The following is a 55,809-nucleotide window of genomic DNA, read 5'->3' as shown; positions in this document are numbered from 1 at the left end:
TTCGCCCAACCTGACATCTGGCGCATCGACAGGCCCTGGCCGTTGGCCTGGGCCGGGCTGGTGGACATTGTGGCGGCCACGGCGACGCTCAGCTGGATGGCGGTGACGGGTTGGCGAACTCGCCAGCCTGCCAATCGCTGATCCGTGGGCGCCATTAATACCGAATGAGCAATGCTCGTGGGCGCTTCTTCGTATAGGTGCGCGGTAACGTGCGCGGCGTGCAGCAACTGCGAGCGGTCACCGCGGCCATTGCGGTCGGATCAGTGTTGGTGGCCGGCATCCTGGTACCGCGGGGTGCAGGTTCCTACCACGCTCTTTTTCCCTCCCGAACAACGGCATTCACTCTCGTGACCACCGACGTGCCGCTGCCGGCCGCCGGGGGAGCAGCCACCAGGATCCAGGACGACAAGGGCAAGTTCAGTTTCGTGGCTCCTCCGGGATGGGCACGTGCGGACGCGCCGCGGTTGACGTACGGCACGACATTGCTCACCAGTGCATCGGCGCCCAACGGCGAGATTCTGTTGGGCCCACTGGAACAGCAGCTCTTCGCGGGATTTATCCCGTCGTACCCCGATAACCGCAAGGCCGCGATCAGGCTGGCCTCGGATCTGGGTAACTTCCTGCTGCCGTACACCGGTAACCGACTCAACTGGGACGATCAGGTATTCAGCACCAGCGGCCTGCCGGCGGCATCCGCTTACTACGACATGAAGTTTGACGATCCCCAGCGGGAAGACGGCCAGATCTGGGCGGGTGTGGTCGGTCACGACGTCAATCGGTTCTTCGTCGTGTGGCGCGGCAGTGCGTCGTCGCCGATTGACAGGGCTGCCGCGCAGACCCTGGCAGAGTCGATAGAGCCGTACTAGACGCATTGCGGAGCGCGGGGGGCGGTCGGATAGCGTGGCGCCATGCCTGAACATTGGACCGTCCTGGTCACCGGTGCCTCCAGCGGGATCGGCGCAAGCGTGTCCCGGCTCTTCGTCGAGCGCGGGCACCGTGTGTTCGGCACCAGCCGTAATCCCGAGGCCCTCACCGACCGCATCGCCGGGGTGCAGTATCTGCGGCTCGATCAGACTGACAAGGCGAGTATCGCCGAATGTGTCGCGCAGGCGGGTGAGGTGGACATCCTGGTCAACAACGCCGGAGAGAGTCAGATCGGCGCGCTGGAAGACATCTCGGTCGATGATTTCGAGAAGCTGTACAACACCAATGTCTTTGGGCCCGTTGCGCTTACCAAGGCAGTACTGCCAGGGATGAGGGAACGGCGCCGCGGCGCGATTGTGATGGTGGGCTCGATGGCGGGCACGCTGCACGTCCCGTTCCGATCGGCCTACAGCTCGGCGAAATCGGCGCTGCATACCGTGGCCGACTGCCTGCGCTACGAGGTGGCACCGTTCGGGATCACCGTGAGCACCGTGGAACCGGGCGTGATCGCGACCGGGATCGAGACGCGGCGCAACCGCATCGTGTCCGAGGGATCTGCCTATCGCGATGCGTTCCAGACTGTCGATGCGGCCATGGCCGCGCGGGAGCAGCACGGCATGGCTTCCGACGATCTGGGACGCCTGGTTGTTGACGTGGCACTGAATCCGAACCCGAAGCCCTTGTATGCCAAGGGCAGTAACGCTCCGCTCATCATGGCCGCACAGCGACTGCTGCCCGCCGGGCTGTTCCTCAAGTTCCTGGCGCGGATGCACGGGCTGAAGTCGAGGTAGGACATGTTTCCCATATCTCCCCAAGGGGCTCACCCTACCGGTTCTTCAGATGCCTTCCACTCCAAGGACATCGGCAGGTTGTTACTGCAATGCCCGGACCGGATCGGCGTGGTCGCCGCCGTCAGTGCCTTCCTGGCAGATGCCGGTGCGAGCATCATTTCGCTAGCGCAGTACTCGACGGAACCGCGGGGCGGCTGGTTCATGCAGCGCACCGTGTTCCACCGCGCCGGGCTCACCGCCGCGCGTGAGGGTATGGAGAAAGAGTTCGCCTCTATCGCTGAAAAATTCGATATCCAGTACCGATTCAGCGAGGCGGTCAAGCCCAAGCGAGTCGCGATCATGGTGTCGCGCACCGATCACTGCCTGCTAGATCTGTTGTGGCGCAACCGCCGCGGTGAGCTCGACATGTCGATCGTGATGGTGATCTCGAACCACCCCGATCTCGCCGAGCAAGTGCGCTCATTCGGCTTGCCCTTCGTGCATATTCCCGCCACCCGTGAGAATCGTCTCGAGGCCGAACGTAAACAGCTGGACCTGCTGCAGGGAAATGTCGACCTGGTGGTCCTGGCCCGATACATGCAGATCTTGTCACCGGAGTTTCTCGATGAGATCGACTGTCCGCTGATAAACATCCACCATTCGTTCCTTCCCGCCTTCACCGGCGCGATGCCGTATCGCCGCGCCCGGGATCGTGGGGTCAAAATGATCGGTGCCACAGCGCATTACGTGACACGAGAGCTTGACGAGGGGCCGATCATCGAGCAGGACGTGATTCGGGTCGATCACACGCACACCGTCGAGGACCTGGTGCGGCTGGGATCCGACGTGGAACGGCTGGTGCTATCGCGCGCGGTTGCCTGGCACTGCGAGGATCGGGTCATGCGGCACGGCAATGTCACCGCGATCTTGTGACGCCCGATCGCGTTGCGGTTCCCGTAAACCATGGTGCTGAGGCGGGCGGGGTCTGCATATGGTGTTGAGACCGTCGCGCTGCTCTGGAACGTCTCTAGCTTCCGACCTGTGAATCGATCGCCTGGGCCAGTGCGACGTCCTTATCGGTGATGCCGCCCTCGGAGTGGGTGGATAGCGCGAACGTTACTGTGCGCCATCGGATATCGATATCGGGATGATGGTCGACGGATTCCGCGTGTTCGGCGATGCGGCGCACGGCGTCGATTCCGTCCAGGAAGGTGTCGAACGTGACGGCGCGGCGCAGGGAATCACCCTCGCGTGTCCACCCGGGAAGCCCGGAGAGGGCTGCGTTGATCTGGTCATCGGTGAGCAGAGCCATGAACCCAACGTATAGCGTCGACCACCATGGCGATAGTGGTCGCGGGCGCGGTGATCGAGGGGGACAGGCTGCTCATTGCGCAGCGCGCCAAACCTGTCGAGCTCGCCGGACAGTGGGAGCTCCCGGGAGGCAAGGTCGTCGAGGGCGAATCGGAGCCGCAAGCGCTCGCGCGGGAGCTGCGCGAGGAACTCGGGATCGAGGTCGCCGTCGATTGCAGGCTTGGGGAGGATGTCGTCGTCGGGAACCTGGTGCTGCGTGCCTACCGCGCGCGGCTAGACCCGGATCTTCCAGGCACCCCTCATCCGCATGAGCATTTGGCCTTGCGCTGGGTGACCGCCGAGGAACTCGACACGGTGGAATGGGTCGCCGCGGACGGGGGATGGATTCCTGCGTTGCGGGCGGCGCTAGTGGGCGCGCGCCCGGTGTAGCAGCTTTTTCAGCTCCTTCTCGGAGAGTCCGTGCTGCTCGGCCTTCTGCATCTTGTGCACGACAAGTGGGCACTTCATGCAGCGTGGTTTGCTCTTACAACACTTCTTCTTGGGCTTGAGCCGTGCGACCTTGCTGGCCTTCACTGGGGTCCTACTTCTGGGTCTTGAATGTCTCTGGGGCTGTGTTTGGGCTGTGTTTGGGCTATGTCGGGCGTCACACGTGATAACGCCAGTTTCGTGAACTGGGGGTTTCACTGCCAGAATTGGCAGACGTGACCCATAGTTTCCGGAACGTAGCCATTGTTGCGCACGTCGACCACGGTAAGACAACCCTGGTCGACGCGATGCTCAAGCAATCGGGTGCGCTCACGCACCGAGGTGATGACGCTGTCGAGCGCCTGATGGACTCCGGTGATCTGGAGAAGGAAAAGGGCATCACCATCCTGGCCAAGAACACCGCGGTGCACCGGCACCATGCGGATGGCTCGATGACGGTCATCAACGTCATCGACACTCCCGGCCACGCCGACTTCGGCGGCGAGGTGGAGCGCGGTCTGTCGATGGTCGACGGAGTGCTGCTGCTGGTCGACGCCTCCGAGGGGCCGCTGCCGCAGACCCGTTTCGTGCTGCGCAAGGCGCTCGGCGCGCACCTGCCGGTGATCCTCGTGGTCAACAAGACCGACCGGCCCGATGCCCGCATCGCCGAGGTGGTCTCCGACAGCCACGACCTGCTGCTCGACGTCGCCTCGGACCTGGACGAGGAGGCGCAGAAGGCTGCCGAGGACGCGCTTGGGCTGCCTACGCTGTACGCCTCGGGTCGCGCCGGTGTGGCCAGCACCGTCGAGCCTGCCAACGGCGAGATTCCCGAGGGCGACAACCTCGACCCGCTCTTCGACGTCCTGCTTGAGCACATCCCGCCGCCCAAGGGTGACGCCGAGGCCCCCTTGCAGGCGTTGGTCACCAACCTTGACGCATCTGCGTTCTTGGGCCGGCTCGCGCTGATCCGCATCTACAACGGGCGGATCCGCAAGGGGCAGCAGATCGCGTGGATGCGCGAAGTGGACGGCCACCCCGTCATCACCAACTCGAAGATCACCGAGCTGCTCGCCACCGAGGGTGTCGACCGCAGCCCCACCGAGGAAGCAGTCGCCGGCGACATCGTCGCCGTCGCCGGGATGGCCGAGATCATGATCGGCGACACGCTGGCCGATCCCGAGCACGCCCACGCGCTGCCACGGATCACCGTCGACGAGCCCGCTATCTCGGTGACCATCGGCACCAACAGCTCGCCGCTGGCGGGCAAGGTGTCGGGACACAAGCTGACTGCACGCATGGTCAAGTCGCGGCTGGATTCAGAGCTCGTCGGCAACGTGTCGATCAAGGTCGTCGATATCGGCCGTCCGGACGCCTGGGAGGTGCAGGGCCGTGGCGAGCTGGCGCTGGCCATCCTCGTCGAGCAGATGCGCCGTGAGGGCTTCGAACTGACCGTCGGAAAGCCTCAGGTGGTCACCCGGCAGATCGACGGCAAGCTGCACGAGCCGTTCGAAGCCATGACCATCGACTGTCCCGAGGAGTTCGTCGGGGCAGTCACCCAGCTGATGGCTGCCCGCAAGGGCCGCATGGAGGAGATGGCCAACCACGCCGCGGGATGGGTCCGCATGGACTTCATCGTGCCCTCGCGTGGCCTCATCGGATTCCGCACCGACTTCCTGACGCTGACCCGGGGCACCGGCATTGCGAACGCCGTCTTCGAGGGCTACCGCCCCTGGGCCGGCGAGATCCGCGCACGGCACACCGGATCGCTCGTGTCCGACCGCACCGGCACCGTTACTCCGTTCGCGATGACCCAGCTGTCCGATCGCGGGCAGTTCTTCGTGGAGCCGGGCGACGCAACCTATGAGGGCCAGGTTGTCGGGATCAACCCGCGGGCCGAGGACCTTGACGTCAACGTCACCCGTGAGAAGAAGCTGACCAACATGCGCTCCGCGACGGCCGACGTCTTCGAGACTCTCGCCAGGCCGATGGAACTCGACCTCGAGAAGGCGATGGAGTTCTGCGCGGGCGACGAATGTGTCGAGGTGACACCGGAAATCGTGCGCGTACGCAAGGTCGACCTGGATGCCAACACCCGTGCACGCAATCGCTCGCGCGCGAAGGCAGCCGCCAACAACAGCTAGGTTTTGGCCGGCCCGCCCTCGCACGCCCGGCGAAATCGGAGCACACTGCATGGCGTGGCTGATTTCAACTCCGTCAAGCGGTGGGTGGTGCGCGGTGCGCAGCGGTACCTCGTCAATCCGGTGGGACGACGGCTGCCGGTCGTGATGCTGGAAACCACGGGGCGCACGTCGGGGCAGCCGCGCCACACCGCGATAGGCGGCCGGCTCGTCGGCAACCAGTTCTGGCTGGTCTCCGAGCACGGCGAGCACTCCGACTACGTGCGCAATATCAAAGCGAACCCTGCGGTGCGGCTACGCATCCGCGACCAGTGGCGCACCGGTACGGCGCACCTGCTGCCCGAGGACGATGCCCGGGCAAGGCTGCAGCAGCTGCCGACAGCCAACAGCGCGGTGGTCCGTGCGGTGGGTACCGAATTGCTGACCATCCGAGTGGATCTGGACTGATTGTGGTAACAGACGTTCCCTCGGTTTGCTGAAGTCTTCTGAGAGATAACAGCTTTCACTATCGTCGATCCCGGGCCGATCGGTACCATCGCGATATGCCGGATCAAACCCCGCCCTCGTTCCGCATCATCCAACAAAACGCTGCGGCGGAGCGGGAGCTTCCCTTCGCCAACGCGGTGGACCAAGAAGACGCCGATCGAGGATTCATCGCCGCGCTTAAACCGGGGGTGGTCAAGGACGCCTCAGGAAAAATCGTGTGGGACAACGACTCCTACGCCTTCCTGCGGGGAAGTTGCCCGTCATCGGTGCATCCAAGCCTGTGGCGGCAATGCGGTCTGCTGATCAGGCAGGGGCTGTTCGAAGTCACCGAGGGCATCTACCAGATCCGTGGGCTCGACATGTCGAACATGACCCTCATTGAGGGTGAAGCGGGCGTTATCGTCATCGATCCGTTGATCTCTGCTGAAACCGCTGCGGCTGGGCTCGCGCTCTACCGTCGCCACCGCGGCGACCGTCCGGTCACCGGACTGATTTACACCCATTCGCATGTCGACCACTTCGGCGGTGCACTCGGGGTCATTACGAATGAGGAAGTGGCGGCGGGGCGCTGTCCCGTCATCGCGCCCGCAGGCTTTCTGGAGCATGCCGTCGCCGAGAACGTCTACGCCGGCACCGCGATGACTCGCCGCGCGGTCTACATGTACGGCGCGGTGCTACCCAGGGGGCCGCTCGGGCAGGTGGGAGCGGGTCTGGGACAAACTAATTCGATCGGCACCGTGACCCTTGTTGCGCCGACGCTGGACGTCACCCACAGTGGCCAGGAGGAGACCGTCGACGGAGTTCGCATGGTCTTCCAGCTCACCCCGGGCACGGAGGCCCCGGCGGAGATGAATTTCTACTTCCCGCAGCACCGTGCACTATGCATGGCCGAGAACGCCACGCATACCTTGCACAACCTGCTGACCCTGCGCGGAGCGCTCGTCCGTGATCCGCATGTGTGGTCGCGGTACATCACCGAGGCCATCAACCTGTTCGGGTATGACTCCGATGTGGTGTTCGCGTCGCACCACTGGCCGACCTGGGGCACCGACAGGCTGGTGGAATACCTGTCTTTGCAACGTGATCTGTACGCCTACCTGCATGACCAGACCCTTCGGCAACTGAACCAGGGGCACGTGGGTTCGGAGATCGCCGAGACCATGCAGCTACCGCCCGCCGTCGCGAACGCGTGGCACGCGCGCGGCTACTACGGCTCGGTCAGCCACAATGTCAAGGCCATCTACCAGCGTTACATGGGCTGGTTCGACGGCAATCCGGCGCACCTGTGGGAACACCCGCCGGTGGCCGGCGCGCAGCGGCACGTGGAGTTCATGGGCGGTGCGCAGGAAGTGCTGCGCAAGGCGCGCAAGGCATTCGACGACGGCGACTACCGTTGGGTGGCGCAGGTGGTCAACTATGTGATCTTCGCCGACCCCACGAATGACGCGGCAAAAGACTTGCAGGCCAGCTGTTTCGAACAACTCGGATATGGTGCGGAAAACGCGACCTGGCGCAATTTCTACCTGATGGGTGCCCATGAATTGCGGCACGGCAGTGTCGGAACGCCGATCGCAACCGATTCGCCGACCATGCTCGCGGCGCTGACCATCGACCAGGTCTTCGATGCGCTGGCGCTGCGGGTCAACGGCCCCAAGGCGTGGAACGAACGGTTCGTCAGCGATTGGCACTTCACCGACGAGGATCGGGTCGACCGCCTCGAACTGCGTAACGGTGTGCTGGTGCACTACCCCCGGCCGTCCGGGGCATCGCTACCGTCCGCCGACGTCACCTTCACTCTTACCCGGCCCACCCTGATCGCGGTGCTGCTCGGCGGCGGCGATCCGGCCCAGGCCTTCGCCTCCGGCGATATCAGCGTCGAAGGCGACGTCAGCGGGCTCGCGCGGCTGGTGGCGGTGCTTGATCAGCCCGATCCCAACTTTGCCATGGTGACGCCGTAGGCCTGGCAGTGTAGGTGTTTGCCGATAAGGTCGGATGATCATGTCTTTCGGAGAGTGCGCCCGTGGGTGAGCTTCAGGTGACGTTTGTCAGCGAGCCCATCGCGGAGCCGACGGAATGGTATTTCGATGAACCCCATCACGTGGTTGCCGTGTACCAAGGTGGGCAGATTCGTACTAAGGAACTGGATTTCGGCGGAGGACTTTCCCGGCGTTATCTACCGAAGATCGGTGATGTCCTGGTCGTCCCCGCCGGGCGACCGGTGGCCATCACCACACAGGGAGAGCATGCCTCGTTCTGCCGGTTCGATGTTCCCCTGAGATTGCTCGATCAGCGAGACCTGCAACCTCGGGTCGCCTATTCGGACCCGCTGATGTTTCAGCTGGCATCGCGGATCCACAGCATTGCCGATCGGGGTGACGTGGTGGCCCGATTGCTGCGGGAATCCTTGATCAATGTCATGCAGCTGCACCTCAGTGACCATTACGCGCAGCTTCGGCAACACCGGGAACCCCGCAGGGTGCTGGACTCGGCAACTCAAGTTCGGCTGATCGAATACATCGAAGACGGCCTGGACGCCGACATCAGCTTGTCGGCGTTGGCCGAGCGCACCGAGATGTCGGCGAGCCAATTCCGAAGGGCGTTCGTGGAGGAATTTCGCCAGACGCCGTACCAGTTCGTGTTGAGTCGACGGATGGATCGCGCCAAGAAGCTGCTCGCTGCTACCTCGTTGTCGATCACTGATATCAGTGTTGCCGTTGGCTTTTCGAATCCCAGCCATTTCGCAACGACCTTCAAAGCTCGGATCGGCATGACGCCGACCGCGTACCGCAGCGGTCTGTAACCATTTCGCAAGGGGCGAAGGATTTCGAAGGCAGCGTGATCGGCCTCCGGCCTACAGTGTCCGGACGTGGTCACGGGGGACGTGATCGCGGGGGTCGGGCGGGTTCTGGTCTCGGCTCGCCGAGTGCCAGAGCTTGCCCGGCGCCGTCGTGGGGAGATGCCGCGGTGGAGGGGGAATCGAGTTGGCGACGTGACAGTCTCGCGTTGTCCTCGTCAGAGTATTGCCCGTGTGCCTCGCGATACTCTCTGCGGTTCCAAGGCCCCCGGATTCTCCCGGCGCAGCCAGCCCCACGGCTCCGTCCGACAGTTCCTCATCGGACGGTTAGTCGCCTCACAGCACCCCAGCGATAAGGTTGGTCCTCATGCCTACCGAGATCCCGCGCCTTCGGCTGTGCGCAATGCTTGGTGTGGTGCTCCTAGCCGGGTGCTCCGTCAGCGCGCCCCCGGCCGTGCAGGGCAGCGAGACAACCAGCTCTACGACGCCACCACCGCCCAGGAAAGAGCAGATCGTGGTCGGTATCGACTCGATCGGTGCGGGCTTCAACCCGCACCTGCTGTCCGATCAGTCGCCGGTGAACTCCGCGATCAGCTCGCTGGTGCTGCCCAGCGCGTTTCGGCCGATACCCGACTCGACGACCACCACCGGCTCACGCTGGGAGCTGGACCCGACCCTGCTGGTATCCGCCGAGGAGACCAGTCAGGAACCCTTCACCGTCACCTACACGATCCGTCCCGAGGCGCAGTGGACCGATAACGCACCCATCGGCGCCGACGACTTCTCGTACCTGTGGCAACAGATGCTCATTCAGCCCGGGACGGTCGACCCGGCGGGCTACGGAAACATCACCGATGTGCAGTCGCGTGATGGCGGTAAACGCGTGGTCGTGACGTTCGATCACAAATACCCGGCGTGGCGCGAGCTGTTCACCGACCTGCTGCCCGCGCACATCGTGAAGGACATCCCGGGCGGGTTCGCCTCCGGCCTGATCAAGTCGATGCCCGCCTCCGGGGGGCGTTTCCGGGTTGACGCGATCGACCCCCAGCGTGACGAGATCCTGCTGGCGCGCAACGACCGGTACTGGGCGACACCCGCGGTTCCCGACGAGATCCTGTTCCGTCGTGCGGGCGTTCCCACTGTGCTGGCGGACTCCATCCGCAATGGGGACACCCAAGTGGCCCAGGTGCACGGCAGCGCGGTGACCTTCGCTCAGCTGTCCAACATCCCGGGGGTGCGCACCGCGCGCATCGTCGCACCGCGCACTCTGCAGCTGACGCTGCGCGCCGGGCAGCCGACGCTCACCGATTCCAAGGTGCGCCGTGGCCTGCTCGGACTGCTCGATGTCGGGCTGCTGGCCGCGGTCGCCGCGGGCAACGACAACGCCGTCACCCTGGCGGCTGCGCAGGTACGTTCTCCCTCCGATCCCGGGTATAAGCCCACCGCACCCACCGCTCTCACCCGTGAGGCAGCCCTCGCGTTACTCACGGAGGCGGGATATGAGGCCGTTGAGGTCGCCCCGGCGCCCGGTGCTCCGGCGGGTCCGCCGCAGATCACCAAGGACGGCGAGCCGCTGAGTCTGGTGATCGGCGCCGCCTCCAACGATCCGACTTCAGTCGCCGTCGCCAACACGGCTGCCGACCAACTGCGCAATGCGGGGGTGCGGGCCACCGTCGCCGCACTCGATCCGCCGACGCTGTATGGCCAGGCGATACCCGATGGTCGTGTCGACGCCATCGTCGGCTGGCATCAGTCAGGGGGCGACTTGGCCACCGTGCTGGCCTCCCGATATGGCTGTCCGGCACTGCAGGCGGGCAAGGTGCCCGATACCCGCACCACTACACCCCCTCCGCCGCCGGCGAGCAATACGCCGTCCCCGCCGTCCAGGGAAGAATCCGTCCGTGCCCCGAGCAATCTGACCGGGTTGTGCGACGAGGGATTGCAGGCCAGCATCGATGCCGCGCTGACCGGGCAGGCCGATGTGGGCAAGGTCGTCGATCAGGCCGAGCCTCAATTATGGAAAATGGCAACGGTTTTGCCGATCATGCAGGACACCACCATTGCCGCGGCCGGACCCAGTGTCCGGAACGTCGAGCTGGCCGGTGCGGTGCCGGTGGGAATCGTCGCCACGGCAGGAGAGTGGAAGAAGACACGCCCATGACCCGACGACTCATGCTGGTCCACGCTCACCCCGACGATGAATCTCTCACGACCGGAGGAACCATCGCGCGGTATGCCGCCGAAGGTGCCGACGTGCGGGTTGTCACCTGCACGCTCGGGGAGGAAGGCGAGGTGATCGGCGATCGCTGGGAACAGCTGGCCGTTGATCACGCCGATCAGCTCGGCGGATACCGGATCGCCGAATTGTCCAGCGCGCTAAGACACCTCGGTATAGGCCGGCCCACCTTCCTCGGCGGTGCGGGGCACTGGCGTGACTCCGGCATGGCCGACACGGGGCCGCTGCATCCGCGGGCGTTCGCGGGCGCCGAGGTGGACGAGGCGGCGGCGGTGTTGGCCGAACTGATCGACGAACATCGACCGCATGTCATCGTCACCTATGACCCCTTCGGGGGATACGGGCATCCCGATCACATCCAGGCACACACGGTGACCACCGCGGCCGTGGAGAAGGCCAGCTGGAAGGTGGCCAAGCTGTACTGGACCGTCATCGCTACCAGCGCACTGGACGCGGGGCTCGCCGCCATGGCGCAGCTTCCTCCGGGATGTCAACCGGCACCCATCGATCTCATACCCACCTATGCCGATGAGCAGATCAGCGCCGCCATCGACGTGTCGGCCTACCGCGGCGCCAAGGCGGCAGCGCTCCGTGCGCACGCCACCCAGCTCACGGTCTCCGAGGACGGGACCTCGCTAGCGCTGTCGAACATGATTGCGCTGCCCATCGCAGACACCGAGCATTTCGTCCTGGTGCGAGGTGTGCCCGGCGTCGACACCGGATGGGAATCCGATCTGTTCGCTGGGGTGGAGTTGTAAGCTCGATTCATGCCACCCGATCAAGACCAGGATCCCAACCAGCAGCACTGGCAGGACCGGCTGGACAACTTCCAATGGGTTGTCGGCTCACTCGTGGCCCAGCTCGACTCCGTCCCGATCTAGACGCCTGAACATTTTCATGCGCGCGTTCGTGTTGACCGCGCTCATTGTCGACGGCATCATCAGCGCGATCCTCGGCGCTGCCCTGCTCAACGCACGCTTCGGCGGGGTTCTCATTCCACTCGGTGTGATCATCAGCGCCGTCCTCAACGTGGTGCTGGTGTGGTGCGCCGTGCAGTGGGTGCCGTCGTCGCGATGGGCGGGTGCACCGCTGTGGGCATTCGTGGCGACCACAACGGTGCTCTTGTTCGGGGGGCCCGGCGGCGATGTGGTCTTCGCCGGGCTGTGGCCCGTGCTGTTGATGGCGTGTGGCGTGCTGCCCGCGGCGTATGTCTTGCGCCGGGCGAACGACTAACCCAGGCCGACGGTCTTCGCGCAGGCGCTCATCCCAAGTACTCCGACTCGAGAACCAGGTCCTTGACCAAGGTCTGGTACTCGACATGGGTCTCGTGCTCGATCGTCTGCCAGAGCTTGCCCTGCTGCTCCTTCATGTACGCGCGGTACTTAGGGGAGCCGGGGAATCCGACGTTATCGGCGACGACGATCGTGCCCGGGTGCAGCCAGCCCCGGTCCATCAGCCGCTGCAGGTCGTCGAGGTACACGTCCTTCCAGTGGTCGATGAACACGAAGTCCAGACATCCGTCGGTGAATCCGTAGTCCTTGGTCAGTGTGTCCAGGGTGGTGCCGTCATCGACCGTGCCGGTGAGGCAGGTGGTGCGATCCGATAGCCCGGCGTGTGCCCACACCCGCCGTGCCACGGAGGCGTTGGCCCCCGACTTCTCGATGGAGAAGAACTTGGCGCCGGGAGCCGCACGCGCGATCCGTAGACCGCTGTACCCGCAGTAGGCACCCAGCTCCAAGGCGATCTTGGGGTTGGCACGTGTGACGGCGGCATCGAGCAGTTGGCCCTTCTCGTCGCCGACGTTCATCAGGATCGATTGGTCGTACGCGAAATTGTCGATGGCATCGATCGCGGCGTCGACATCGCCGGCCGGGGCGGTCGCGATGACGTACTCGGCGGTGGCCTCTTCGCGGCCATCGCCCATCTGACCTGTACGCATGATGTTCAAACCGCCGAACAGCGCACGCAGAAACGAATACCGCAGAAACGGAAGTTTCTGCTTGAGGGTTCTCGTAAGACTCACGGAGATCAGCCTAGCGATCCCGGGTGTTTCCGCAGCGTGGCCCCGTTGGTGAACCCCCGAGTGGTCAGGGTTTTGGAACGGGCGGATGATCTGAGGGTGACCGACGGTTGTACAAACGTGCCCGACGACTTAACGCCGCTGCCGAATCCCGCTTTTCCCGCGCCGAAAGCGGCATCGTCCGTGTCGGATGCCCGTCGTGCGGGTGGCTCATCACCGGCGCTGCGGCGGGTATTGCGCCGTGCGCGCGACGGGGTGACGTTGAACGTCGACGAGGCAGCGCTCGCGCTGACCGCGCGTGGGGAGGATCTGGCCGATTTGATGGCAAGTGCCGCGCGGGTGCGTGATGCGGGGCTGGAGTCCGCCGGGCGGCTCGGTGCGGGCGGGCGTTTGCCCATCTCCTATTCGCGCAAGGTCTTCATCCCGGTCACTCATCTGTGCCGCGACAAGTGCCACTACTGCACGTTTGTGATGGTTCCGGGCAAGCTGCGGGCACAGGGCCAGGGCATGTATCTGGAGCCCGACGAGATTTTGGACATTGCCCGTCGTGGTGCCGAATTGGGTTGCAAAGAGGCCTTGTTCACGCTGGGCGACCGGCCCGAGGACCGCTGGCCGGAGGCCAAGCAGTGGCTCGATGAGCGCGGCTACGACACCACGCTGGACTATGTGCGGGCTATGGCGATCCGGGTCTTGGAGGAGACGGGTCTGCTACCGCATCTGAATCCCGGAGTGATGAGCTGGGCCGAGCTGGCGCGGCTCAAGCCGGTGGCGCCGTCGATGGGCATGATGCTGGAAACCACGTCGCGACGGTTGTTCGAGAAGCGCGGTGAGGCGCACTACGGCAGCCCCGACAAAGACCCTGCCGTGCGGCTGCGGACATTGACCGATGCAGGCCGGTTGTCGATTCCGTTCACCACGGGTCTGTTGGTGGGGATCGGCGAGGATCTCACCGAGCGTGCCGAGACCATTCACGCGATCCGCAAGGTGCACAAGGAATTCGGGCATGTACAGGAAGTAATCGTGCAGAACTTCCGCGCTAAGTCGGATACCGCCATGCAGGCGGCGCCGGACGCCGAAATCGATGATTTCTTGGCCACGATCGCGGTGACGCGTCTGGTGCTTGGTCCCAAGATGCGGGTGCAGGCGCCGCCAAATTTGGTGTCCCGCAGCGAGTGCTTGGCGCTGATCGGCGCTGGGGTGGACGACTGGGGCGGGGTGTCGCCGCTGACCCCCGATCATGTGAACCCCGAGCGGCCGTGGCCCAATGTGGACGATTTGGCGTCGGTGACGGCTGAGGCCGGATACGACCTGGTGCAACGCCTCACGGCGCAACCGCAATATGTGCAGGCCGGATCGGCATGGATCGACCCTCGGGTTCGTGGGCATGTGGAGGCCCTGGCCGACCCGGAAACCGGTTTTGCCCTGGATGTTTCGCCTACTGGATCGCCCTGGCAGGAGCCCGACGAGACGTGGGAGTCGACGGGCCGGGTAGATCTGCACGCGGCGATCGACTCGGAGGGCCGCAACACCGACACCCGTAGTGATCTGGCGAGCGCCTTCGGTGATTGGGAGTCCATTCGCGAACACGTTCGTGAACTGAACGCGCGGGCTCCGGAGAAGGTGAGCGCCGATGTGCTGGCGGCTCTACGCTCTGCCGAGCGTGATCCGGCAGGATGCAGCGACGATGAGTATCTAGCGCTGGCGACTGCGGAGGGGCCGGCTATGGAGGCCCTTGCCGCACTGGCTGATTCGATCCGCGCAGATGTGGTCGGCGATGACGTCACGTATGTGGTGAACCGGAACATCAACTTCACTAATATCTGCTACACGGGCTGCCGCTTCTGCGCCTTTGCCCAGCGCAAGGGCGATGCCGATGCCTTCTCGCTGTCGGCCGACGAGGTGGGAGACCGCGCCTGGGAGGCGTATGTCGCCGGTGCCACCGAGGTTTGCATGCAGGGTGGTATCGACCCGGAGCTACCCGCCACCGGGTACGCCGATCTGGTGCGCGCGGTCAAGAAGCGGGTGCCCAGCATGCACGTGCACGCCTTCAGCCCCATGGAGATCGTCAACGGTGCCTCCAAGGGCGGCCAGAGTGTCCGCGAATGGTTGACCGAACTGCGTGCCGCGGGACTGGACACCATCCCGGGCACTGCTGCCGAGATCCTCGACGACGAGATTCGGTGGGTGCTCACCAAGGGCAAGCTGCCGGCGTCCGAATGGATCGATGTCATCAGCACCGCACATGAGGTGGGGCTGCGCTCCAGCTCAACCATGATGTACGGGCACGTGGATACTCCCAAGCACTGGGTGGCGCATCTGCGGGTCCTCACCGGAATCCAGGACCGCACAGGCGGGTTCACCGAGTTCGTGCCGCTGCCATTTGTGCATCAGAGCGCCCCGTTGTACCTGGCGGGTGCCGCGCGGCCCGGGCCCACCAACCGGGACAACCGTGCGGTGCACGCGCTGGCACGCATCATGCTGCACGGGCGTATCGACAACATCCAGACCAGCTGGGTCAAGCTCGGTATCGACGGCACGCGCGCGATGCTCGAAGGCGGCGCCAACGATCTCGGTGGCACTCTCATGGAGGAGACCATCTCCCGGATGGCCGGCTCCGAACACGGCTCCGCCAAGACCATTGCCGAGCTGGAAGAGATCGCCGACGGCATCGGACGGCCCGCGGTGGAACGCACCACCACCTACTCGCGCAGGCCGTCCGCCGCATAGACTCCGCCGCATAGACCTTGGCTACGCCTCGAGGGAGGCCGCTCGGACGAGGCAGTTGACATCCTGGCCATCGCCTCGCGTGCCCGAATCGCGAAGGCGTCCGACCAGAATCTCGCACGTGACTGACTCAGCCGTTCCCATAATCGGGTCCGCCCCAACCATTTGACCCCCGCTGGCCACCTGAGTAAATCTTGCGGTACCGCCGCAGTGATTAGCCGTGCTGAGTACTCCTGCGGGCGACGAATCCGGTGCGGTGATGTCTATGCACTCCGTACCGGTCCAGGTGACGACGGTCTCGTAGTTCCCTCCACTGCCGCCGCCCGACACCAATCCCGGCGTGGGTGTCGGCGTCGAAACTGGTTGTGGCACTTGCATCGAGGGGAGCGCTGGAGCGGGGACGGACTGGCCGGGTGAGTATCCGGATGAACCGGTCTCGCATGCGACGCCGTCACCATCACGATCGAGCTTCGAACTGTATCCAGGCTGGCCTCGGTACAAGGGTGCAGCTCCCGCCGCTCGTGCTGCGGCGCAATTGGGATACGCCTGCGTGAGGGGAGCACAGACGAGACCAAGTGATGGGCCGCTGACCAATGCGGTGACAGCGAAATACAGAACCTTAGTCCGCACTGTGGGCCTTCCTGAGGGGCAACGTGATCTTGATCTTGTACTGATGTCGAGCTACGCGGAGGCAAATCGTGAGAAAGACTTTGACACTCTGTTCGCACCCTGACTGAACGGATCGGCGAAGGCCCTGCCGAGCTCGACGAGATTCGGTGTGCCGCGGGACAGCGGCCGTTGGACTCGCCTGCACTCGCGCCGCGACTGCGACGGGCACCGGTAAGTTGACGGTCTCTGTCCGCACCTGACTGACTGGATCGCGTTGGGTTAACTCCGGTGTTCGGTTTGGGCATCGTGATGTGCGTGATTGCCCGACTCGTAGCGACAAGTTTGATCGTTGCCATGCTTGGGCTCCTGGCAGCCGTCCCGGCTACCGCAGAGCCGAGAGAGATGGCGCCGCAGTCGTATTCGCGGACAACTCGGGACGGCTGGCAGCTGCAGATCCGGCTCGAGAACGAACGCGTCAACGCGGTGCCCAATCTGGCGTCGGCAACCAACTCGCGCGAGGCATTCATCACCCTCTCAGGCACCGCGACCGCGACCGGCGGCACTAACCCCATCACCGACAGCCTCTTCGTCATCGGATATCAACTGGGTTGCCAGTCTGATGTGTCCTCGGGTTTGCAGCTCGGCGGGTCGGCAGGTATCGCACCATCGGTAAGCCTCGGTGTGGCGCCAACACCGTCGTTAGGGGTCGGAGGTAGTGCGGGAGTCAGCGGATTCGTGCAGACCGTGGTGCAGCCGGGCGTCATCGTCAACCTGCCGATGGCCAATATGGTGCTCTCCCACGGTGGTACGGGCGCGCTGGACTTGGACAACGTGCATGTGAAGGCCGACGCGTGTGGTGGCGACGTGACGATCCGTTCGTTCGCGTCGTTGCGCGCATCGACCGAGACCGGCCACACCGAGTTCGCGATCTACGGCGATCCGATCAAGATCTGATGATGAAATTCATCTGTGCCGCAACGGTCTTGACATGCTCGTTGTGTGGCGTGCCGGTGGCCGCGGCAGACCCGCCACCGGTGAACCCGATGCCCGCCGTACCCGTAGCGGTGCCCGGTGGGACGCCCAACTATGCGGCGACTGCCTCACAGCCACCTTTCGGATTGTCCCCGGCACCGCCGCGCGGAGCGCGCATCTCCGCAGGCGTCGACTCTGGATATAGCGCCCGCATTGGTGCCGGGATGACCGCCGGGCAGTTGGAGGACCCTCGCGGCATGACCGAAGGAGCAATACCGTGATCAGAACACTGTGGTTAACAACGATTGTCGTGGGACTTGCCGTCGGTCTCACCGTGCCCGCCGAAGCGGCGCCGCCACCGCCAAGCCCCGCGCCCTACAACCCGGTCTTCGTGCCTGGTCAGCTGCCCGCACTGCGACCGTCGCGCGGTACTCAACTACCGGTGCTGATGTCGGGACCGTCGCGTGGTCCCAGGATTTCGGCCGGTGTGGATGGGATCGCGGTGCCGGGCGGAGTGAAGCCGGGTGTTGGCATCGGTGACGGCAAGCTGGAAAGCCCCACCGGCGCCCCCTAAATAGCGGCGAGCAGACACGTATTGCACTAGAACGCCAGGTGGCGTGTGTAATACGCGTCTGCTCGCGAGGAAGGCAGTTACAGCTTGGCGGCCAGCTCGGTGCCCTGCCTGATCGCCCGCTTGGCATCCAGTTCGCCTGCCAGTGCCGCGCCGCCGATCACATGCGCGTCGATCCCAGCCTCCTTGAGCACGTCGTCGAGATCGCGCACCGACTCCTGGCCGGCACAGATCACCACGTTGTCGACCTCGAGCACTCGCGGGTCCTTGCGCTCCTCACCAAAGGAGATGTGCAGTCCGGCGTCATCGATCCGCTCGTAGTTGACTCCTGCCAACTCGGTGACCTTCTTGGCCTTGAGCGATGCCCGATGCACCCAGCCCGTGGTCTTACCGAGTCCTTTGCCGAGCGAGCCCTTCTTGCGCTGGCACAAGTAGACCTCCCGAACGGGCGGGGCGGGAATGGGTTTGGTGAGTGAACCCCGGGAGTCGTGCTCCTCGGAGATGCCCCACTCGGCGCGCCACTCCTTGAGGTTCAGCGTGGGTGACTCGTCGATTGTCAGGAATTCGGATACATCAAAGCCGATACCTCCGGCGCCCACGACGGCCACGCGCTTGCCGACGGGTTTACCGCCCTTGATGACCTCCGGGTAGGACAGCACCATCGGGTGGTCGATGCCGGGGATGGCGGGCACCCGGGGCTTGACGCCCGTGGCCAGGATGACGTGGTCGAACTTGCCGTCGATCAGTTCCTGCGCATCCACCTTTTTGTTCAAAAGCACTGTGACACTGTGCTTCTTGAGCATCGCGGTGTAGTACCGAATGGTCTCGTTGAACTCCTCCTTGCCGGGGATCCTGCGGGCCATGTCGAACTGGCCGCCGATCTCGGCGTTGGCCTCGAACAGCACCACCGTGTGTCCGCGCTGTGCCGCGGTGACGGCCGCCGATAGCCCGGCCGGTCCGGCACCGACGACCGCGATCTTCTTGGTATGCCGGGTCGGGAGCAGCTGCAGCGTTGTCTCTTGCCCGGCTCGCGGGTTCAGCAGGCAGCTGGCCTTTTTGTTCACGAACGAGTGGTCCAGGCAAGCCTGGTTGCAGGCGATGCAGGTGTTGATCTCGTCGGCATGATCGGCGGAGGCCTTGTTCACCCAGTCCGGATCGGCCAGCAGCGGACGAGCCATCGAAATCAGCTGGACCTGACCGTCGTTGAGGATCTGTTCGCCCGATTGCGGCATGTTGATCCGGTTGGATGCCATCACCGGGATGGTGACCTCTTGCGCGATCTTGTTGGACAGATCGACGAACGCGTTCTGTGGCACCGAAGTGACGATGGTGGGCACGCGGGCCTCATGCCAGCCGATTCCGGTATTGATGATCGTCGCGCCAGCCGCCTCGATCTCCTTGGCCAGGGCCACGATCTCGTCCCAGGTTTGTCCGTCGGGCACATAGTCGGCCATCGACATCCGGTAGCAGATGATGAATTCCGGGCCCACCGCCTTACGGACCGCCTTGACTACCTCCACGGCCAGGCGACGCCGGTTCTCCGGGCTGCCGCCGAATTCATCGGTGCGGTTATTGGTGTACGGCGCGAGGAACTGGTTGATGAAATAGCCTTCGCTGCCCATGATTTCAACGCCGTCGTATCCGGCCTTTTTGGCCATCTTGGCGCTGTGTGCCCAGTCATCGATGGTCCGCCATACGCCCTTGGTACTGAGCTTGCGCGGTTTGAACGGCGTGATGGGGGACTTCTTGGTCGAGGCGCTCACCGAAAACGGGTGGTACCCATAGCGGCCCGCATGTAGGAGCTGCACGATGATCTTGCCGCCGTTTTTGTGTACCGCATTTGTCACAATGCGATGCCGGTACGCCTCAAGGGATGTGGTCAGTTTTCCGGCAAGGGGCTTGAGCCAGGCGGCGCGGTTGATCGCGTATCCACCGGTGATGATCATGCCCACCCCGCCCTTCGCACGCTCGGCGAAGTAGGCCGCCAATGCCGGGGTGTCCCAAGGGAAGTCCTCAAGGCCGGCATGCATGGATCCCATGACGACTCGGTTCTTGAGTTTGGTGAAGCCAAGGTCCAAGGGGGACAGCAGGGTCGGATATGGATTACTCATGATTCTCGCTTTCAGTCCGGGCTGGGGACAAGGAAGTGATCATTTCGTCGCACCAATCGGTGAATCCCTCTTCCATGCGGACACCTCCGCGTAGGACGAGATATTGGTGCAGGGCCGCGCCGGTGAGCTGATCCGGAGCGGGAAACTGGCGCTTTTCCATTTCGCGATAGTTGTCGAGCATGACGGCGTGCGTGTCGCGCTGAATGCGGATGTGTTCGACCACCGTGTCGATGTCGCCGTAGGTGGCGGCGCGGATCTTGAGGGCCAGGTCGCGCATATCGGTGCCGTCGGCGCTGTTGACCCAGCGGGACAACTCGCGGTAGCCGAGCTCGGCAACGTCGTACACCTTTTTGGCGGGCCGCCCTTCTTGGCCGACGACGGTGCAATTCAGCCAGCTGTCGTCTTCCATGCGGCGCAGCGTGCGATAGATCTGCTGGTGGGTGGCGCTGTAGAAGTACCCGATCGAGCGATCGAATCGGCTCGTGAGCTCATAGCCCGACCCGTTCTGCTCGGCCAGGGACAACAGGATCGCGTGGGTGAGTGCCACGACAGCATGCTGACACGAAGCGACGCCCCTATGCAACTTGTTGCAGTGCAACAGTCTGCATAGGGCTCCCCGTTATGCGTGGCCTTCAGTAACCGCAACTGTGAGAAACGTGTAGTTGACTAAAGTTCGTCAGGGAGATTTTCGTGACGTGATCGCCGAGCCGTGTGTTGACGGGATGGACAGACATCCACCCGGATGAGGGCACGGATTGCACTGCCTGCGAACCAGTTTGCCCGGTGGAGACGATCTTCTACGAGGACTCTTCGACGAGGACGATGTGCCTGTGGAGTGGAGCGGCTACGTGCGGGCGAATGCCGACTGGCGCCCAGACGCTGAGCGCGCCTGCTAGACGCCAGGCCGCGTTAAACCTAAGCTAAAATAACTGTAACCGGTGGAAACGGCTAGATCGCCCCGGCGAGTTAGGACAGCCTGTGTCAGTAGGCGTGTCTAGGGACCGGAATACTGGCCGCAACGCAGGAACTGGATATCGAGGAGACCTTCGTGACCTACACGATCGCCGAACCGTGCGTCGACGTTATGGACAAGGCATGTATCGAAGAATGCCCCGTCGACTGCATCTACGAGGGTGGGCGCATGCTCTACATCCACCCCGACGAGTGTGTGGACTGCGGTGCTTGCGAGCCGGTGTGTCCGGTGGAGGCCATCTTCTATGAGGACGATGTGCCGGATCAGTGGACTGGTTACATCCAGGGCAACGCCGACTTCTTCGTGGACCTGGGCTCGCCCGGTGGCGCCGCGAAGGTCGGCAAGACCGACTACGACCCGCCGTCGGTCAAGGAGCTTCCGCCCATGGGTGAAGGACACTGAGCTCGTCGCCTGAGTCCCGACCGCGGGTATCGGCTGTGTCGTCCCGGCTGCCGGAATTTCCGTGGGACACCATCGCCGACGCAAAGGCGACCGCCGCGGCGCACCCCGAAGGGATTGTTGACCTTTCGGTCGGTACCCCCGTGGACAGCGTGGCACCGCTGATCCGCGACGCGCTGGCCGCGGCCAGCGATCTTCCCGGATATCCGGCGACCGCCGGCACGCCCGCATTGCGGCAGGCAATCCGTGACGCGGTGTCGCGGCGATACGGGATCATTTCGCTTGCAGACAATGCCGTGCTGCCGGTCGTCGGCACCAAGGAGCTCATCGCGTGGCTGCCGACCCTGCTCGGGTTGGGTGCCGACGACCTGATCGTCATCCCGGAATTGGCGTACCCGACCTATGAAGTGGGCGCGCGGCTGGCCGGTGTGCCGACGGTACGGGCGGACTCGCTGACTCAGTTGGGGCCGCAGCGCCCCGCCCTGATCTACCTCAACTCGCCGAGTAACCCGACCGGTGCGGTGCTCCCGGTCGAGCATCTACGCAAGGTCGTGGAGTGGGCGCGTGAGCGCGGCGCCCTCGTGGTTTCCGATGAGTGCTACCTCGGCCTGGGGTGGGATGCGGAGCCGGTCTCGGTGCTTGATCCTCGGGTCTGCGATGGCGATACGGCGGGGCTGTTGGCCGTGCACTCGTTGTCCAAGACGTCGTCGCTGGCGGGGTATCGGGCTGGGTTCGTGCTGGGTGATGCGTCCGTGGTCGGCGAGCTGCTCGCAGTGCGTAAGCACGCGGGGATGATGGTGCCGGGGCCGGTGCAGGCGGCGATGACTGCCGCGCTGAGCGAGGATGAGCATCAGCACCACCAGCGCGCACGCTATGAGAGTCGCCGCGGCCGGCTCGCTAAGGCTTTGACCGGCAATGGATTCCGAATCGACCACTCGGAGGCGGGCCTGTACCTCTGGGCAACCCGGGGCGACTCGTGTGATGACGCCCTGACATACCTGGCGCAGCGTGGGATCTTGGTGGCACCCGGACGGTTCTACGGCCCGCGTGGCAAGGAACATGTGCGGGTGGCTCTCACCGCCACCGATGAGCGCATCGATGCCGCCGTCGCGCGGCTCATCGCCTAGCCCTGCGGACCGTCGAAGACTCGGCCTACCACACGTAACGTCCCGCCGGATTCGGGCGTTACCTGAGGTTTCGTTGCGCAATCTCCAGATTCCTCGACACCCACGGGGGATCGGGGCGATGCTGGATACATGGACGCCATCACCAATGTGCCGGCTCCCATCAACGAGCCGGTGCTCACCTACGCTCCGAACACTCCCGAACGCGACCAGTTGGCCACGGCACTGTCCAATCTCGCCGCGACGGCCATCGACCTGCCACACGTTATCGGCGGCACTCGCCGGATGAGTGCCGGTGAACACATCGATGTGGTGCAGCCGCATAATCACCGTGCCGTGCTGGGGACTGTCACCAACGCGGGTCATGCGGAGGCCAGCGATGCGGTGGAGGCCGCCATCGCCGCCAAAAATGATTGGGCAGCACTGTCTTTTGATGACAGAGCCGCGGTCTTCTTGCGTGCCGCCGATCTGTTGTCAGGGCCGTGGCGGGCCACCCTCAACGCCGCGACCATGCTCGGGCAGTCGAAGACCGCGTACCAGGCCGAGATCGATTCGGCCTGCGAGCTGGCCGACTTCTGGCGGTTCAACGTGCAGTTCGCGCGGCACATCCTCGCCGAGCAGCCCAGCAGCGGTGGCGGCGCCTGGAATCGGATGGAGTACCGCCCGCTGGAGGGCTTCGTCTACGCCATCACACCCTTCAACTTCACCGCGATCGCGGGAAACCTTCCCACGGCCCCAGCGCTTTTGGGAAACACCGTGGTGTGGAAGCCATCGATCACACAGGCCTTTGCCGCATATTTCACGCTGGAGCTGCTTGAGGCCGCTGGACTACCGCCTGGGGTCATCAACCTGGTCAACGGGGACGGGATCGCGGTATCCGATGTGGCGCTCGCGGATCCGCGCCTGGCCGGTATCCACTTCACCGGCTCCACCCGGACGTTCCAGCATCTGTGGCGTGAGGTCGGTACCAACATCGACAGGTACAACACCTACCCCCGGCTTGTCGGTGAGACCGGCGGCAAGGACTTCATCGTCGCCCACACCTCCGCACGTCCGGACGTATTGCGTACGGCGCTTATTCGCGGCGCCTTCGACTACCAGGGGCAGAAGTGCTCTGCGGCCTCTCGCGCTTTCGTGGCCCGGTCGGTCTGGGACCAGATGGGCGATGAATTCCTTGATGCTGCGTCCGGGCTGACCTACGGGGATGTCACAGACCTCTCCAAATTCGGTGGCGCCGTCATCGACGAGAAGTCGTTCAAGCGCAACGCCGCGGCCATCGATCGCGCCAAGAGCGCCGGGGTGACCATCGCGGCGGGAGGCGAATACGACGACAGCGAAGGGTACTTCGTTCGCCCCACCGTGCTGCTTTCGGACGACCCGACCGACGAGGCGTTCTCTACCGAGTACTTCGGCCCGATCTTGGCGGTGCACGTCTATCCCGACGATGACTACGAGCGCATCCTCGACGTCGTCGACACCGGTTCGCGGTACGCGCTTACCGGTGCCGTCATCGCCGACGACCGTCAGGCCGTTCAGGCTGCCAGTGACCGGCTTCGCTTCGCGGCCGGAAACTTCTACATCAACGACAAGCCCACGGGCGCCGTCGTGGGGCAACAGCCCTTCGGTGGTGGGCGGGCGTCGGGCACCAACGACAAGGCTGGGTCACCGCTCAATCTGCAGCGCTGGTTGTTGCCGCGTTCGATCAAGGAAACGTTCGACGCCCCAACAGAATACGGCTATCCCCACATGGAGCGCGGGGATGGCTGAGTGGTTCGGCAAAACAGCCCGACCCGCCATCTTGGCGGCCAGTAGGTCAGCGCGGCTGCGGCACGCTGCCGAACGGATGCCGTTGACGCGGCAGGTGGTGCGCCGTTTCGTGGCCGGTGAATCTCAGGACGACGTACTGGCGGCCAGCACCGCGCTGCTCGATTCCGGGCGGTTCATCTCGATTGATTACCTGGGTGAGGACACCACCGATATCGGGCAGGCCACCCGTACTGTGTCGGCCTACCTGTCGCTACTCGATGAGCTGTCGCAGCGCAGCGACACCGTGCACACGGGCGTGCGCCCGCTGGAGATCTCGCTGAAACTCTCCGCGCTGGGGCAGGCGCTGCCACGCGATGGGGAACGGATAGCCCTGGAGAATGCACAGCTGTTGTGTGCCAAGGCCCATCAGGCCGGCGTGTGGGTCACCGTCGATGCCGAGGACCACACCACCACGGATTCGACCCTGAGCATCGTGCGCGAGTTGCGCGCCGATTTCCCCTGGCTGGGTACCGTGCTACAGGCTTACCTGAAACGCACACACGCCGACTGCGCCGACCTGTCAGGCGAAGGCTCGCGCATTCGATTGTGCAAGGGCGCCTACGACGAGCCCGCGTCCGTCGCGCACCGAGACTCCGAGGATGTCGATGTCGCCTACTTGCGCTGTCTACGCGTCTTGATGGAGGGCGACGGGTACCCCATGGTGGCCTCACACGATCCCGCCATCATCGATGCCGCGAACCTGATGGCGCGCGAGACGGGTAGGGGTCCGGGCGATTACGAATACCAGATGCTCTACGGGATCCGCGATGCCGAACAGCGTCGTCTCGCCGGGGAGGGGCACAACATGCGGGTGTACGTGCCGTTCGGCGAGCAGTGGTACGGGTACTTTGTGCGGCGTATCGCCGAACGCCCGGCCAACATGACCTTTTTCCTGCGCGCGCTGGTTTCCGGAAGATAGGCGTGGCCCAGGGGTTCGCCGAAGGGGCGCGTCCTAGGCTGGCCCCATGCTGCTGAAGTCCCTTCACCCCAAGTCGCCCGACCTCGCGGACGCGGTTCGTATCGGTGAGGACAGCTGGGGCCGTGGAGACCTGGTGGGTGCGGCGACGGCCGCAGCCGAACGGATCGGCGGTGCCACGGGCCCGATCGCGGTACTTGCCCGTCCGAGCATCGACACGGTGCTGGCAGTGATCGCCGGACTCATCGCCGGGGTCCCGATAGTGCCGGTACCGGCAGACGTCGGCATGGCAGAGCGCCGCCACATCCTTGCCGACAGCGGGGCGATCGCGTGGCTGGGTGACTCGCCGGACCACCCGGAGGGGTTGCCGCATGTGCCGGTGCGCCGGCACGCACGGTCATGGCATCAGTACTCCGAACCACGCCCCGAGGCGACGGCGCTCATTGTGTACACCTCGGGAACCACCGGTGCGCCGAAGGGAGTGGAGCTGAGTCGGCGCGCCTTGGCCGCCAGCCTTGACGGTCTGGCGGACGCGTGGGCGTGGACGCCCGATGACGTTCTGGTGCATGGGCTTCCGCTATTCCATGTGCATGGACTCGTGCTCGGCCTCCTCGGATCGCTGCGCGTGGGAAATCGGTTCGTGCACACCGTCAAACCGACGCCCGAGGCCTACGCTGCCGCCCAAGGCACACTGTACTTCGGTGTGCCAACGGTGTGGTCGCGGGTGGTGGGCGACGAATCCTGTGCTCGTGCACTGTCTTCGGCTCGGCTACTGGTATCGGGGAGCGCGTCACTGCCGGTGCCGGTTTTCGACGAACTGCGCCGGCTCACCGGGCATGCCCCCATCGAACGCTACGGCGCCACCGAAACCGTCATCACGCTGTCGACGCGTGCCGACGGAGAACGCCGCGCAGGTTGGGTCGGGCACCCGTTGACGGGCGTGCAGACTCGCCTGCTGGATGAGCACGGTGTCGCGGCTCCCCATGATGGGGAAACCGTTGGCCAGCTGGAGGTTCAGGGCCCCACGCTCTTCAGCGGCTACCTCAACCTGCCGGAGAAGACGGCGGAGGTGCTCACCGATGACGGGTGGTATCGCACCGGAGATGTCGCCGTCGTCGACACCGAGGGAATGCATCGCATCGTCGGACGCGAATCGGTCGACTTGATCAAATCGGGTGGCTACCGTATAGGGGCCGGTGAAATCGAGACTGTGCTCCTGGGTCATCCCGGGATCGTGGAAGTCGCGGTGGTGGGGGTTCCCGATGACGACCTGGGGCAACGCATTGTCGCTTACGTTGTCGGTGACGTGGCGGAGGACGATGTCATTGGCTTCGTGGCGCAACAACTTTCCGTGCACAAGCGTCCTCGCGAGGTACGACGGGTGGATGCGCTTCCCCGGAATGCCATGGGGAAGATCCTCAAGAAGGAGCTGATCACATGGACGTGACCACTGAGATCGTCGACCAGATCAACTGGCACTGGACATCGCAACTACGGCCCCGCTTCGACGGGCTCAGCGACGACGAATACCTCTGGGAACCGGTGCGAGGCTGTTGGAGTCTGCGGCCGCGCGGCACCGCGACGACACCGTTGCAGGGCGGATCGGGCGAGTGTGTCATCGAATTCGCCGCCCCGCCGCCTGAACCAGCGCCCGTCACGACGATCGCCTGGCGGCTCGGCCACATCCTCGTGGGCGTACTGGGGGCGCGTATCGCAAGTCACTTCGGTGGACCGCCCGTCGACTACATGACCTACGACTATCCGGTTACCGCGGCCGATGCGCTGGAGCGTCTTGACGTCATGTACGCGGCGTGGCGCGACGGGGTGCTGAGCAAAGACGAAGCAGCGCTGGCCCTGCCGGTCGGGCCGGCCGAAGGTCCATGGGCCGAAAAGCCGTTCTTGACCTTGGCCTTGCATATCAATCGCGAACTGCTGCACCACGGTGCGGAGATCGCGCTGTTACGCGATCTGTATGCCTGGCGGCGGAACTAGTTGGCGTGCAAGGCGGCGTTGAGCTCGAACGCGCCGCCGTCACGCGACACCACCTCGACCGCACCGGTCTGCGAATTGCGCCGGAACAGCAGATTGTTGGCGCCCGATAGCTCCAGCGCCTTGATGGTCTTGCCATCGGGCGTCGCGACCTTGGTGCCCGCCGTGACGTACAGCCCGGCCTCGACGATGCAGTCATCGCCCAGGCTGATGCCCACACCCGAGTTGGCACCCAGCAGCGAGCGCTGGCCCACCGAGATCACCTGGCTGCCGCCGCCGGACAGGGTGCCCATGATCGACGCGCCACCACCGATATCGGAGCCATCGCCCACGACGACACCGGCCGAGATGCGGCCCTCCACCATCGAGGCGCCCAGGGTGCCGGCGTTGAAGTTCACAAAGCCCTCGTGCATGACCGTCGTGCCGGGAGCCAGATGCGCACCCAGCCGCACCCTGTCGGCATCGGCGATACGCACACCCGCGGGCACCACGTAGTCGACCATCCGGGGGAACTTGTCGACGCCGAATACCGTCACGGTGCCATGGGCGCCCGCGCGTCCTTTCAGCCTCGCGCGCACCGTCTCGAAGCCCTCGACAGCGCACGGGCCGAAGTTCGTCCACACCACGTTGGTGAGCACGCCGAACAGTCCGTCCATGCTGGCGCCGTGCGGCTGGACCAGCCGGTGCGACAAGAGGTGCAGGCGCAGGTAGGCGTCATAGGCGTCGGCGGGCTTGTCCGAGAGCGAGCCAATGGTGGTGCGCACCAACACCTTCTCCACACCACGATCGGGGTCGGTGCCGACCAATCCGGACAGTGCTGAAGCCTCGGGGGGTGCCGCCGATTCACTGATCCGCTCGGTACCCGGGGTGCCGGGTGCATCGGTCAGCTCGGGCGCCGGGAACCAGGTATCCAGTACCGATCCGTCCGCCGCGATGGTCGCCAGGCCAAGTGCTACTGCTCCGCTCACGCCGTACACGCTAGCCTGAATCGATGGCGCTTGAACTCGCTGGTGACCCTGTCGCGCTGACGGCTGCCCTGGTGGACATACCCAGCGAGTCCCGGCACGAGGCGGCTATCGCGGATGCTGTCGAGGTTGCGCTGCGGGAACAGACCAGGGGATTCGAGATCATCCGCAATGGCAACGCCGTGCTGGCCCGCACCAATTACGGCCACGGCACCCGGGTGATGTTGGCCGGACATCTGGACACCGTGCCCGCCGCCGACAACGTGCCCAGCCACTGGGAGCGGGGAGAAGGCGGCGACATTCTGTTTGGCTGCGGCACCGTGGACATGAAGTCCGGTGATGCCGTCTTCCTGCATCTGGCCGCCACCGTGACACCCCGCGTCGATCTGACACTGGTGTTCTACGACTGCGAGGAGATCGAGTCCTCGGCCAACGGGCTGGGCCGCATCGAGCGTGAATTGCCCGAATGGCTCGACGCCGACCTTGCCATCCTGGGCGAGCCCACCGCCGGCCTTATCGAGGCTGGCTGTCAGGGCACCCTGCGTGTCGTGATCCGTGCCGACGGCACCCGCGCGCATTCTGCGCGATCCTGGCTGGGGGACAACGCTATCCACAAGCTCGGTGCCGTCCTGGACAGACTCGCCGCCTACCGGGCACGCATCGTCGACATCGACGGGTGCGAGTACCGGGAAGGGCTGTCCGCCGTGCGGATCGACGGGGGTGTTGCCGGGAACGTCATCCCCGACGCCGCAGCTGTCACCGTCAACTTCCGGTTCGCCCCCGATCGCAGCCCCGAGCAGGCGCTCACACATGTGCGCGAGGTGTTCGGCGGGCTTGAGGTGGGGATCGAACTCACCGACTCGGCGGCCGGGGCCCTGCCGGGCCTGGACCGCGCAGCGGCAGCCGAATTGGTCGGTGCGGCAGGGGGAGTGGTGCGGGCCAAGTACGGATGGACCGATGTCTCCCGGTTCGCGGCGCGTGGGATCGCCGCGGTCAACTACGGGCCGGGCGATCCCAACTTGGCGCACACCCGCGGCGAACACGTTCCGGTACAGCAGATCACCAATGTCACCGAGGTGCTCCGGCGCTACCTCAGCGCGTGACGGGTGCGGCGTAGGTTCCCGGTGTCTGGCCGAGGGTGCGCCGGTACACGTCGATGAACGCGCTCGGTGTGGCCCAACCACACTGATGCGCCACGTAGGTGACGGGCCGATCCTCCGCGAGCAGCCGTAACGCGTGATGAAGTCGGATCTGGGTGCGCCACTGCGGATACGTCATGCCCATGTCGGTGCGGAACAGTCTGGTCAGCGTGCGCTCACTGGCGCCCACGCGCCGCCCCAGCTCCGTCACCGTCCACACCTGTGTCAGGTCGTCCTCCACTAACGCACAGGCCTCGGCCAAACGCTGATCGCGCGGGATGGGCAACTTCAGGGCTTGCTCCGGGCTGTGCCGCAATTGATCGATGAGGACGACACGCAACCGCGTGACCTCGTCCTTGGGTAGGTCGCCGGGTACCGAACAGGTGATGATCAGCTCACGCAGCAGTGGGGACACCGCGATGACAGTCGGCGCCGTCAGCTCCACCACGTACTGCTCGGGATCGAAAGCCACGGAATGAAATTCGGTGGGGCCGTAGAAGCGATGCTCGTGACTGGCGCCGGCTGGTATCCACAGCGCGCGGTTCGGGGGTGCGATCCATGTGCCCTCGGCCGTCGTCACCGCGATGACCCCGGAGGCCGGATACACAATCTGATGCACTTCATGCCAGTGGCGGTTGATGCGGTGCCCGCCGGTTACCGACATCACTCCGGTGAGGTGGCGGCTAATCAACATAAGGCGATATTTTATCGGAAACTTGCATACTGGGAAATTCATGCGCGACCGAGCGGGAATAGTGGCCGGAACGCTCGGGGTTGGCCGAGAGGTGAAACTCGGAGTGGCGATCGGCAGACCTCTCAGTGTGCGGGGCGGTACCAACCTGGTCGACGCCTTCATCGCCCACGGGCGTCGGGTCACCGATGCCGGGGTGGGCACGTTGTGGCTCGGGCAGATGTATCACTACGACGCGATCACCATGGCCGCGGTGGTGGGGCAGGCGATACCCCCGGAAAAACTGCGCACCGTGGGGGTTTCGGTCATCCCCATCAATCCGCGTCATCCCATCGAGATGTCGGCGGCCGCGCAGACCGCTCAAGCCGCAACCCACGGGAGATTCCAGCTGGGGCTGGGACTGGGTGCGCCGATGATCGAGGCTCCCAGCTATGGCCTGCAGGTGGACAAACCGATACGTCGTCTGCGGGAGTACCTCAGCACGCTCCGGCAACTGCTGGACACCGGAACCGCGGAGTTTCACGGTGAGACCCTCACGGTCGCACCGAAATTCACGACCTTGCAACCCGGCGGCGAGAATATCCCGGTCTTGGTGGCGGCCATGGCGCCGCAGGCGCTGCGCGCCACCGGCGAGCTGGCCGATGGCACGATTCCGCTGCACGCCGGACCACGGGCGCTCAGTCGGGAGATCGTGCCCGTCATCGACGGGGCCGCCGAACGGGCTGGGCGGCCGCGTCCGCGCGTCGTCGCGGGGGTCGCCGTCGTGGTCACGTCCGATCCGGAACGGGTCCGCGCGCTCGCGATCGAGGAGATGGCGTTTTACGAGAGCATTCCGTCGTATCGGAAAGTGCTTGACGCCGAAGGTGTTCAGCACACCGGGGAACTGGCGATCATCGGTGACGAGGAGCATGTGGCCAAGGAACTGCGCCGATACTTCGATGCGGGAGCCACCGAAGTTTTCGCGAGCCACACCGAATTGGGTGGACCGGAAGACGAGGCTCGCACGCTGGCGCTGCTGGGGGAACTGTCCCGCGGGAATTGAGTTGCTCGCGGCCCCTAGGCTGGCAGCGTGCCAGAAAGTACCGAACCCCAGCTGCACGGACCGGTTCAGTTGCGCCGCGACCGCTGCGAGAACACCACCGCCGACCAGCGTTTGTTGGACAACCGCGACACCACCACCTGGACGCATACCGACCCGTGGCGTGTGCTGCGCATCCAGGGCGAGTTCGTGGAGGGATTCGATGCGCTAGCGGAAACACCCAAAGCGGTAACGGTTTTCGGCTCCGCCAGGACGAAGCCGGATTCACCCGAGTACCGGCTCGGTCTCGAGCTGGGCGTCGCCTTGGTACAGGCGGGATACGCCGTCATCACCGGGGGCGGGCCGGGTGCCATGGAGGCCGCCAACCGCGGCGCCAGTGAATCGGGTGGCTATTCGGTGGGCCTGGGTATTGAACTCCCATTCGAGCAGGGACTCAACGAATGGGTGGACCTGGGCATCAACTTCCGCTACTTCTTTGTCCGCAAGACCATGTTCGTCAAGTACGCGCAGGCCTTCGTCTGTCTGCCCGGGGGATTCGGCACCCTCGACGAACTCTTCGAGGCGCTCACTCTGGTGCAGACCCGAAAGGTCACCCGCTTCCCGATCATCCTGCTTGGCACGGAGTATTGGTCGGGGTTGATCGACTGGATCCGGGGAACGCTATTGCCCGCCGGAAAGGTGGGTGAGCAGGACATCGCGCTGCTGTCGGTGACCGACAGTGTCGAGGAGGCGATCGAGATCATCGCGAAGTCGGCGGCGAACGGGAATGGGGCACGCTCATGAGTTGGTCGGTCTGTGTGTACTGCGCGTCGGGTCCACGCCACCCTGAACTGCTGGAACTGGCCAGTCTTGTGGGCACCGCCATCGCCGAACGCGGTTGGACCCTGGTGTCCGGGGGAGGCAACGTCTCGGCCATGGGGGCGATAGCTCGAGCCGCGCGGGCGGCCGGTGGCCGCACTATCGGCGTCATTCCCAAGACGCTGGTGCACCGTGAGGTCGCCGATACCGACGCTGACGAACTCATCGTCACCACCACCATGCGCGAACGCAAACAGATCATGGAGGACCGCTCCGACGCCTTCATCACCCTGCCCGGCGGGATCGGCACCCTCGAGGAGGTTTTTGAGACGTGGACCGCCGGCTACCTGGGACTACATCAGAAGCCGGTGGTACTGCTGGACCCCGATGGGCACTACACCGGGCTGCTGCGCTGGCTCGACGAGGTACAGGCGAAGGGTTACGTGGCAGCCCCTGCGCGGGACCGGCTGTTGGTGCACACCGATATCGCCGCTGCCCTGGACGCATGTAAACCGACGGATTGACGGGGCCTGACCGTTCGTCAACAATGCGGTGAGCCATTGCCTACTGGGCGGTAAGAACGAGAATGAGCCGCTGGCGGGAAGACCGACTACAGGGAGAACCAGATGTCCGCAAGCAGCACCATTCCGTCCACCGCCCGTAACCGGGTCCGGCTGACCGAGGTGCTCGCACAGCTTCCCTCGCTGGCGCTTGACCTGCCGATCATGGCGGGTGGCGTCCTCGGCGGCATCAAGGCGAATCCCAATGGGCGCCTTTCGATCGGTGCGGTCTTCGCCGAGCGTGCCGCCAAGTACGGCGACAAGGTGTTTCTGCGCTTCGAGGGCAACGACATCACCTACGAGCAGGCGAACGCCACCGCCAACCGGTATGCGGCAACCCTCGCCTCCCACGGTGTCGGCCGCGGTGATGTCGTCGGCATCATGCTGCGCAACTCGCCCCAGACCGTGCTGCTCATGCTGGCCACCGTCAAGCTGGGCGCCATCGCGGGCATGCTCAACTACAACCAGCGCGGCGATGTCTTGGCTCACAGCATTGGACTGCTCGACTCCAAGATGCTCGTCACCGATGCGGAATTCGCGGACGCCATCGGTGAATCCGGCGTCAACGTGGTCTCGCAGGTGACCGCCGAAGAGCTCGACCGGATGTCGGTTCTGGCGCCCACCACCAACCCCAGTGCCACCGATGCGGTGCTGGCCAAGGATCGGGCGTTCTACATCTTTACCTCGGGAACCACCGGGCTCCCGAAGGCCAGCGTGATGACGCATTACCGGTGGCTGCGCGGCATGTACGGCATCGGGAGCTTTGCCTTGCGGCTCCGGTCCAGCGACGTGCTGTACAGCTGCCTTCCGCTCTACCACAACAATGCGTTGACCCTCGCGGTATCGACCACCATCAATGCCGGAGCCACCCTGGCCATTGGCCGTTCGTTTTCGGTGTCGCGGTTCTGGGATGAGGTTATCGACAGCCGCGCAACAGCTTTCATTTACATCGGCGAACTGTGCCGGTACCTGCTCAATCAGCCGCCCAAGCCCACCGATCGGCAGCACAAGGTGCGCGTCATCATCGGCAACGGGTTACGGCCTGAGCTGTGGGGCGAGTTCACCCAACGGTTCGGTATCAAGCGGGTCTGCGAGTTCTACTCGGCCAGCGAGTCGAACACCGCATTCGTCAACGCGCTCAACATCGATCGCACCGTGGGCATCTGCCCGTACCCGCTTGCCTACGTCAAGTACGACGTGGAAACCGGAGAACCGCTGCGCAATGACAAGGGGTTCCTGACGAAGGTTGGTGCCGGCGAGGCGGGCTTGCTGCTGAGCAAGGTCACCAGCATGTCGCCGTTCGACGGGTACACCGACCCGACCGCTTCTGAGAAGAAGCTGGTACACGATGCCTTCAAGAAGGGCGACACCTGGTTCAACACCGGCGATTTGATGCGCAACCTCGGCTGGGGTCACGCCGCGTTCGGAGACCGGCTGGGCGATACCTTCCGCTGGAAGGGCGAGAATGTCGCCACCACCGAGGTGGAGGCCGCGATCGACAACAACAACGCGGTGGCGGAGTCGACCGTGTTCGGTGTGGAGGTGCCGGGCACCGACGGGCGCGCCGGAATGGCCGCCATCAAACTGCACGACGGTGTCGAGCTCGATCCAAAGGCGCTCAGCGACACGGTGTATCAGCATCTTCCTGCCTACGCGCTGCCGCTGTTCATTCGGATCGTGGACACTCTGGAGCACACCACCACCTTCAAGAGCCGCAAGGTGGAACTGCGCGAACAGGCGTATGGCGATGCCGTGACCGATCCGCTGTACGTGCTGGCCGGCCGCGCGGAGGGATACGTCCCGTTCTATCCCGAGTACCCGTCGGAGTTGGCCGGAGGTCAGCGTCCCAAGGGGTAACGCGAGCACCAGAGTGCTTGACGTACTCGCATCATTCGTCAACGATTCGTTAGGCCCGGACACGGTGGTCCGGCGAACTCGGAGGACACATGGTGGTGCGCGAAGACATTCCTGCTGCGGCCCGCGAGCGGGTGGAACTGGCCGACGTGCTGGTCAGGTTGCCTGCGCTGTTACCGGACCTGCCGATCATTCTGCGGGGTCTGCTCAGCGCCGCCAAGGCAACGCCGGGCGCTCGCACCTCGATCGGCAGCGTCTTCGCCGATAGCGCCGCCAAGCATGCCCATCGGGTGTTCCTGCGGTTCGAGGGCCAGGACATCACCTACCGGGAAGCCAATCAGATGGCCAACCGGTATGCGGCCACGCTGGCGGCCCAGGGTGTGCGTCGCGGTGATGTTGTCGGCATCATGCTGCGTAACTCGCCGGAGGTCGTCTTGCTGATGTTGGCGGCGGTGAAGTTGGGTGCGGTGGCCGGCATGCTCAATTTCAACCAGCGCGATAACGTACTGGCCCACAGCATCGGTCTGCTCGATGCCAAGGTTCTGCTTGCTGATTCCGAATTCGTTCCCGCGGTGCGGGACTGCGGCGTGCAGGTCGGCGCGCTGTTTACCGTCGACGAGTTCGACGCGTTGGCGCAGGGTGCCTCGGCGGCGAATCCGTCGGCCACCGCCGAGGTGCGGGCGAGCGACAAAGCCCTTTACATCTGTACCTCCGGGACCACCGGGTTGCCCAAGGCGAGCGTGATGACGCACTACCGTTATCTGCGTGCCGCGGCTGGATTTGGCAGTGTGACACTGCGATTGCGCCCCTCCGAGGTCTTTTTCAGCTGTCTGCCGCTGTATCACAACAGCGCGCTCACCGTAGCCGTCGGCTCCACGCTGACCACCGGTGCGACCTTGGCCATCGGCCGGTCGTTCTCGGCCTCACGCTTCTGGGATGAGCTCATCGCCAGCCGTGCAACAGGCTTCATCTATATCGGGGAGCTCTGCCGTTACCTGTTGAACCAGGCGCCCAAGCCTGTTGATCGTCAACACAAGGTCCGCGTGATGGTGGGCAACGGCCTGCGGGCAGAGCTGTGGGGTGAGTTCAGCCGACGGTTCGGAGTTCGGCAGATCAGCGAATTGTATTCGGCCAGTGAAGCTAACACCGGATTCATCAACGTGCTCAATATCGATCGCACGGTGGGAATCTGTCCCTCGCCGATCGCCTTCGTCAAATATGACGTGGAGACCGGCGAACCCGCTCGGAACTCGAAAGGCTTCTTGACCAAAGTCGGTACCGGCGAGCAGGGTCTGTTGTTGAGCAAGGTGACGTCGCTGGCCCCCTTCGACGGTTACACCGATGCGAAGGCAACCGAAAAGAAGTTGGTGCGCAACGCGTTCAAGGAGGGCGATATCTGGTTCAACACCGGCGATCTGCTCCGGGACCTGGGGTGGCGTCACGCCGCATTCGGTGATCGGCTGGGTGACACCTTCCGGTGGAAGAGCGAAAACGTCGCCACCACTGAAGTCGAGGCGGCGCTCGACCAGGACGACGCGATCGAGGAATCGACGGTTTTCGGCGTAGAGGTGCCTGGCTGCGACGGCCGTGCCGGTATGGCGGCCATCAAGCTCCGTGGCGAGGGGGCCTTCGATCCGGAAAGGCTGGGCCAGTTGGCCTTCAAGAGCCTGCCGGGGTATGCGCTGCCGCTGTTCGTCAGAATCGTCGACAGCCTTGAGCACACCGTGACCTTCAAGAGCCGCAAGGTGGAACTGCGCAATGAGGCATACGGCGATGCCGTGACCGATCCGCTGTACGTGTTGGCCGGTCGCACCGAGGGTTACGTGCCGTTCTATCCGGAGTACACCGCCGAGCTCGCCTCCGGCCGACGTCCCAAGGGATAGGCGCTCGAGGAGTTACTGTTTCACCGTGGGAGTCAGTCGCCGGGTGCGTGCGTCGCGGCGGCGTCAACGTCGGGTGAAGCTTGCCGACAACGACCTCACCGATGAGCAGTGGTCGACTCTCGTTGAGGCATGGGGTGGTTGCGCCTACTGCGGCGCAACGGGAACCGCGCTCCAGCGCGACTGCGTGCAAGCGATCTCGCGCGGTGGCCGTTACACCCGGGCCAATGTTGTGCCCGCCTGTGCGTCATGCAATGCGAGTAAATGCAATGCAGAGGTGACAAGCTGGATGCGGCGCAAGCGGCTGGACGAGAAGGCCTTTCTGACCAGATACGTGGAGATCTCGGCAAGCGGCTAGCCGGTGGTGTACACGCCCGTCGGTTCGTCGTGGTACCCCTTCGCGCCGATCTCGAGTGCCAACGGGCTGCGGAAATCGGCTTCGACGGCAAGGCAATTGAGTACATGTCGGTAGTCGTATCGTGGGCGCCAGCCGAGTTCGTCGCGCGCTTTGGTGTTGACGTAGACGCGATCGATCGCCGGGAACACCGACCAGCCCCGCGCCGCGTACAGGTCGGGCTGCTCGGGGAAATGACGAGCCACCACGCCGGGTGCGTTGGTGCGCAACTGTGCGGCATCGGCGCGGCAGAAGGGCGTCGTGGCCGAAACCACGTACTTGGCCCAGCCGAGAGCGGGCGCGCGTTCGGCCGCCAGCAGGTGTGCGTCGACAACGTCGGCCAGATCCACCCGCCGATAGAGGTATTCGTTGGCTTTCACATTCGCATCCGGGTAGCGGGCCCGGACCGCGTCGCTGTCGTCCTGCTCGGGGAAGAACCGCGACGTGCGCAGCACGATGACCGGCAGGCCGCTGTCCTGGTGCACCACGTGCGCGATGTCTTCGGCGGCCGTCTTGGTGGCGCCATAGATGTTCTTGGGTACCGGTGCCACCTCTTCGGTGATCCAGGCGGCCTCGTGTGCGCCGACCAAGGCATGTCCGAATGCGCTGGTGGTGCTGGTGTAGACAAAGCTGGTCACCCCCGTGGCGACGGACTCCTCCAGGAGCACGAGTGTGCCCTCGATGTTGGTTTCGATGAAATCGGTCCGCGCATGCGATCCAACATGAGGCTTGTGCAGGGTCGCGGTGTGCAACACCGACGTCACCCCGGCCATCGCCTCGTTGACGACCGCGCGGTCGGCGATCGACCCGACGATGTCCGTGACAAGACCGGGCGCGATATCAATGCCGACGACGTCGGCGCCGCCCCGCCGCAGCGTGCGGACCAGCGCCTCCCCGAGATGGCCCGAGGACCCGGTGACCAGGAATCGATTCTCGCCCATGTGCCCATACTGCCCAGGCCCGCAAGTCATTTCGTTCGCCGAATGTGAAACGCAGGCGGGAAATCGATGAAAATCTCGCCCACGTTTCACACTCGGCGCAGCCGCGGAGGCCCTGGCCTGCACAATGAGGGCGTGCGCGAGACATTTTGTGGACGACCGGTCCGCACCGATCGTGCTCTCATCATGGCGATCGTCAACCGCACGCCGGACTCCTTCTACGACCGCGGCGCCACCTTCACGGACGAGGCCGCCCAGGCCGCCGTGCACCAAGCGGTAGCCGATGGCGCGGATGTTGTCGACATCGGCGGCGTCAAGGCGGGTCCGGGCGAGGCCGTGGACGCCGAGGCGGAGATCGCGCGCGTGGTGCCGTTCATCGACTGGGCGCGCAGCACACACCCAAACTTGCTGATCAGCGTCGACACCTGGCGCGCCGAGGTCGCGGACAAGGCCTGTGCGGCGGGTGCCGACTTGATCAACGACACCTGGGCGGGGGCCGATTCCGAGCTACCCTCGGTGGCGGCCGCTCACGGCGCCGGACTGGTGTGCTCGCACACCGGCGGCGCGGTACCGCGCACCCGGCCGTTTCGGGTGAACTATGGGACCGAAGTGGACGGTGTTGTCCATGCCGTCATCGCCGAAGTGACCGCATCTGCCGAGCGTGCGGTGGCTCTGGGGGTATCTAAGGATTCAATTCTGATCGATCCGACGCATGACTTCGGCAAAAACACCTTCCACGGGCTCACTTTGTTGCGCCACGTAAACGATCTCGTTAATACCGGGTGGCCGGTGTTGATGGCATTGAGCAACAAGGATTTCATCGGGGAGACTCTTGGTGTGGGACTGACGGAACGACTCGAGGGCACTCTCGCCGCCACCGCGCTGGCGGCGGCGGCCGGTGCCCGCATGTTCCGGGTGCATGAAGTCGGACCCACACGCCGCACGCTGGAAATGGTGGGCTCCATCGTGGGAACCCGCCCTCCGGCGCGAACAGTGAGGGGGTTGGCATGACCCATCAACTTGACGGAACAGTGGGTATCGACCCGAGCTGGCTGGATACCCACAGCTGGAATCGGCCCGAATGGACCGTGGAACAGCTTGTTGCCGCGAAGAAGGGCCGCACCGTGTCGGTGGTGCTGCCCGCGCTCAACGAGCAGGAGACCGTCGCCGCGGTCGTCGACACCATCAGCCCGCTGCTGGGTGGCCTGGTGGACGAGCTGATCGTCCTTGACTCGGGCTCCACCGATGACACCGCGATCCGGGCGGTGGCCGCGGGCGCGCGCGTCGTCAGCCGTGAGCAAGCGCTACCCGAGGTGCCGCCCAATCCGGGCAAGGGCGAGGTGCTGTGGCGTTCGGTGGCCGCGACCACCGGCGACGTGATCGCCTTCGTCGACTCGGACCTCATCGACCCGGATCCGATGTTCGTACCGCATCTGCTCGGCCCACTCTTGCTGGGGCAGGGTGTGCACCTCGTCAAGGGCTTCTATCGGCGTCCGCTGAAGGTCAGCGGGGCCGAGGACGCCAACGGTGGCGGTCGGGTGACCGAGCTGGTGGCCCGCCCCATGCTGGCGGCGCTGCGGCCCGAGCTGAGCTGCGTGGTGCAGCCGTTGGGCGGTGAGTACGCGGGGACTCGCGAGCTGTTGTCCTCGGTGCCCTTCGCGCCCGGATACGGGGTCGAGATCGGGCTGCTCATCGACACCTATGACCGTCTCGGGCTCAACGCCATCGCTCAGGTGAATTTGGGTGTGCGCAGTCACCGCAATCGGCCGTTGGTCGAGCTCGGAGTGATGAGCCGGCAGGTGATGGCGAGCATGCTCTCGCGCTGCGGAATTCCGGACTCCGGGGTGGGAATCACTCAGTTCTTCGCCGACGGTGACGGGTTCACCCCGCGCAGTTCGACGGTCTCGCTGGAGGACCGCCCGCCCATGAACACCCTGCGCTGACCGTCACGTCTTCTGGATTTCGTGCTCACCCGCGGTGGGCGACCACACGGTGACGACCATGTGTCCGTCATCGAGCCGCACCGCGGACGCCCCCTGGATGTCGGCGACGTAGAACGGCGCGAACCGTCTTCCGCGTAGGTCGAATCCGATGGTGACGTAGAGATGCTCGGCGAAGGCGGCGTGCAGGTCGAGATCCTGCTCATCCTGCACCGTGCCCCAGACCTTGGCGTCGCCCGCGCTGATATGGGTGTCGGTGGTGGCCGTGTGCAGCTCGAAACGGGGATCGTGGGCGAGGTCGGCGAGCTTGGCGGTGCCGGGCATGCCGCCGACGATCAGCCGGCCTTCGAAGATGCGCGGTTCCATCGGGCTGATCCGCGGTGCGCCGCTGTGTCGCAGCGTCGAGAGGAAGCACAGATTGCGCGTCGCGTGGTGACGCCGGATGAACACTTCAGCGATCGTCGGGGCGTGCTGCGTGAACTCTTGCCAGGAGGTCATGACCCCACGCTAAGCCCGGATGTCGGACCTCGCTGGCAAGATCGTGTCGTGACGTTCGCTCTGACGTATCTGCTGGTTCTCGTTGCGGTTGCCGCCGTGCTGTTCGTGCTGGGCTCGATGCTGTTCGGGCGCGGGGAAGAGCTACCGCCGCTGCCCAAGGGCACCACCGCCACCGTCCTGCCCGCCGAGAAGGTGACGGGCGCCGACGTGGACGCCGTCAAGTTCTCGCTGGTCTTTCGCGGGTACAAGGCCAGCGAGGTGGATTGGGTGCTGGACCGGCTGGCCCGGCAGATCGACGAGCTGCGTGCCGAGCTCGGCGAGGTGCAGGGCTCCCGAGCCAATATCGAAGCCAATGCCGAGTAGGGAGCTCTCTCGCTGTTCCTGGGCGGTCGATCCGGCCGGGTCGACGCTGTACGCCGACTACCACGACAACGAGTGGGGGCGCCCACTGTACGGGCGCGATGCGTTGTTCGAGCGGCTGTGCTTGGAGGCTTTCCAGAGCGGGCTGGCGTGGATCACCATCCTGCGTAAACGGGAGGGTTTCCGGCGTGCGTTCGACGGCTTCACACCGGAGCGGGTCGCCCGCTACGGCGACAAGGACATAGCACGGCTGATGGCCGATGCCGAGATCGTGCGGAACCGCGCCAAGATCGAGTCCGCGATATCGAATGCCCGCGCCGTCCTCGATCTGGACACTGATCTTTCGGACCTGCTGTGGTCGTTTGCGCCGAAACGCCGCGCCCGGCCTCAACGTCTTTCGGACGTGCCGGCAGTAACCGACGAGAGCACGGCGATGGCCAAAGAACTCAAGCGCAGAGGTTTCCGTTTTGTGGGCCCTACCACGGCGTATGCCCTGATGCAGGCCACCGGGATGGTGGATGATCACGTGCGTTCCTGCTGGGTTCCCCGAGCCGATACCGCCCCTTCCGGAGGGCCCAGTTGAGGGTCTGCTGTCCCCAGATGTTCGCGATAGGGAAGAATGGTGCAGTGAAACGGCAGCTCAGATAGGGAACAATGGTCGGAGATGCCGAACACCCTTGGCTGGAATTTGGAGGGAGCACACGATGGCGGCCATGAAGCCCCGAACAGGCGACGGTCCTCTCGAGGCTACGAAAGAGGGGCGCGGGATCGTCATGCGCGTGCCACTGGAAGGTGGCGGTCGCCTGGTGGTCGAGCTGACCCCCGATGAGGCCGCCGCACTCGGCGACGAACTCAAGAACGTCACCAGCTAGGACCCAGCCTCTGGCGCTAGCTGCAGACTTTTTGATAGATCTGCAGCGTCATCTCCGCGATGTGCGCCCACGAGAACTCTTCGATACAGCGCGCTCTGCCCGCATTGCCGAACTCGGCGGCGCGGGCCGGGTCCGCGACTAATGCGTTGACCGCAGCGGCGAGCCCCGCCTCGAACGCCGCGGCTTCGCTGCTTTCGTACGCCACCAATGTTCCGGTGACGCCGTCGGCAACGACCTCGGGTATCCCGCCGACGCGCGACGCCACGACCGCTGTACCGCACGCCATCGCCTCAAGGTTGACGATGCCCAACGGCTCGTAGATCGATGGGCATACAAAAACCGTTGCCGCGGAAAGCACTTCCCGCAGTTTGGGAGCAGGCAGGAACTCGCGTATCCAGTGCACTCCGGGCCGCACCGCGGCCAACTCGGTGACGGCGCCCGTGACCTGCTCGGCGATCTCGGGGGTATCCGGCTCGCCTGCGCACAGGATCAACTGCACCTCGGGGGAGAACCGGTGCGCGGCCGCCACCAAATGCGCGAGGCCCTTCTGGCGGGTGATCCGTCCGACGAACACGACAATCGGGCGGTCCAGATCTACACCGAGTTCGGCGAGGACCGATCCGGGTTGGGTGATCGCCTCGGCCGGATCGACCGGATACCAGGTTGTGGTGTCGATTCCATTGCGCACCACGTAGATCCGGCTGGGATCCAAATCGGGATAGGTCGTCATGATGTCCTCGCGCATCCCGCTGCTGACGGCGATGACCGCGTCAGCGGCGTGTATCGCGGTGTGTTCAACCCACGACGACACCCGGTATCCGCCGCCGAGTTGTTCGGCTTTCCATGGGCGGCGGGGTTCCAGGGAATGCGCGGTCAACACATGCGGAATGCCGTGCAGCAGCTTGGCCAGATGTCCCGCCAGACCGGTGTACCAGGTGTGCGAATGCACCACCGTCGAACCCGCGGCCGCAGCAGCCATCACCAGATCGGCCGACAAGGTCGTCAAGGCTGGATTAGCACCGTCCAACGCGTGGTCGGGCCTGTGCACGAAGGCACCGTCGCGGGGCTGGCCCATACAGTGCACGTCGACCTCGCACAGTGTGCGCAGCTGAGCCACCAACTCGGTGACGTGGACCCCGGCCCCGCCGTACACCTCGGGTGGGTACTCCCGCGTCATCATTGCCACCCGCGTTGGGGATGAGCCGCGTGCGAGAAGACCCTCCGCCGGGGATGAGCCGCGTGCGCGAAGACGGTCGGTCATGCCACGACCGTAGTAGGTGGCCCTGACGACCGCTGCCTCTGGCTCGTCACGCACGCGGCTCATCGCCGGCCCGCCACAGGGTGTACCGCTGGCCGCTTCTGCCGAGTGCCGATAGGTTGATTGCTATGAGGGCATCGCCACACGTTCTGGGGATCGTGCTTGCCGGCGGTGAGGGCAAGCGGCTTTACCCACTGACCGCCGACCGCGCGAAACCGGCGGTGCCCTTCGGCGGTGCCTACCGGCTCATCGATTTTGTGCTGAGCAACCTGGTCAACGCGCGGTTCTTGCGGATTTGCGTTCTGACTCAATACAAATCGCACTCACTGGACCGGCACATCTCGCAGAACTGGCGGCTGTCGGGTCTGGCGGGGGAGTACATCACGCCGGTCCCCGCCCAGCAGCGGCTCGGCCCGCGCTGGTACACCGGCAGCGCCGATGCCATTCACCAGTCACTCAACTTGATCTACGACGAGGATCCCGAGTACATCGCGGTGTTCGGTGCCGATCACGTGTACCGGATGGATCCCGAGCAGATGCTCGACTTCCATATCGACAGTGGTGCGGCGGTGACGGTCGCGGGAATTCGCGTTCCCCGCGCGGAGGCCACCGCATTCGGCTGCATCGATGCCGACGACACCGGCCGGATTCGGGAGTTCATTGAAAAACCGGCGGATCCTCCGGGCACGCCGGACGATCCGGACGCCGCGTTCGTCTCGATGGGCAACTACATCTTCACCACCAAGGAACTCGTCGACGTCATCCGCGCGGATGCCGAGGACGACCACTCCGATCACGATATGGGCGGTGACATCATTCCCCGCCTGGTGGCCGATGGGCGGGCCGCGGTCTACGACTTCAACACCAACCTGGTGCCCGGCGCCACCGAGCGCGATCACGCGTATTGGCGTGATGTCGGGACCCTCGACGCGTTCTATGACGCGCATATGGACTTGGTGTCGGTGCACCCGGTATTCAACCTGTACAACCGGCGCTGGCCCATCCGTGGCGAGTCGGAGAACCTGGCGCCCGCCAAGTTCGTCAACGGCGGTTCCGCGCAGGAGTCGGTGGTCGGCGCCGGGAGCATCATCTCGGCGGGCTCGGTGCGCAACTCGGTGCTGTCCTCGAATGTCGTCGTCGACGACGGTGCCGTTGTCGAGGGCAGCGTGCTGATGCCCGGCGTGCGGGTAGGCCGCGGCGCGGTGGTCCGGCACGCGATTCTGGACAAGAACGTAGTTGTCGGTGTCGGAGAACAAGTTGGCGTCGATATCGAGCGCGACCGCGAGCGGTTCAACGTCAGCGCGGGCGGCGTCGTGGCTGTCGGTAAGGGCGTCTGGATTTAGCTTCGCGTGCGGTGCGTCCTCACCACACCAGCGGCACGAGACGGCTGCGCACCTGCTCGGTGTATTCGTCGTAGCCCTGCAGGTCGTGGCGCAGCATCTTCTCCTCATCCAGGATCCGTACCACCAGGGAGGCGCAGGCCGGGATGACCGCGAGCAGGCCCCAGTACGAGCCCAGTGCCAACGGCATTCCCGCCATCATCACCAGCGAGCCGCTGTACATGGGGTGGCGAACCAGCCCGTACAGCCCGCTCGACGTGACGGTCTGTCCGGACTCGACGGTGATGCTCGCACCCGCGTAGTTGTTCTGTGCCACCACAAGTGTGGCGGCACTCAGTCCGGCGACCACCAACACCTCACCGACTATCACCAGCCAGGTGGGCACCTGCGACCAGCCGAACCGGTGGTCGAAGGCGCTCACCACAACCAGGGCCAGAAATGAGCTCAGCAGCACGGTGACCGCGATTTTCTGCACTAGGCGAGTCTCCGCGATGGGGCCACCATGTAATCGGCGTTGCAGCACAGCGGGATTCGTGGCACCCAGATAGATCGAGGAGACCGTGGAGCTGATCACTAAGATGGCCAGAAAAACCCAGGCCTGCCAATAGTCGAATGTCCCCGCGGGCCAGAACAGCGCCGCGCCAAACACGGCGAGGGCGATGACGCCCGAAACGGCAGCTTGTACACCAATTTTCATGATCTTCCTTTCTTAGATTGCATCGCGGCGTCGGTAGATATCTCCCGCGGCCGTGATGAGCCCGGCACCGATCACCATGAGGACGAACATGGTGAGCCACGGGTATTCCACGGGAGCGCTGACTCGCATCACCGGGGACAGCTTCACCATCCAGGACGGAAGCTGCAGAATTCCGGCATAGAGCATGCCCACCGAGAACGCCACCACGAGCCAGCCGATCCAGCTCTGCCGCACGGCAACCGCGATGGCCGCGATACCGCAGACCAGCAGCAGGGCGGGGACCTGTGCCAATCCCGCGAGCGTGAGGCGCCACATCAAATCCGGGTTGTGCAACGTGCTGGCCGCCCCCAGCCCGCCACCCAGTCCGGCGAGCGTCATGAGCAGTGCACTACCCAATGCCGTCACCGCGACCGCGGATAGCAGCCAGTTCCAGCGCGATACGGCGCGGGCCAGCACGGCCTCGGCGATACCGGACTGTTCATCCTTGGTGAGTTTCACGATCGCCGACACCACGTATGCAGTGGCCGCGATGGCGAGCACCTGGTTGAAGGTGGCGAATATGCTGTCGAGACCGTGCGCCGAGAAGGCTCGGGCCAGCATCGGATTGGTGGCGATCGAGTCCCGCAGGCTCTTGGCCATCGAGCCGAATGCCATACCGCCCAGGAAAATCCCCACTCCCCAGCCGGCGAGCAGTCCGCGTTGCAGTTGCAGGTTGAGACCGAATACGGTCTTGATCTCAGGAGCATTGGGGTTCTCGCCGCGCGAGGGCAGCACCCCCGCGTCGTATTGGCGATGCGCTTCGAGCGCATGTGCGGTCAACATCAGGGCTAGCGTGATGCCCGCCAGCAGCAGCAAGGGCCACCACCGCAGGCCGACGAAGGGCCGCATCTGCTGAGCCCAGGCCAGGGGTGAGAACCAGCTCAGCGCGCTGCCCTGGTTGTCGATGATGTCGCCGAGTCCGCGAATCACCACGGCGGCCGCGAGGGTCGCCATGGCCACACCGCTGGCCATCCGGGAAGTGCGCCACAACTGTCCTGTGACGGCTGCGATTCCGGCGAAAACCATGGAGGCCCCGGTGATCCCGAGGCTAATACCGATGCTGTCGGCGATATCGAATCCCGCTGCGGATAACGCGATCGTCATCGCGACGGCCAGGACGGCGTTCATCAGGCCCACCACGATGAGTGCCGCGTAGGTGCGGGCCTGGTGGCCGATCACCGCCGACATCACCAACTCGGCGCCACCGGATTCCTCTTCGGCGCGGGTGTGCCGGATTACGGTCAGGATGGACATGATGGCGGCGGCGGCGATCATGACGGTCATCAGTTCGTTGGCGACCATGACGCCGATATCTGTCTCGTTGACGCCAAAGTTCGGTCCGCCCATGATGATCCCGGCCGGGGTCTTCATCATCGTGACCCGGGCCATTCGGTCGGCGGAGGTCGGATACATCGACGCGAACGCCAGCGGCGTATAGGTCATCAGCAGGGTCAGCCAGCCGACCCACATGCAGATCCGGAAGCGGTCGCGGCGCAGCGCCAACAAGATCAAGGTGCTGGTTCCGGCCAACGGGTGTCGTGGGGTGCCGTCCGAAATCGGCTGGCGAATCGGCAGGGTCGCAAAGTTGGTGCTCATCGCGGTACGCCCTGATACTCGCGCATGAATAGTTCTTCGAGCGATGCCGGTGCCACCGTGAGGTCGACGATCCCCAGGCTTGCCAGCTGTTCCATGGTGCGGTCCAGGTCGCTGCGATCGACCGTGAAAGAGGCCCGATTGCCGCCGATCGTGAGGTCGCGCAACTGTGGAATCGATTTGAGTCCAGAAGGATTCGCTAACGTGCGGACCGCCACGGACGTCCGCATGAAATGGCGCAGCTCGGCCAGCGATCCGGTCAGCACTGTACGTCCGGCGCGCACGATGGTCACCCGGTGGCACAGCTTCTCCACCTCGGCCAGGATGTGGCTGGACAGCAGCACCGCGCAACCTCGCGCGGCCACATCGGCCACACACTCTTGAAAGACCGTCTCCATCAGGGGATCAAGGCCAGACGTTGGTTCATCGAGTATGAATAGCTCGGCATCCGAGCAGAACGCGGCGATGAGCGCCACCTTCTGTCGGTTGCCCTTGGAGTAAGTGCGAGCCTTCTTTGAGGGATCGAGTTCGAAGCGTTCGATGAGTTCGTTGCGCCTCGGCAGTGAAATATGCGCAGTACCACGCATTCTGGTGAGGAAGTCAATTGCCTGCCCGCCGGTGAGATTGGGCCATAAAGTGACATCCCCCGGCACATAGGCGATGAGTCGATGTAAAGCGACTGCGTTGACCCACGGATCGCCGCCGAGCAGCTGTACCGAGCCGGCGTCGGCACGCAGCAGGCCGAGAAGCACCCGAATGGTAGTGGACTTTCCCGCGCCATTGGGCCCGAGGAAGCCCGCCACTTCGCCGTGGGCGACCGACAGATCGAGACCATCGAGCGCCTTGGTGTTACCGAAGGACTTCGACAGTCCACGAATTTCGACCGCAAGGTTGGGGTACGTCACGTCAAAGCTCCTTCATCTAAAGGGTTCTCCTGTTGTGCTGCAAAGGCATCGAGCATGGTGGAGTCGGTCATCAGGCCCTCGGTGTAGACCTCGATTGCGGGGAGAATCAGCTCGTCGGAGTACCGGCGCAAGATCGTGCCCAGGTCGTCGTCGGGATACATCTGCACGTAGATGGCTAGCGCGCCCACGCCCGTGAGCGACACCCACAACGCGCGCCCCTTGGGATCGCGGCTCGGTTTGACGGTGCCCGCGCGTACCCCGTCATCCAGATATGCCTCAGCATCGTCGATGGAGCGCTGAAGAAACGCGCGGCCGGGCTCTCCTCCCGATTGGAGACTGTGCAGCAGGTACCTGACCATCGGCGCGAATGTTTCGATCTCGTCGATGGCGTCGAGCCAGACCTTGGGATCGTTGGAGGTGATGGTCCGCGACTTCTCCGAACGGATGTACTCCAGCAGATATTCGTCCACCGCCCGTCGCAGCCCATCCTTGGATCCGTAGTGGTGGATAACGAGCGCGGGGCTTACCCCGGCGGTATCGGCGATAGCCCGGACGCTCGCGCCGAAGCCTTGTTCCCCCCACAGCTTGATCGCGGCATCCCGAATGCGGGCGGTGGCGGTGAGGTCGTCTGCTGAACGCATGTTCAGTAGACTAAACACGCGTTCAGGCGCGCGTCAAGCACTATCCGCGGAGAAATGAGTGCCGTGACGAAAAGGGTTCGTAAGGGCGCGCCGAAACTACGGTCTCCGCGTCACTTCGCGAGTGGCTCGCGCACAATGCGGCGTGTCGACGACTGGAACGTCAGTCGCGGGTGGCGGCGAGCAGGCCATCGCCGAGCGGGATCAGTACCGCTGTGAATCGGCCGTCGTCGGCGATGATGCGTGCGGCCTCGCGGACGCCGACCACGTCGGGGTCCTTGGCCCCCGGATCACCCGCGCGCCCACCGGCGGATGCGCCGTGGATAACGACCGCCCCGCCCGGGCGCAGCAACCGAATGCCCCCGGCCAGAAACTCGGGTTGATCGGCCGGCACTGCGTCGATGACGAGTAGGTCATATGACTCGTCGGCCAGCCGGGGCAGCACCTCCTGTGCGCGGCCACCGATAAGGCGAGTGCGCGACGGCGCGATGGCAGCCTCCGAGAACGCCTGTTTGGCGCTGCGCTGATGTTCGGGCTCCACGTCAATGGTGGTCAGCACGCCGTCCTCACGCATTCCTGAGAGCAGCCACAAGCCGCTGACCCCCGCGCCCGTACCTACTTCGACGACGGCCTTGCCGCCGGAAAGACGTGCGAAGACACTCAGGAGTGCGCCGACGGCAGGCGTTACGGGGCCCGCACCCAGGTCCACGGCGCGTTCCCGGGCGGCGGCGACGATTTCGTCTTCGGAGATGGCGCCCTCGGCGTGGCTGACCATCGCCTCGACGCTGGATCGGTCTGCGCTGCTGGTCACGATTCGATCCTGTCGAGCGGGAGGGGATATGTCCCGCGACACGCCGGACTCGTGACCGATCGGGGCGTTTTCCTGTTCCGGGGCCCTGGTGAGATCGGATCGAGACCGCATTCTCAGGAAGAGTTAAGTTGGCTCATAAGTGACCCACACCTCGGTAGTAGAAGGTCATTGCTATGTCGCGATCCATCCTGAAAACGCGCCCCGCCGCGCAGGCCCAAGCCGGGAATAACACCCATGGCATCCGGGTTGAGCAGGCTGAAAGTCTCCCCATCGCAGGTGAGGCTGTCGGAACCGAACAGGAGGAACGCGCGATTTCGCTTACGTCTATCAGTGAGCCGGCCGAATACACCGACTTTGTCGAGGTGACCGATCCCGCCGAACTATCCGGGACCGCAGTGTTCGATGCCACCGGAGACCAGGCAGCCATGCCGTCTTGGGATGAGCTCGTTCGTGAGCATGCCGACCGCGTGTACCGCTTGGCTTACCGTCTGTCGGGCAACCAGCAAGACGCCGAGGACCTGACCCAGGAAACCTTCATCAGGGTCTTCCGCTCGCTGCAGAACTACCAGCCGGGCACATTTGAGGGCTGGCTGCACCGCATCACCACAAACCTGTTCCTCGACATGGTCCGCCGCCGTGGGCGCATCCGCATGGAGGCCCTGCCCGAGGACTACGACCGCGTGCCGGCAACCGATCCGGACCCCGAGCAGATCTACCACGACGCTCAGCTGGGCGCCGATCTGCAGGCCGCGCTGGACGCGCTGGCTCCGGAGTTTCGCGCAGCCGTGGTGCTATGCGACATCGAAGGTCTGTCCTACGAGGAAATCGGCGCCACATTGGGCGTGAAGCTCGGCACTGTGCGCAGCCGCATTCACCGCGGCAGGCAGGCCATCCGTGAGTATCTGGCTGCGCGCTCCTCGTCGTCCGCGCTCGCGGCCGCCGAATAACGCACGACGTCATTGGTGCAGGTTGGTACGCAATGAGTACTTTCGCGCGCTATCTTCGAGTTAGGTCGGTACGAGTCCGCCGACCTTTCCAGACCGAAGGGAGCGTTGCCGTGGTGGATAGCGGCTCGTTCCGGCGGGCGTTCTCGAGTTTCTCGTCGTTCTCGCGGCTACCGTCTCCGTTCGCCTCCCAAAGTGAGGCACCAGTCGGTGCTCCTCGCCAGTTCGGTTCGACCGAGCATTTGTCCACGGAGGCGATAGCGGCGTTCGTGGATGGCGAGCTCCGGATGAGCGCGCACCTGCGGGCGGCGCACCACCTGTCGATGTGCCCCGAATGCGCGCTCGAGATCGATGCGCAGCGCCAAGCGCGCAGCGCACTGCGTGATTCCGGGGGTATCCGGGTGCCCGGTTCACTGCTTGGATTGCTCAGCCAGATTCCGCATATCCCGCACGAGGCGGTACCGCCTCAACCGTCGTCACATGACGGCGACATGCCGCCTGCGTTGGGCAAGGACGCGGCGCGGCCAGATAGTCGCGAACGCCGTAAGCGCCGGTAGGGTGGGCCGGTGACCGCAAAACAGGACACCGCTCCCCGGTTGGCGCCGCGCCCGGTAGACCGGCCGGCCGTCGATCCGGCTTCGCAGCGGGCTTTTGGCCGTCCTTCGGGGGTATCCGGTTCGTTCCAGGGGTTGGACAAGTACCGGGACCAGGGGGAGTACACACCGCGGGTGGGGCCGCCCGATCCGGTGCTGGCACAGGCCTTCGGGCGACCCGATAACACCACTACTTCCCTGCAGCGTCATCCCGCCGATGCCGGCAAGCTCAATGCCGCCGATGAGGGTCCCGACGCCGCCGAGGATCCCTGGCGCGATCCGACGGCACAGGTTCATCTAGGGAGGCCCGGGGTCGCCAAGGCGCCCGTCGCGGTGGACGGCACGCCCGCCCCCAAGCTCGGGGTCCGTGATGTTCTTTTCGGTGGCCGGGTCTCGATTCCGGCGCTCGCCATTCTTGCGGCCGTCGCACTGCTGATCGGCTTGGTCGGCGGCATCATCGGCCGTAAAACGGCCGAGGTGGTCCAGGCCTTCACCACGTCGAAGGTCACGCTGACCACCGATGACAGCACCCAGCCCGACGAGTCCCGCTTCACCGCAGTCGCCAACGCGGTCAAGAGTGCGGTGGTAACCATCGAGGCCAGCTCGGACGATGAGGTGGCCCAGGGCTCAGGAGTGGTGATCGACCCCAAGGGCTACGTCATCACCAACAACCACGTGATCTCCGACGCGGCCAAGAACCCCGGCAAGTTCAAGATCGAGGTCATCTTCAACGACAGTAAAAAGGTGCCCGCGAACCTTGTTGGGCGCGACCCGAAGACGGATATCGCAGTGCTGAAAGTGGACAACGTCGACAACCTCTCGGTGGCGCGCCTCGGTGACTCCGACAAGGTCGCCGTGGGCGCCGAGGTCATCGCCTTCGGTTCTCCGCTCGGTCTGCGAAGCACGGTCACCAGCGGCATCATCAGTGCACTACACCGCCCGGTGCCGCTTTCGGGTGAGGGCAGCGATACCGACACGGTCATCGATGCGCTCCAGACCGATGCCGCGATTAACCACGGAAACTCCGGCGGCCCGCTCATCGACATGAAGTCTCAGGTAGTTGGCATCAACACCGCCGGAAAATCGTTGAGCGACAGCTCAAGCGGTCTCGGCTTTGCGATTCCGATCAACGAGGCGGCCGAGGTGGCACAGACACTGATCCGCGAGGGCAAGATCGTGCACGCGACGCTCGGGATCAGCAGCCGCACGGTCAGCAACGCGACCGCCACGGGCGCCGAGGTGGCCAACGTGAAGGCCGGCAGCCCCGCCGAGAGGGGCGGCATGCTGGAGAACGATGTCGTCGTCAAGGTGGGTAACCGCGCGGTGGCCGATGCCGATGAGTTTGTGGTCGCGGTGCGGCAGTTGAAGATTGGACAGGAAGCCACTGTCACGGTGCTGCGCCAGGGGCGCCCCGTCGAGCTCAAAGTTACTCCCGGCCCAGACGGCTCCTGATGTTCGGCAGTGTCGGCTGGGGGGAGCTGTTGGTCCTACTGGTCGTGGGGCTCGTGGTGCTGGGTCCCGAGCGGCTTCCGGGTGCGATTCAGTGGACCACTGAATCGCTGCGCAAGGTGCGTGACTACGCCAGCGGCGCGACGGCCTCCCTGCGTGAGGAGCTTGGCCCGGAGTTCGACGATATGCGCAAGCCGCTCGCCGAGCTGCAGAAGCTGCGCGGTATGACGCCCCGTGCCGTTATCACCAAACACCTTCTGGATGGTGATGATTCGGTGCTCGATTCGTTGACCAAACCGCTCGACGACATGAAGAAGGCCGTGTCGGAGCCGGCGCCGGCTGTCAACCCTGAGCTCACCAAGGCCGCAGAGCCCGGCCCGGCCCGATTCGACGCCGACGCGACCTAGTTGCGCCGCGCGGTATCGATGTTCAGCGACATGCCCGCCAGCCCGCGACTGCGTGTCGAGAGTTTATCGGCGACCGACCGAAGTGCTTGGCCTGCTGCCGAATCCGGCTGACTAAGCACAATCGGCAGCCCGTCGTCGCCACCCTCGCGTACCGCGGGATCCAGCGGGATCTGCCCCAAGAGGGGCACTTTCGTTCCGACTATGCGGGTCAGGCTCTCGGCGACGGTGTCGCCGCCGCCTGATCCGAACACCTCCATGCGGGTGCCATCGGGCAACACCAGCCAGGACATGTTCTCGACCACACCGACGATGCGCTGACGGGTTTGGGTCGCGATCGCCCCCGCGCGCTCGGCCACCTCGGCGGCGGCCTGCTGGGGCGTCGTCACCACCAGAATCTCGGCGCCGGGAATAAGCTGTGCCACCGAGATCGCCACGTCGCCGGTGCCCGGAGGCAGGTCCAGCAGCAGTACGTCCAGGTCTCCCCAGAACACGTCGGCCAGGAACTGCTGCAGGGCGCGGTGCAGCATCGGCCCGCGCCACACGACCGGTGTGTTCCCCTGGGTGAACTGGGCGATCGAGATGACCTTCACATCGTGGGCCACCGGGGGCAAGATCATCCGCTCTACCTGCGTGGGACGGTCGGAGGTGCCCATCATGCGCGGCACCGAGTGGCCATAGATGTCGGCGTCGAGCAATCCGACCGACAACCCCTTGGCCGCCATCGCCGCGGCGAGGTTGACGGTGACACTGGATTTTCCGACGCCCCCCTTGCCCGAGGCCACCGCGTAGACGCGAGTGAGGGAGCCGGGCTGGGCGAAGGGGATGACGGGCTCGGCGCTGTCGCCGCGCAACTGCTTGCGCAGCTCGGTGCGCTGCTCGTCATTCATGACATCCAGCAGCACTCGCACGGTGCCGACGCCATCGACATCGGCGGCGGCCTGGGTTACCTGCTCGGAGATCTCCGCTTTTTTCGGACATCCGGAGGTGGTGAGGTAAATCCCGATCTCGACGTTATGGGCGTCGTCGAACGTGATGTTCTTGACCATTCCCAATTCAGTGATGGGACGGCGAAGTTCGGGGTCGATTACCCCGGCGAGTGCACTGCGCACGGCCGTGGTGAGCTCGGATGTCACTACCCGAGTCTAGGGCGTGCCGTTTAGGACTTTGGCGCTGCCGGTCCCGGTGCCGGTCCGGGGGCCGGTCCCAGCTCCACCGGCGGCGGCGGCGGAGCGAACGGATTGAACGGCTGTGTTGCAGGAGCCGGTGCGAAAGGGTTGAAGGGTTCAGCAGGGGGCGGCGGCGCGAACGGGTTGACGGGCTCGGCCGGAGGCGGTGGCGCGCAGAAGAACATGCACGGCGCCTGGGGTGCTTCGGGTGCCGGCGCGACGGCTCCGGGTGGGCCGGCGACGCCTACCCGGTCGGGTGTCAGGGGAGTGACGATCGGCAGCTGCGCCAAGGGGTCGTTGGGGGACAGTGAGGCGACGTCCGTCACCGAGCCCGGCCCGAGCCCACGGGATTCGCCACCGCCCAGGTGGGCCTTGCGTTCGGGTGCGACATCGGCGGCAGTCAGCGGTGGCAGATTGAGCGGGATTACCCCGGTGGCGTAACCGGCGGCCCAGGCGAGCACATTCTGTGCGTACGCCACCGAATTGTTGTAGCGCAGGATGGATGACATCACCTGCGAGCGGTCCCGCAAATTCAATCCGCCGCTGCACAAATAGCGGGCGGCGGCAAGGCTCGCATCGAAGACGTTCTGTGGGTCGGCCTTTCCATCGCCGTCACCGTCGGAGGCGTAGTGGTTCCAGGTGCTGGGCAGGAACTGCATGGGGCCCATGGCCCGGACGTACACCTGCGCACCCTGAGTGCGGGTCTGCTCATGGTCGACGATGACCTCGTTACCCGGGAGGGTGCCGTCCAGACTCGGGCCATAGATGGGCCGGACCACGCGGCCTTTCACGTCCGTGGCGCCGTTGTTGGCGTGGCCCGATTCGATCCGGCCGATACCCGCCAGCAGGTTCCAGCTCACCCCGCAACCGGGTGCGGCCTTGGCCATCATCCGCTCGGCGTTCTGATAGGCGTCCAATGCGATCTTCGGGATGCCAAGTCCCCCAGGGGCCATCACGATCCCCGGTGGCGGCGGTGCGATCGCAGCGCTTGGTGCCACGCGGTACTGCGTCGGCGGGCGCATCACAGTCACCAGGTTCAGCGGACCCATATCCGCCTGCGCGGCGACCGCAGACGCCAGCGGCACGGGAATGGGCACCGCGGCCTGCCCGCTGACCTGTGCACTGCTGGCCGCGACGGCGGAGCCCACGACCACCAAGGCGCTGAGCCCACCGACCCGAAGCCAGGGCACCGGCGCGCCCGTGACGCGTAGCGCCACGTCGCGGGCATGCTGTACCGACGACGCAACCCAACCCGGAAGCTTCACCGCGCCCCTATCTCTCGGGCCCCTGTCTACGCATGGGTCCCATCTGTCGGCACCCATTCTGACGTATGCAGTCGTGACGGATGTGACCGATGTGAACCGGAGCAACCATACCGGCGAGATGACGGTCCGGTTGCAAAATAGGCAAACCCCAGCGAATCGCGGCCTGCCGATGAATCCGCCCTGAGCATGCCGAGTTCGGTCGGGCCGTGCACCGAAAATGGGCGAGTGGCTATCTCGGGCTGCGTAGGTGGCCCATGAATCTGACTTACGGTCAGTGTCTGGACGCAAACATAATCAATTGATAGCGTTGCAGCATGACCGCTTCACCGGAGGTTGCCGTCCACTGGGAACTCGGCTCCGATCGCCCCCGCGAGGACTACGGATTCTTTGGGCCTGACTCGCCGACGTGGAAGGTGTGGAGCAGCCCCACCGCGCTGATCGGTTTCCAGCGCTCGGTGGTACTGGAACATTTCGAGCCTCATCTGGCCGCCGCAGTGGCCGATTCGGCGGGCATCTATCGGGATCCGCGGGGACGGATGGACGGGACCCTCGCCTACTTCCTCATCGTCGCGACCGCCGATTCGCGTACCGCGGTCGAGGCTTCTGAGCACCTGCAAAAGGTTCATGCCCGCTCCAAGGGACTCGACCCGGTGACCGGCAAGCGCTACAGCGCCAACGATCCGGCCTCGCAGCTGTGGATCCATGTGACGGGCTGGCATTCGGTGCTCAAGTGTTACGAGATGTTCGGGCCTGGGCCGTTGAGCCAGGCCGAGGAGGACCGTTACTGGTCCGAATGTGTGACCGCAGCCGAGCTGCAGACCGTCAATCCGGCCGATGTACCGCGGTCGCGTGACGAGGTTCGCGAATACTTCGCCCAGATGCGCCCCACGCTGTGCACCTCCGAGCGCGCTCAGCACGCCATGCACTACCTGCTGCGCACTCCGCGGGCGGGCAGCAATCTGCGGTTCTGGGCGGTCAGTCGGCTGATGGCTCCGGCGACCATTGCGACGTTGCCCCGCTGGATGCGGGAATTGGGTCAATTCGATCAGCCTGGAATTGTCGACGTGGCGTACCGGCCGTGGGTGTCTGCGGCCATGTCGGTCGCCAGCGTTCCGGCGATCGAAGACTCCATTGCGCGATTCGCCAAGTTGCCGATGACCGCCACGACCTTGCGTGACTTCCACGCGGCCAAGGCGCCGGTGCGCACGGTCACCGTCACGCCGGCGGAGGCTAAAGAGCGGTACGGGAGGCGAGCCACCGCATAAGGCGGCGCTTTAGGCTGGCTAGCTGTGACCTATCGACCGCGCCGCACCACCCTCGCCGTCCCCGGCAGCAGCCAGAAGATGATCGACAAGGCGAAAACCCTTCCTGCGGACGAGATTTTCCTCGATCTTGAGGACGCCGTGGCGGCACCCGCCAAGGTTGAAGCGCGCCGGCG

At 64.8% G+C, this 55,809-nt stretch carries 59 protein-coding genes and 1 pseudogene (2 of these 60 running past the window's edge); 42 read left to right on the top strand and 18 right to left on the bottom strand.

The window, feature by feature from the left end:
* From AC5Y5C_RS18955 to purU, 4 genes are all read left to right on the top strand, one after another.
* Positions 1–141 carry the end of a mannosyltransferase gene (locus AC5Y5C_RS18955; RefSeq protein ID WP_499975229.1) on the top strand. The gene continues 1,083 nt to the left of window position 1, outside the view, so 141 of the gene's 1,224 nt are visible here — the last part of the coding sequence; its start codon lies off the left edge, out of view; it ends in the stop codon at positions 139–141.
* Between the two features lie 77 nt (positions 142–218).
* Complete coding sequence (locus tag AC5Y5C_RS18950) at positions 219–866, top strand: APA family fibronectin-binding glycoprotein (RefSeq protein ID WP_499975227.1); 648 nt, start codon at positions 219–221, stop codon at positions 864–866.
* Positions 867–908: 42 nt separating this feature from the next.
* The gene (locus tag AC5Y5C_RS18945; RefSeq protein ID WP_499975225.1) at positions 909–1,715 is read left to right on the top strand and encodes an SDR family oxidoreductase; all 807 of its coding nucleotides are present in this window, start codon (positions 909–911) and stop codon (positions 1,713–1,715) included.
* 12 nt (positions 1,716–1,727) lie between these two features.
* Positions 1,728–2,627, top strand: a complete 900-nt coding sequence (purU, locus tag AC5Y5C_RS18940; RefSeq protein ID WP_499976057.1) for a formyltetrahydrofolate deformylase — start codon at positions 1,728–1,730, stop codon at positions 2,625–2,627.
* 94 nt (positions 2,628–2,721) lie between these two features.
* Here purU and AC5Y5C_RS18935 read toward each other — a convergent pair whose 3' ends face one another.
* Positions 2,722–3,006: a 4a-hydroxytetrahydrobiopterin dehydratase gene (locus tag AC5Y5C_RS18935; protein WP_499975223.1), complete on the bottom strand. Its 285-nt coding sequence runs from the start codon at positions 3,004–3,006 to the stop codon at positions 2,722–2,724.
* A gap of 26 nt (positions 3,007–3,032) precedes the next feature.
* Here AC5Y5C_RS18935 and AC5Y5C_RS18930 point away from each other — a divergent pair, with 26 nt between their 5' ends.
* Positions 3,033–3,434: a (deoxy)nucleoside triphosphate pyrophosphohydrolase gene (locus tag AC5Y5C_RS18930; protein ID WP_499975221.1), complete on the top strand. Its 402-nt coding sequence runs from the start codon at positions 3,033–3,035 to the stop codon at positions 3,432–3,434.
* On the opposite strand, the gene AC5Y5C_RS18925 is transcribed toward AC5Y5C_RS18930, so the two are convergent.
* Positions 3,411–3,578: a hypothetical protein gene (locus AC5Y5C_RS18925; protein ID WP_099051564.1), complete on the bottom strand. Its 168-nt coding sequence runs from the start codon at positions 3,576–3,578 to the stop codon at positions 3,411–3,413. The genes AC5Y5C_RS18930 and AC5Y5C_RS18925 overlap by 24 nt on opposite strands.
* A gap of 128 nt (positions 3,579–3,706) precedes the next feature.
* On the opposite strand from AC5Y5C_RS18925, the gene typA reads away from it, so the two are divergent.
* The 7 genes from typA (at position 3,707) to AC5Y5C_RS18890 (ending at position 12,357) form a co-directional block, all read left to right on the top strand.
* Positions 3,707–5,611, top strand: a complete 1,905-nt coding sequence (typA, locus tag AC5Y5C_RS18920) for a translational GTPase TypA (protein WP_499975218.1) — start codon at positions 3,707–3,709, stop codon at positions 5,609–5,611.
* Between the two features lie 54 nt (positions 5,612–5,665).
* Positions 5,666–6,055, top strand: a complete 390-nt coding sequence (locus AC5Y5C_RS18915; RefSeq protein WP_499975217.1) for a nitroreductase/quinone reductase family protein — start codon at positions 5,666–5,668, stop codon at positions 6,053–6,055.
* Positions 6,056–6,150: 95 nt separating this feature from the next.
* The gene (locus AC5Y5C_RS18910) at positions 6,151–8,052 is read left to right on the top strand and encodes an alkyl/aryl-sulfatase (RefSeq protein ID WP_499975215.1); all 1,902 of its coding nucleotides are present in this window, start codon (positions 6,151–6,153) and stop codon (positions 8,050–8,052) included.
* 62 nt (positions 8,053–8,114) lie between these two features.
* Positions 8,115–8,894, top strand: a complete 780-nt coding sequence (locus AC5Y5C_RS18905) for a helix-turn-helix domain-containing protein (RefSeq protein ID WP_499975213.1) — start codon at positions 8,115–8,117, stop codon at positions 8,892–8,894.
* Positions 8,895–9,255: 361 nt separating this feature from the next.
* A complete protein-coding gene (locus AC5Y5C_RS18900) occupies positions 9,256–11,049 on the top strand; it encodes an ABC transporter family substrate-binding protein (protein ID WP_499975211.1) in 1,794 nt (597 codons plus the stop codon).
* A gap of 11 nt (positions 11,050–11,060) precedes the next feature.
* On the top strand, positions 11,061–11,882 hold the full coding sequence (gene mshB / locus AC5Y5C_RS18895) for an N-acetyl-1-D-myo-inositol-2-amino-2-deoxy-alpha-D-glucopyranoside deacetylase (RefSeq protein ID WP_499976055.1): 822 nt from the start codon (positions 11,061–11,063) through the stop codon (positions 11,880–11,882).
* A 139-nt stretch (positions 11,883–12,021) separates the two neighbouring features.
* The gene (locus AC5Y5C_RS18890) at positions 12,022–12,357 is read left to right on the top strand and encodes a hypothetical protein (protein ID WP_499975210.1); all 336 of its coding nucleotides are present in this window, start codon (positions 12,022–12,024) and stop codon (positions 12,355–12,357) included.
* Positions 12,358–12,385: 28 nt separating this feature from the next.
* Here AC5Y5C_RS18890 and AC5Y5C_RS18885 read toward each other — a convergent pair whose 3' ends face one another.
* Complete coding sequence (locus AC5Y5C_RS18885; protein WP_499975207.1) at positions 12,386–13,147, bottom strand: O-methyltransferase; 762 nt, start codon at positions 13,145–13,147, stop codon at positions 12,386–12,388.
* A gap of 117 nt (positions 13,148–13,264) precedes the next feature.
* Between AC5Y5C_RS18885 and AC5Y5C_RS18880 the strand changes: the two genes are divergently transcribed.
* Entirely contained in the window at positions 13,265–15,871 is a 2,607-nt protein-coding gene (locus AC5Y5C_RS18880) for a bifunctional FO biosynthesis protein CofGH (RefSeq protein ID WP_499975205.1), read from the top strand.
* Between the two features lie 21 nt (positions 15,872–15,892).
* Here the strand turns inward: AC5Y5C_RS18880 and AC5Y5C_RS18875 are convergent, their stop codons facing one another.
* Positions 15,893–16,498, bottom strand: coding sequence for an excalibur calcium-binding domain-containing protein (locus AC5Y5C_RS18875; RefSeq protein WP_499975202.1), 606 nt, complete (start codon positions 16,496–16,498; stop codon positions 15,893–15,895).
* Between the two features lie 294 nt (positions 16,499–16,792).
* Between AC5Y5C_RS18875 and AC5Y5C_RS18870 the strand changes: the two genes are divergently transcribed.
* The 3 genes from AC5Y5C_RS18870 to AC5Y5C_RS18860 are packed head-to-tail and all read left to right on the top strand — an operon-like array spanning position 16,793 to position 18,023.
* A complete protein-coding gene (locus AC5Y5C_RS18870; protein ID WP_499975200.1) occupies positions 16,793–17,431 on the top strand; it encodes an MspA family porin in 639 nt (212 codons plus the stop codon).
* Between the two features lie 2 nt (positions 17,432–17,433).
* Entirely contained in the window at positions 17,434–17,730 is a 297-nt protein-coding gene (locus AC5Y5C_RS18865; RefSeq protein WP_499975197.1) for a hypothetical protein, read from the top strand.
* Positions 17,727–18,023, top strand: a complete 297-nt coding sequence (locus AC5Y5C_RS18860) for a hypothetical protein (protein WP_499975194.1) — start codon at positions 17,727–17,729, stop codon at positions 18,021–18,023. The genes AC5Y5C_RS18865 and AC5Y5C_RS18860 overlap by 4 nt, the downstream gene beginning before the upstream one ends.
* Before the next feature lie 77 nt (positions 18,024–18,100).
* Here AC5Y5C_RS18860 and AC5Y5C_RS18855 read toward each other — a convergent pair whose 3' ends face one another.
* Complete coding sequence (locus AC5Y5C_RS18855) at positions 18,101–20,131, bottom strand: FAD-dependent oxidoreductase (protein ID WP_499975192.1); 2,031 nt, start codon at positions 20,129–20,131, stop codon at positions 18,101–18,103.
* Entirely contained in the window at positions 20,124–20,678 is a 555-nt protein-coding gene (locus AC5Y5C_RS18850) for a PadR family transcriptional regulator (protein WP_499975190.1), read from the bottom strand. Before AC5Y5C_RS18850 ends, AC5Y5C_RS18855 begins: the two co-directional genes overlap by 8 nt.
* Positions 20,679–20,863: 185 nt before the next feature.
* On the opposite strand from AC5Y5C_RS18850, the pseudogene AC5Y5C_RS18845 reads away from it, so the two are divergent.
* The 7 genes and pseudogenes from AC5Y5C_RS18845 to AC5Y5C_RS18815 form a co-directional block, all read left to right on the top strand.
* Positions 20,864–21,009: pseudogene (locus AC5Y5C_RS18845) on the top strand (4Fe-4S dicluster domain-containing protein); the annotation flags it as partial.
* A gap of 170 nt (positions 21,010–21,179) precedes the next feature.
* Positions 21,180–21,506 carry a ferredoxin gene (gene fdxA / locus AC5Y5C_RS18840; protein ID WP_030094777.1) on the top strand — a complete coding sequence of 109 codons (327 nt, stop codon included), beginning with the start codon at positions 21,180–21,182 and terminating at the stop codon, positions 21,504–21,506.
* A gap of 35 nt (positions 21,507–21,541) precedes the next feature.
* Positions 21,542–22,630, top strand: a complete 1,089-nt coding sequence (gene dapC / locus AC5Y5C_RS18835) for a succinyldiaminopimelate transaminase (protein ID WP_499975188.1) — start codon at positions 21,542–21,544, stop codon at positions 22,628–22,630.
* Between the two features lie 129 nt (positions 22,631–22,759).
* Positions 22,760–24,394: an L-glutamate gamma-semialdehyde dehydrogenase gene (gene pruA, locus AC5Y5C_RS18830; protein WP_499975187.1), complete on the top strand. Its 1,635-nt coding sequence runs from the start codon at positions 22,760–22,762 to the stop codon at positions 24,392–24,394.
* On the top strand, positions 24,387–25,352 hold the full coding sequence (locus AC5Y5C_RS18825; protein ID WP_499975185.1) for a proline dehydrogenase family protein: 966 nt from the start codon (positions 24,387–24,389) through the stop codon (positions 25,350–25,352). The genes pruA and AC5Y5C_RS18825 overlap by 8 nt, the downstream gene beginning before the upstream one ends.
* Positions 25,353–25,398: 46 nt before the next feature.
* On the top strand, positions 25,399–26,796 hold the full coding sequence (locus tag AC5Y5C_RS18820; protein ID WP_499975184.1) for an acyl-CoA synthetase: 1,398 nt from the start codon (positions 25,399–25,401) through the stop codon (positions 26,794–26,796).
* Entirely contained in the window at positions 26,787–27,341 is a 555-nt protein-coding gene (locus AC5Y5C_RS18815; RefSeq protein WP_499975182.1) for a DinB family protein, read from the top strand. Before AC5Y5C_RS18820 ends, AC5Y5C_RS18815 begins: the two co-directional genes overlap by 10 nt.
* On the opposite strand, the gene dapD is transcribed toward AC5Y5C_RS18815, so the two are convergent.
* On the bottom strand, positions 27,338–28,315 hold the full coding sequence (gene dapD / locus AC5Y5C_RS18810; protein WP_499975181.1) for a 2,3,4,5-tetrahydropyridine-2,6-dicarboxylate N-succinyltransferase: 978 nt from the start codon (positions 28,313–28,315) through the stop codon (positions 27,338–27,340). The two genes, AC5Y5C_RS18815 and dapD, sit on opposite strands and share 4 nt — an antisense overlap.
* A 14-nt stretch (positions 28,316–28,329) precedes the next feature.
* Here dapD and dapE point away from each other — a divergent pair, with 14 nt between their 5' ends.
* The gene (gene dapE / locus AC5Y5C_RS18805) at positions 28,330–29,406 is read left to right on the top strand and encodes a succinyl-diaminopimelate desuccinylase (RefSeq protein ID WP_499975179.1); all 1,077 of its coding nucleotides are present in this window, start codon (positions 28,330–28,332) and stop codon (positions 29,404–29,406) included.
* On the opposite strand, the gene AC5Y5C_RS18800 is transcribed toward dapE, so the two are convergent.
* Positions 29,396–30,136 (bottom strand): AraC family transcriptional regulator, encoded by a 741-nt coding sequence (locus tag AC5Y5C_RS18800; RefSeq protein ID WP_499975177.1) that lies wholly within the window; start codon positions 30,134–30,136, stop codon positions 29,396–29,398. The genes dapE and AC5Y5C_RS18800 overlap by 11 nt on opposite strands.
* Before the next feature lie 91 nt (positions 30,137–30,227).
* Here AC5Y5C_RS18800 and AC5Y5C_RS18795 point away from each other — a divergent pair, with 91 nt between their 5' ends.
* The 6 genes from AC5Y5C_RS18795 (at position 30,228) to AC5Y5C_RS18770 (ending at position 36,622) form a co-directional block, all read left to right on the top strand.
* On the top strand, positions 30,228–31,175 hold the full coding sequence (locus AC5Y5C_RS18795; RefSeq protein ID WP_499976054.1) for a TIGR03564 family F420-dependent LLM class oxidoreductase: 948 nt from the start codon (positions 30,228–30,230) through the stop codon (positions 31,173–31,175).
* A 27-nt stretch (positions 31,176–31,202) separates the two neighbouring features.
* A complete protein-coding gene (locus tag AC5Y5C_RS18790; RefSeq protein ID WP_499975175.1) occupies positions 31,203–31,955 on the top strand; it encodes an LOG family protein in 753 nt (250 codons plus the stop codon).
* Entirely contained in the window at positions 31,952–32,494 is a 543-nt protein-coding gene (gene log / locus AC5Y5C_RS18785; protein ID WP_499975173.1) for a cytokinin riboside 5'-monophosphate phosphoribohydrolase, read from the top strand. The genes AC5Y5C_RS18790 and log overlap by 4 nt, the downstream gene beginning before the upstream one ends.
* A gap of 102 nt (positions 32,495–32,596) precedes the next feature.
* Positions 32,597–34,387 carry a long-chain-acyl-CoA synthetase FadD6 gene (gene fadD6, locus AC5Y5C_RS18780; protein WP_499975172.1) on the top strand — a complete coding sequence of 597 codons (1,791 nt, stop codon included), beginning with the start codon at positions 32,597–32,599 and terminating at the stop codon, positions 34,385–34,387.
* 89 nt (positions 34,388–34,476) lie between these two features.
* Positions 34,477–36,267 (top strand): long-chain-acyl-CoA synthetase FadD6, encoded by a 1,791-nt coding sequence (gene fadD6, locus AC5Y5C_RS18775; protein WP_499975171.1) that lies wholly within the window; start codon positions 34,477–34,479, stop codon positions 36,265–36,267.
* A 25-nt stretch (positions 36,268–36,292) separates the two neighbouring features.
* The gene (locus AC5Y5C_RS18770; protein WP_499975170.1) at positions 36,293–36,622 is read left to right on the top strand and encodes an HNH endonuclease; all 330 of its coding nucleotides are present in this window, start codon (positions 36,293–36,295) and stop codon (positions 36,620–36,622) included.
* Here the strand turns inward: AC5Y5C_RS18770 and AC5Y5C_RS18765 are convergent.
* Entirely contained in the window at positions 36,619–37,599 is a 981-nt protein-coding gene (locus tag AC5Y5C_RS18765; RefSeq protein WP_499975168.1) for an NAD-dependent epimerase/dehydratase family protein, read from the bottom strand. The genes AC5Y5C_RS18770 and AC5Y5C_RS18765 overlap by 4 nt on opposite strands.
* A 183-nt stretch (positions 37,600–37,782) precedes the next feature.
* Here AC5Y5C_RS18765 and folP point away from each other — a divergent pair, with 183 nt between their 5' ends.
* Positions 37,783–38,607 carry a dihydropteroate synthase gene (folP, locus tag AC5Y5C_RS18760; protein ID WP_499976052.1) on the top strand — a complete coding sequence of 275 codons (825 nt, stop codon included), beginning with the start codon at positions 37,783–37,785 and terminating at the stop codon, positions 38,605–38,607.
* Positions 38,604–39,539 carry a glucosyl-3-phosphoglycerate synthase gene (locus tag AC5Y5C_RS18755; protein ID WP_499975167.1) on the top strand — a complete coding sequence of 312 codons (936 nt, stop codon included), beginning with the start codon at positions 38,604–38,606 and terminating at the stop codon, positions 39,537–39,539. The genes folP and AC5Y5C_RS18755 overlap by 4 nt, the downstream gene beginning before the upstream one ends.
* Before the next feature lie 3 nt (positions 39,540–39,542).
* Here AC5Y5C_RS18755 and AC5Y5C_RS18750 read toward each other — a convergent pair whose 3' ends face one another.
* Complete coding sequence (locus AC5Y5C_RS18750; RefSeq protein ID WP_499975166.1) at positions 39,543–40,034, bottom strand: pyridoxamine 5'-phosphate oxidase family protein; 492 nt, start codon at positions 40,032–40,034, stop codon at positions 39,543–39,545.
* 48 nt (positions 40,035–40,082) lie between these two features.
* Between AC5Y5C_RS18750 and AC5Y5C_RS18745 the strand changes: the two genes are divergently transcribed.
* The 3 genes from AC5Y5C_RS18745 to AC5Y5C_RS18735 all read left to right on the top strand — a co-directional run bounded on the left by AC5Y5C_RS18745 (position 40,083) and on the right by AC5Y5C_RS18735 (position 41,266).
* A complete protein-coding gene (locus AC5Y5C_RS18745; protein ID WP_499975164.1) occupies positions 40,083–40,397 on the top strand; it encodes a DivIVA domain-containing protein in 315 nt (104 codons plus the stop codon).
* Positions 40,387–40,977: a DNA-3-methyladenine glycosylase I gene (locus tag AC5Y5C_RS18740; RefSeq protein ID WP_499975162.1), complete on the top strand. Its 591-nt coding sequence runs from the start codon at positions 40,387–40,389 to the stop codon at positions 40,975–40,977. Before AC5Y5C_RS18745 ends, AC5Y5C_RS18740 begins: the two co-directional genes overlap by 11 nt.
* A 121-nt stretch (positions 40,978–41,098) precedes the next feature.
* Positions 41,099–41,266, top strand: coding sequence for a DUF3117 domain-containing protein (locus tag AC5Y5C_RS18735; protein ID WP_005059648.1), 168 nt, complete (start codon positions 41,099–41,101; stop codon positions 41,264–41,266).
* A gap of 16 nt (positions 41,267–41,282) precedes the next feature.
* On the opposite strand, the gene glgA is transcribed toward AC5Y5C_RS18735, so the two are convergent.
* Positions 41,283–42,446 carry a glycogen synthase gene (gene glgA, locus AC5Y5C_RS18730; RefSeq protein ID WP_499976050.1) on the bottom strand — a complete coding sequence of 388 codons (1,164 nt, stop codon included), beginning with the start codon at positions 42,444–42,446 and terminating at the stop codon, positions 41,283–41,285.
* 206 nt (positions 42,447–42,652) lie between these two features.
* On the opposite strand from glgA, the gene glgC reads away from it, so the two are divergent.
* Positions 42,653–43,867 carry a glucose-1-phosphate adenylyltransferase gene (glgC, locus tag AC5Y5C_RS18725; RefSeq protein ID WP_499975160.1) on the top strand — a complete coding sequence of 405 codons (1,215 nt, stop codon included), beginning with the start codon at positions 42,653–42,655 and terminating at the stop codon, positions 43,865–43,867.
* Between the two features lie 19 nt (positions 43,868–43,886).
* Here glgC and AC5Y5C_RS18720 read toward each other — a convergent pair whose 3' ends face one another.
* From AC5Y5C_RS18720 to AC5Y5C_RS18700, 5 genes are all read right to left on the bottom strand, one after another.
* Positions 43,887–44,561 (bottom strand): methyltransferase family protein, encoded by a 675-nt coding sequence (locus AC5Y5C_RS18720; RefSeq protein WP_499975159.1) that lies wholly within the window; start codon positions 44,559–44,561, stop codon positions 43,887–43,889.
* A gap of 12 nt (positions 44,562–44,573) precedes the next feature.
* On the bottom strand, positions 44,574–46,196 hold the full coding sequence (locus tag AC5Y5C_RS18715; protein WP_499975155.1) for an ABC transporter permease: 1,623 nt from the start codon (positions 46,194–46,196) through the stop codon (positions 44,574–44,576).
* Positions 46,193–47,098 (bottom strand): ABC transporter ATP-binding protein, encoded by a 906-nt coding sequence (locus AC5Y5C_RS18710; RefSeq protein ID WP_499975153.1) that lies wholly within the window; start codon positions 47,096–47,098, stop codon positions 46,193–46,195. Before AC5Y5C_RS18710 ends, AC5Y5C_RS18715 begins: the two co-directional genes overlap by 4 nt.
* The gene (locus tag AC5Y5C_RS18705; RefSeq protein WP_499975150.1) at positions 47,095–47,739 is read right to left on the bottom strand and encodes a TetR/AcrR family transcriptional regulator; all 645 of its coding nucleotides are present in this window, start codon (positions 47,737–47,739) and stop codon (positions 47,095–47,097) included. Before AC5Y5C_RS18705 ends, AC5Y5C_RS18710 begins: the two co-directional genes overlap by 4 nt.
* A gap of 160 nt (positions 47,740–47,899) precedes the next feature.
* The gene (locus AC5Y5C_RS18700; RefSeq protein WP_499976048.1) at positions 47,900–48,511 is read right to left on the bottom strand and encodes an O-methyltransferase; all 612 of its coding nucleotides are present in this window, start codon (positions 48,509–48,511) and stop codon (positions 47,900–47,902) included.
* A gap of 209 nt (positions 48,512–48,720) precedes the next feature.
* Between AC5Y5C_RS18700 and sigE the strand changes: the two genes are divergently transcribed.
* The 4 genes from sigE (at position 48,721) to tatB (ending at position 51,940) form a co-directional block, all read left to right on the top strand.
* Positions 48,721–49,494, top strand: a complete 774-nt coding sequence (gene sigE / locus AC5Y5C_RS18695) for an RNA polymerase sigma factor SigE (RefSeq protein WP_499975148.1) — start codon at positions 48,721–48,723, stop codon at positions 49,492–49,494.
* 110 nt (positions 49,495–49,604) lie between these two features.
* A complete protein-coding gene (rseA, locus tag AC5Y5C_RS18690; protein ID WP_499975146.1) occupies positions 49,605–50,048 on the top strand; it encodes an anti-sigma E factor RseA in 444 nt (147 codons plus the stop codon).
* Positions 50,049–50,057: 9 nt separating this feature from the next.
* Positions 50,058–51,536, top strand: coding sequence for a serine protease HtrA (gene htrA / locus AC5Y5C_RS18685; protein WP_499975144.1), 1,479 nt, complete (start codon positions 50,058–50,060; stop codon positions 51,534–51,536).
* Positions 51,536–51,940: a Sec-independent protein translocase protein TatB gene (gene tatB, locus AC5Y5C_RS18680; RefSeq protein ID WP_499975142.1), complete on the top strand. Its 405-nt coding sequence runs from the start codon at positions 51,536–51,538 to the stop codon at positions 51,938–51,940. The genes htrA and tatB overlap by 1 nt, the downstream gene beginning before the upstream one ends.
* On the opposite strand, the gene AC5Y5C_RS18675 is transcribed toward tatB, so the two are convergent.
* Together AC5Y5C_RS18675 and AC5Y5C_RS18670 are read right to left on the bottom strand one after the other, a co-directional pair.
* Complete coding sequence (locus AC5Y5C_RS18675; RefSeq protein WP_499975140.1) at positions 51,937–53,073, bottom strand: Mrp/NBP35 family ATP-binding protein; 1,137 nt, start codon at positions 53,071–53,073, stop codon at positions 51,937–51,939. The two genes, tatB and AC5Y5C_RS18675, sit on opposite strands and share 4 nt — an antisense overlap.
* Positions 53,074–53,096: 23 nt before the next feature.
* Positions 53,097–54,371: a lytic transglycosylase domain-containing protein gene (locus AC5Y5C_RS18670; protein ID WP_499975137.1), complete on the bottom strand. Its 1,275-nt coding sequence runs from the start codon at positions 54,369–54,371 to the stop codon at positions 53,097–53,099.
* A 314-nt stretch (positions 54,372–54,685) separates the two neighbouring features.
* Between AC5Y5C_RS18670 and AC5Y5C_RS18665 the strand changes: the two genes are divergently transcribed.
* Together AC5Y5C_RS18665 and AC5Y5C_RS18660 are read left to right on the top strand one after the other, a co-directional pair.
* The gene (locus AC5Y5C_RS18665) at positions 54,686–55,636 is read left to right on the top strand and encodes an oxygenase MpaB family protein (protein ID WP_499975133.1); all 951 of its coding nucleotides are present in this window, start codon (positions 54,686–54,688) and stop codon (positions 55,634–55,636) included.
* 24 nt (positions 55,637–55,660) lie between these two features.
* Positions 55,661–55,809, top strand: the beginning of a protein-coding gene (locus AC5Y5C_RS18660; protein WP_499975131.1) for an HpcH/HpaI aldolase/citrate lyase family protein. It continues 805 nt past the right edge of the window; 149 of the gene's 954 nt are visible here — the first part of the coding sequence; its start codon is at positions 55,661–55,663; its stop codon lies off the right edge, out of view.

The organism is Mycobacterium sp. NGS15 (assembly GCF_059813245.1).
This window is presented reverse-complemented; position numbering and strand designations above follow the sequence as displayed.

What these genes read in the sequence shown, in the direction of transcription:
- log (WP_499975173.1), top strand. Translation starts at nt 31,952, where the DNA reads ATGAGTTGGTCGGTCTGTGTGTACTGCGCGTCGGGTCCACGCCACCCT.
- glgA (WP_499976050.1), bottom strand. Translation starts at nt 42,446, where the DNA reads ATGATGACGCGGGAGTACCCACCCGAGGTGTACGGCGGGGCCGGGGTC.
- AC5Y5C_RS18720 (WP_499975159.1), bottom strand. Translation starts at nt 44,561, where the DNA reads ATGAAAATTGGTGTACAAGCTGCCGTTTCGGGCGTCATCGCCCTCGCC.
- AC5Y5C_RS18825 (WP_499975185.1), top strand. Translation starts at nt 24,387, where the DNA reads ATGGCTGAGTGGTTCGGCAAAACAGCCCGACCCGCCATCTTGGCGGCC.
- AC5Y5C_RS18735 (WP_005059648.1), top strand. Translation starts at nt 41,099, where the DNA reads ATGGCGGCCATGAAGCCCCGAACAGGCGACGGTCCTCTCGAGGCTACG.
- AC5Y5C_RS18900 (WP_499975211.1), top strand. Translation starts at nt 9,256, where the DNA reads ATGCCTACCGAGATCCCGCGCCTTCGGCTGTGCGCAATGCTTGGTGTG.
- AC5Y5C_RS18700 (WP_499976048.1), bottom strand. Translation starts at nt 48,511, where the DNA reads ATGGTCAGCCACGCCGAGGGCGCCATCTCCGAAGACGAAATCGTCGCC.
- AC5Y5C_RS18765 (WP_499975168.1), bottom strand. Translation starts at nt 37,599, where the DNA reads ATGGGCGAGAATCGATTCCTGGTCACCGGGTCCTCGGGCCATCTCGGG.
- fadD6 (WP_499975172.1), top strand. Translation starts at nt 32,597, where the DNA reads ATGTCCGCAAGCAGCACCATTCCGTCCACCGCCCGTAACCGGGTCCGG.
- tatB (WP_499975142.1), top strand. Translation starts at nt 51,536, where the DNA reads ATGTTCGGCAGTGTCGGCTGGGGGGAGCTGTTGGTCCTACTGGTCGTG.
- AC5Y5C_RS18935 (WP_499975223.1), bottom strand. Translation starts at nt 3,006, where the DNA reads ATGGCTCTGCTCACCGATGACCAGATCAACGCAGCCCTCTCCGGGCTT.
- AC5Y5C_RS18740 (WP_499975162.1), top strand. Translation starts at nt 40,387, where the DNA reads ATGCCGAGTAGGGAGCTCTCTCGCTGTTCCTGGGCGGTCGATCCGGCC.
- AC5Y5C_RS18930 (WP_499975221.1), top strand. Translation starts at nt 3,033, where the DNA reads ATGGCGATAGTGGTCGCGGGCGCGGTGATCGAGGGGGACAGGCTGCTC.
- AC5Y5C_RS18910 (WP_499975215.1), top strand. Translation starts at nt 6,151, where the DNA reads ATGCCGGATCAAACCCCGCCCTCGTTCCGCATCATCCAACAAAACGCT.
- AC5Y5C_RS18750 (WP_499975166.1), bottom strand. Translation starts at nt 40,034, where the DNA reads ATGACCTCCTGGCAAGAGTTCACGCAGCACGCCCCGACGATCGCTGAA.
- AC5Y5C_RS18945 (WP_499975225.1), top strand. Translation starts at nt 909, where the DNA reads ATGCCTGAACATTGGACCGTCCTGGTCACCGGTGCCTCCAGCGGGATC.
- AC5Y5C_RS18755 (WP_499975167.1), top strand. Translation starts at nt 38,604, where the DNA reads ATGACCCATCAACTTGACGGAACAGTGGGTATCGACCCGAGCTGGCTG.
- glgC (WP_499975160.1), top strand. Translation starts at nt 42,653, where the DNA reads ATGAGGGCATCGCCACACGTTCTGGGGATCGTGCTTGCCGGCGGTGAG.
- AC5Y5C_RS18665 (WP_499975133.1), top strand. Translation starts at nt 54,686, where the DNA reads ATGACCGCTTCACCGGAGGTTGCCGTCCACTGGGAACTCGGCTCCGAT.
- AC5Y5C_RS18800 (WP_499975177.1), bottom strand. Translation starts at nt 30,136, where the DNA reads ATGTTGATTAGCCGCCACCTCACCGGAGTGATGTCGGTAACCGGCGGG.
- sigE (WP_499975148.1), top strand. Translation starts at nt 48,721, where the DNA reads ATGTCGCGATCCATCCTGAAAACGCGCCCCGCCGCGCAGGCCCAAGCC.
- AC5Y5C_RS18865 (WP_499975197.1), top strand. Translation starts at nt 17,434, where the DNA reads ATGAAATTCATCTGTGCCGCAACGGTCTTGACATGCTCGTTGTGTGGC.
- AC5Y5C_RS18815 (WP_499975182.1), top strand. Translation starts at nt 26,787, where the DNA reads ATGGACGTGACCACTGAGATCGTCGACCAGATCAACTGGCACTGGACA.
- AC5Y5C_RS18705 (WP_499975150.1), bottom strand. Translation starts at nt 47,739, where the DNA reads ATGCGTTCAGCAGACGACCTCACCGCCACCGCCCGCATTCGGGATGCC.
- AC5Y5C_RS18890 (WP_499975210.1), top strand. Translation starts at nt 12,022, where the DNA reads ATGCGCGCGTTCGTGTTGACCGCGCTCATTGTCGACGGCATCATCAGC.
- dapE (WP_499975179.1), top strand. Translation starts at nt 28,330, where the DNA reads ATGGCGCTTGAACTCGCTGGTGACCCTGTCGCGCTGACGGCTGCCCTG.
- folP (WP_499976052.1), top strand. Translation starts at nt 37,783, where the DNA reads ATGGCGATCGTCAACCGCACGCCGGACTCCTTCTACGACCGCGGCGCC.
- AC5Y5C_RS18855 (WP_499975192.1), bottom strand. Translation starts at nt 20,131, where the DNA reads ATGAGTAATCCATATCCGACCCTGCTGTCCCCCTTGGACCTTGGCTTC.
- pruA (WP_499975187.1), top strand. Translation starts at nt 22,760, where the DNA reads ATGGACGCCATCACCAATGTGCCGGCTCCCATCAACGAGCCGGTGCTC.
- fadD6 (WP_499975171.1), top strand. Translation starts at nt 34,477, where the DNA reads ATGGTGGTGCGCGAAGACATTCCTGCTGCGGCCCGCGAGCGGGTGGAA.
- AC5Y5C_RS18715 (WP_499975155.1), bottom strand. Translation starts at nt 46,196, where the DNA reads ATGAGCACCAACTTTGCGACCCTGCCGATTCGCCAGCCGATTTCGGAC.
- mshB (WP_499976055.1), top strand. Translation starts at nt 11,061, where the DNA reads ATGCTGGTCCACGCTCACCCCGACGATGAATCTCTCACGACCGGAGGA.
- AC5Y5C_RS18820 (WP_499975184.1), top strand. Translation starts at nt 25,399, where the DNA reads ATGCTGCTGAAGTCCCTTCACCCCAAGTCGCCCGACCTCGCGGACGCG.